The organism is Pannonibacter sp., from assembly GCF_051860505.1.
Lineage (GTDB): Bacteria > Pseudomonadota > Alphaproteobacteria > Rhizobiales > Stappiaceae > Pannonibacter.
Genome location: NZ_JBHYDX010000024.1, coordinates 1 through 56,086, shown reverse-complemented (window position 1 = coordinate 56,086; position 56,086 = coordinate 1). Strand labels below are relative to the sequence as shown.

Here is a 56,086-nt window from a genome sequence, read left to right as displayed (position 1 = left end):
AAGGCTGGATGCGGCGCTCGGCACGGGGCCGCTGCGGGACGGGGCAAGGCGGGCGGAATGAGTGCAACGGTTCTGATCGTTGAAGATGCGCCGGAAAGTCTGGCGATGATCGCGGAATATCTGAAGGACAACGGTTTCAGGACGCTGACAGCAACGTCCGGCGCTGAGCTGCGCTTGCGGCTGCAATCCGCCCAGCCGGATATCATCCTGCTCGACGTGAACCTGCCCGATGATGATGGCATCGCGCTGGCCCGGCAACTGCGGCTTGGCGAGCGGTTCGGACTGATCTTTGTCACGGGGCGGGATTCCGACGAGGACGTGCTGGCCGGACTGGAGGCGGGCGGGGATGACTATGTCACCAAGCCAATCAACCTGCGCACGCTGCTCGCCCGTATCCGCAGCGTGCTGCGCCGCTCACGCGAGCCGGTGATCACCTTTGATGGCTGGATCCTCGATGTCGTGCGGCGTGAGTTGTTCCGTCCAACCGGTCAGCTTGTCGAATTGACTTCGGGCGAATTCAACATCCTGGTCGCCTTGGCCTCGCGGCAGATGCAGCCGGTGTCGCGTGATTTCCTGCTGGACGTCATCTCCAATCGCGACCCGCGCGAAATCTCGGGGCATACGGTCGATAACCTGATTGCCCGGCTGCGCAAGAAGATGATCCATGAGGGCAAGGACGCTCCGATCATGACCATTCGGGGCGTTGGCTATGCCCTCGTTCCGGAACAGTCGCGCGGCGAGACAGGAGCCGGTCAGGCCTGACTGATTGCCTTGGAACTGCTGACGAGATGGTCAGCCCACAGGGCATAGGGACGGAAGTGGCGGTCGAGCAGGGTGCAGACCTTGTGGCCATTGTGCTGCGAAGGCTGCAGGATCAGCGTCGCGCCTGGCCCGCCCTTGTTTTCCAGATCGCACAGCAAGTGGTCCATAGCCAGCAACATGTGGCCGGCGCCGGTGCAACACCAGCCGAGCGGAATGGACCAGCGCGTGAGCCCCGGCTGATATTCACTGAGAAGCCAGCCGCAGATCCTGCTGTTTTGGTCAAACAGCACCTGACTGACGACCGGGTCGCAGTGATCAAGCCAGGGCGCAGGATTGGCCCAGGCTGGCATGGCTCCTGCCCGGGCAAAGGTGGTGGCGGCAGCGAGCATCAGGCTGCGGGTCTCGTCGGGCATCGCAGCCAGGGACTGGCTGGAGAGACCGAGCCGGCGGGCCTGTGCCATGATGGGCCGGAAGGCCCGAAGGGCATCCTGTCGCTCGCCGACATTGAAACTCATGCGCAGGCGCGCGGGCAACGGAGCATCCCACCCCTCACGCGCAAGGAGAGCCCGGAAACTTTCCAGCTGTGGCAGCCGGTCGGACCATCTGGCAAGGAAATGGTTGCGACCTGTGGAGGTCATGACGGTTTCGAGTTCGGCGAGGAGCGCGCGGGCGAGCCCTTGACGGCGGAACAACGGCGTCACCATCAGCGACAGAAGCTCCTGGGTCCCTGCTCGCTCCGGGCTCTGGCGAGAGAGCAACAGTCCGGCGGGAACCTCCTCGACCCAGGCGACAAGATTGCAGCTGTCCGGTCCGCTGTCCGGATCTGCCAGCTGGCTCCGCAGGTTTTGCGTGGTCAGTCTCGACAGGGCCGCGAGATTCTCCGGGCGCGCCGGGCGTATATCAAGACCCGCGCAGATGGATGCTGATCCCTGGTGGCGTGGTTTGGGGCGCATCGGTCAGGTCTCGCTTCCATCGGTGTGCAAGTTGAACTGGCTTTCGAACAGGAAGTCCGTTGCAACCGCATGGCTGCCGAACTGCTTGTAGAGCATCCGTTCCATGCCACCTGGAATCCCGGTGGGAGGCTGGGCAATCAGGAGTGCCTCCGGTCCGGCCTTGGCTTCCAGGCGCTGGCACAGAGAGGCAATTCCGCCAACGAGCCAGCCAAGCGGAACTTTCTCCGCCACCACCCAACCCTGCGGAATGTACCAGCGACCGAGCGGTTGTTGAAGGACGCAGACCATCCAGCCCGCAACAGCGCCGGCCTGATCGCTCAGGACAACAGTGACATCCCGATCTGCGACCTGAAGCCATCCCTCGGTGTTTGACCACTCCGGTGCACGGCCGCAGGCAATGAGCGCGGCATTTTGCGCCTCGAAGTCGGCAACCCCATCAGGGCCGAGTTCGGCGAGGGAGCGCACAACAAGCCCCCGGGCGGCGATGCGGGCGAGTATCCGGTCGCGATCGGCAAAGCCCAATTGCCAGTCACCGATGCGCCAGGTCATGCGGCGGCGGGTGACATCTGGTTGACTCCAGCCGGCCACCGCCAGCAGCCGGGCGAACTCCGCCGCCCGAGGCAGGCGGCTGGACCAGCGGGCAAAGAGACCGCGTCGTCCGGCTCTGCGCAACCGGGCGGTCAGTTCGACGAGGAGCATCGTGGCGATGCCGCGTCCTCGCCAGGGTTGCGCAACCATCACCGAAGTGAGTTCCTGGAGGCCGTCCGGCCCCTTGCAGGACAGAATGAGGCCGACGGGCGTCGTGTCGACGAAGGCGGCAAGGCAGCAGAGCCCGAGGTCCGGCTGGCTTTGATCCGCCAGGTTCGGGTTTGTCGGATCCGGCGCCAGCATCCAGCGCAGCGAGGTGGCTGTCAGCGGGGCAAGCAAAGCGGCATCTGCGCTGCGGACCTCACGAATATGAGGCAGCGGATGGCAATCAATCCGGGATGTCATGTCGTGCATTCGGGCGTCCGCCGCGTTCCGATCAGGCCCGGGCGCGCGCCCGGTCTTCTTCCAGTTCATTCCTAGCGCAGCCATGCCGGTTTGGTTTGGAACTTTTCAGGTCCATTCAGCGCCGGGCAAATGCTTCGGCCTATACAGATCTCGTCAGTGATCTGATGGAGATAAATGAATTTTATCTTCTGTTAACTGATGATTTTTGCGGACTTAATTTCAAATCGGCAGATTTTCTGAAGGGTTGTTTCAGTTGATCTGTCTACTGGCTCCGGTGAGACGCGTGCGACTGATGTTGCAGGGCTGTTCCATCAGGACCAAGAACAACCGGGAGAGTTCCATGGCTGGTTCCACTGATCCGATGACGCTGGCGCGTCAGCATGTCGAGCGTGCTCTTGTCGCTCGCGCCTCGGAAGACACCGAGTTTCGCGCCTTGCTCGTTCGCGAGCCGCGTGCGGCGCTCAAGCAGTTGCTTGGCGTTGACCCGATCCCCGGCTTCCGCATTCGCGTGATCGAGGAAGTGCCAGGTGAAGTGACGCTGGTGCTGCCGCGTGACATTGCCGCCGACGAGCTGCCGGACGAACTGCTTGATCTGGCCTCTGGCGGCACGACGTTCCAGGACCTTGGGTGCAAGGATCCTCGTGCTGGTTGGGCGAAGCCGATCACGAAGATCGTCCGCACGGATTGAGGCGTCCGGACCTATCCCGGTCGAGTGTTTTTTAAAAGGAAGGAAATTGCAGATGACCGAGTTTGTTGAAGGCATCAACAAGGCGCGAGCACATATCGAGGCGTCGCTGATTGCAAAGGCTATGGAAGACAGCGCGTTTCGCACGCTTCTGAAGTCCGATCCGCATGCGGCGCTGAAGCAGCTGTTGGGCAATGATCCCATCCCGTCGCTCAAGATCCGCGTGATCGAGGAGACGGCTGGTGAAGTGACCCTGGTGCTGCCGCGGTCTATCGCCGAGGACGAGCTGCCGGATGAACTGCTGGATCTGGCGTCTGGCGGGGTTTCCTTCGGTAATTTCGTCGAAATTACAGCGGAGCTGAACCGGGCCAGAGGTGGGAGCGCCGGCCCTATCTGCCCGCGCTGATTCACCACAAGTGCCATTTTTGAAAGGTGAGGGAATGAGTGACTTTGTAGACACTTTAGGTCGTGCTCGCGCGCATATCGAGGCAGCTCTGATCGCCAGGGCGATGGAAGATGCCGCGTTCCGCGAGATGCTCAAGGCCGACCCGCACGCGGCCCTGAAGCAGTTGATGGGCAACGACCCGATCCCGTCGCTGAAGATCCGTGTGATCGAGGAGGCGGCTGGAGAGATCACTCTGGTGCTGCCGCGTTCCATTGCCGAGGACGAACTGCCGGATGAACTCCTTGATCTGGCGTCTGGCGGCATCAGCTTCAGCTCGTTCCTGCCGCCCGGTGGCTTCCATGGTGAGACCAGCTGGAAGAACCTCTGCCCGAAGAAGTAAGGCGCAGCCATCATCAGCGGCTGAACCTTTGGCGTCGGCTCTGGTTTGGATCCGGACGGTGTGTGATCCCCAAGCCAGAGCCACCGACGCATTTTTTAAAGCAAGGATATGGCGAAAAGCGATGAGTGATTTCAGCAAGAACATGGCGATTGCCCGTAGCACCATTCAGCGGGCCCTTGTCGACAAGGCGTCCGAAGATGCGGCTTTCCGCGAGTTGCTCAAGGAAAATCCGCATACCGCGCTCAAGGATTTGCTCGGCAATGACCCGATCCCGTCACTGACAATCCGCGTTATCGAGGAAGCTTCGGGTGAAGCTGTGCTCGTGCTGCCGCGCCAGATCGCGGAAGATGAACTCCCGGACGAGTTGCTGGATTTTGCAGCTGGCGGCAATGCCAAGGACTGCTGGTGGAAGTTCAACCAGTGGGCCTACAAGCAGGACTGGATGCCTTGAGACGATTTTGTCAAACCGGTGCTGCGTTGCTCAGGTGACGACTGGTTGATTTTTGAAGCTGATTTCAATTGAGCATTGTTTTCAGAAGAAGGTGATTGCCATGACTGACCTAAATACACTGTTGGCCAATGCGCGTTCGCATATCGAGGCGACCCTCCTGGAAAAGGCCGCAAGCGACGCGGCATTTCGGGAATTGCTGAAAGCCAATCCGCATGCGGCCCTTCTGGCGCATTTTGGATCTGACCCGGTTCCCTCGATGAAGATCACCGTGATCGAGGAAGCTGCCGGCGAGGTGACCCTGGTGCTGCCGCGCCAGATTGCCGAAGACGAGTTGCCGGACGATCTGCTGGACTATGCCGCCGGCGGGGCGTTCAAGGGCTGCAAGGGCGACGGCTGGACGCTTGATAAGCTGAACCGGATGGGCATCAGCTGATCCTTGACGGGTGATTGGCGGGCAGCTCGGAGTGAACGGAGCATGGGATGCCGGAAGCTCCTTTGAGCCTGTGATCTGGTCGGATCGGTTCCGCACGCACCCATCTCCCCCCTTGAGCGCGCGCCATCGCATGCGAAGCCTGGCGCATGATCTATGTGAACGACTGCGCACCGAGCGTTAAACCCTGCTGGGCCTCTCCGCTTCCCTCCCCCGCGTGGGGAGGGGTTGGGGGTGGGGGGGAGCGGACTTAAATCCAGATAATTTACGTATCTGGCCAAGCTGGCTTCAGACGCTTTGCGACCTGACGACCTCCTGTGCCCCCCACCCCTCACCCCTCCCCACGAGGGGGAGGGGGGCTGAGAGACCTCGAAAGCCGTCTTGCGACACAAGCAATAGCACTGCCCTCAAGGGGAAGAGGGGCGCTGTTGCAAAATCACACGTCAGCATAGTTCGCTGGCTCCATGCCGAATACCCCGGAGTGATCCGGGGTTTTTTGTCGGGTCAGTGGATGCGGCGGGGCAGGAGGCGGTCGAGGGTGAGGACGGCCATCAGCCGGTCACGGACGCGGGCGACCGCATGGACCGGCAGGCCGGTCTGCTCGGCAACCTCGTCGATGTCTTCTGCTGCAACGTCTTCGATGCGCAGGACCTGATCCACGGCAAGGCCGGCGGTCGAGCCTTCCAGCTGCAACAGGACACAGGGCGGGGTGTCGTCCGGCGAGGGCTGACCGGTGAGCCGCCGATGCAAATCCAGAACCGGAACCACCTTGTCGCCCGCATCCGCCAGACCATCGAACCCGTTGCCACCATCGGGCAGGGGCGAGAGGCGGACGGTGGAGAGGATGCTGTCGACACGGTCGAGGTCGATGGCGAAGAACTCGTCCCGGATGCGCAAGGTGAGGAACCGGTGGCCGGGCCGGGCGGCGGCGGCCCGGGCTGCAGCACCATCCGGCATGGGCATCTGTGCCAAGCTCTGACCCTGGCCTTGGGGTGTCAGACGCTCGACATCGGCCAGCCGTTCGCCGACGAGCGCAAGCGGTTCGATGATTGCCAGGATCCGGTCGTCGACGACGGCATAGCGGCTGATCCCGGCAATGGCGTCATCGGTGGAGAAAATTTCGTCAGGGCTCAGGGACAGGAGCCCCGGGGCGCGGTCCGCCAGAAGCGCGAAGGCGCGGCCCGTGGCAGGGTCCACGATGCGCAGGGCGATGCTGTCGGCGGTCGTTGCGACGGAGGCGTGATCCGCTTGGGTGTCCGGCGACAGGAGGACGTCGGCGCGCACCACCAGCAGCGGCGTTTCCTGGTGCTGCATCAGGCCAGCCACCCAGGCCGGGGCGGCGGGCATGGGGCGCAAGTCAACAGGCTCCAGCACTTCGGAAATGATGGTCGTGGGAAGGGCATAGCGGTCTGCGCCGATGTCGATCAGGAGATGGGCGATGCGGTCCACCGCCGTGTCCTCTTGCCTTTCCTCCAGATCGGCAAGACCGACCGGATCGGCCGGAACAAGGGCACCATCTTCGATGAGGCCTTCGGCGTCCATGCGCGTGTCGGTGGCAAGGCGCACGTAGTCAAGCACGAGCCAGTCTTCGCCGCGCGCGCTGAGGCGCTGCGCCAGGAAAGACGTTGCACTCTCCGGATCAGCACGTGTCTGAAGCGCTGACGCATCCACCGCGACCATCGCGACGACATGGTCGACTTCCAGCGCCCTGACGTCGTCGCCATTGGCGAGGATGACGAGCGAGGTCGGGCTTGCCGGCGAGCGGGCGGGCAGGCCGAGCAGGCTGGCGAGGTCCATCAGCGGCATCACCCGGTCCTGCACGAAGACCAGCCCCTGCACATGGCGCGGGCAGAAGGGCAGCGGCGTGACCGGCGCCGGCTCGTTGACCGACAGGACGAGATCCAGCGGCAGGGCCAGCCGGGTGCCGGACAGGGTGGCCAGGAGATACTCGATGTGCTCCACCGGTCATTTCTCCTTCAGGGACCAGACGCCGTCCCAGGGCATGACGAAGGTTTCCGGATCCCGCGCCAGCGCGCGGCACCGGGTCAGCAGCGTCGCACTGGCAAGGTCCTGGGGTGCCAGTTCCAGCGCACGGGCAAAGGCGGCTTCGGCCATTGCGAAGGAGCCGATGCGGTAGGCGCTGAAGCCGGTTGCGTGGGCATCGAGCCAGTCCGAGTCGCTGGCAGCCGGTGCATCGACGAAGATCTCGAACACCTCCGTCGGCCGGTCCTGCCCCTTGACGCGCACGACATCGACGAGGCGCATCGGGACGGGGCGGCTGAGCCGGGAAACGGTTTCGCCGCAGGCAAGGATGGAGGCACCGTAGGTCTTGGTGATGCCTTCAAGGCGCGAGGAGAGGTTCGCCGCGTCCCCGATGACGGTGTAGTTCATCCGGTCCGGCGAACCGATGTTGCCGGCCAGAACCGTGCCCGTGGCAAGGCCGATGCCGATGCGCAGGGGCTCCGGCAGACCATCGCGGCGGCGTTCGTTGACGAGATCGAGCGCCCGCAGCATGACGCGGGCGGCCTCGACGGCCCGGTCTGCGTCGCCGCCGGTCGGTTGCGGCACGCCGAAGAGAGCCATGATCGCGTCGCCGATGTACTTGTCGATTACGCCGCCCTGATCGCGCAGCACATCGGCCATGAACGAGAAATAGTCGTTCAGCAGCCGGACGGTGCCCTGTGGTCCGAGCGCTTCGGCGAGCGACGTGAAATTGCGGATGTCGGAGAACAGGATGGTCGCTGGCAGCATCGCCCCGGCAAGGGCATCCGGACCCTGATCCATCATGATGCGGGCGACGGGATTGGACTGGGTGCGGGCGAGCACCGTCTCGAGGTCCTTCTGGCGCGAGATGTCCTCGAAGGAGACGACAAGCAATTCAGAGGGGGCCGCGAGCAGCCGGGCGTTGAGGCGCAACGGGATCCAGTCGCCGCCCGGCGTTGCAAATTCGCAGTCCAGTGCCTCAAGAGGCTGGCGGCTTGTCTGGACGGCGGCGAGGTCTTCGGCGAGATCCTCGTTGTAGTCGGCAAAGACGGAGCGCAGCGGCAGGCCTTTCGGAAGGGCTTCCATGCGTAGGATGGTGTGGGCGGCGCGGTTTGCGGCAACAAGACGCGATGCGCTGTCAAACACGAGCACGCCGCTGCCAAGGGCCTCGATGAGATCGAGGGCGGAGGGCGCGACGTCTGCCGTGCCGCTGGCTACAGCGGTGCCGGCTGGTGCATCGGTCTCTGCGGCATCGACGAGGACGGCGGGGAGGCCGAGGACGCGGCGGGCGGTGGTGACGATCTCCGAGGCGCGCTGTTGCTTCAGGTCGAGACTGACGGCGCCGGACGGCTTGGCGATGATGGCAGCGGCGCCCAGGCGCAGGGCCTCGAGCCGCTCGGCGGAATCGGCTGCGCCCACCAGCGACGACAGGATGATCACCGGGCAGGGCGAGCGCAGGCTGAGACGGCGCAGGGTTTCCAGCCCGGACATTTCCGGCATCTCGATGTCGAGGAGGATGAGGTCCGGGTTGAGTTTGCGCACCTGCTGCAGGGCGATCTTGCCGTTCTCTGCCTCGCCGGCAATTTCGAGCATCGGATCGCTGGAGATGATCTCGCTTACGAGGCGGCGGATGATGAAACTGTCGTCGACGACGAGGATGCGGCGGCGCATGACGCTGGCGGCTGGGGCGGCCGGGGCTGGCTGATCGGTCATTCCAGTTCCTCCCGCAGCGGCGAAGGATCGACAGCGGCCGCGCGCAGGTGACGCAACAGGGTGAAAGGCGGGATCACAGGTTCGGCACGCAGGACGCAGACGGGGGTATCGCTTGCCGGGTCGACAATCACGCCGGACAGCCAGCGACGCAGTGCGCCAAGGGCAGGCGGCAAGGACAGAACCTCGGTCGCGCCGTGATCCTCGATCCGTTCCACCCGATCGACAAGGCAAAGCCAGCCGGCGTTCTCGTCTGCGGACGCCATGCGCAGGCCGGTGGGATCCGGGCCGGCAACGCGGCCGAGGCCGAGCAGGCGGGCGGCATCGACGACCAGGCGGCTGTGCCGGGTCTTGCCCTGTGGCCGCGGCGTCTTGCCTGCCAGCGGCAGGACGGAACCGGACAGGCTACGGACGGATTGCACGGCCTCACGCGGGACCAGAACCGGCGTGCCGGCCAGATGAACGCGCAGATAGGCGGTCAGGGTCTGCGTCATGGCCGCGGGTTCCCGGCGCTGCGCAGGCCGCGGTTGACCGCCCGGGCGGCAAGGTCAAACAGCTTGTCCGGATCGAGAACCAGGACGATGCGGTCGGCGCCCAGAATCGAGATGCCGCCGACGCCCGGCAGTTCGGCGACGCGCAGGTGCGTTTCGCGGATGAGCAACTCCGCACGGCGCAGGATACGCCGGGTGCGGAAGCCGACGCGGCGGCCCTTCCAGGAGCAGATGACGACGGACAGATCGGCACCGGCATCGTCCTCGGGCGCGGGCAGGCGCATCAGCTCGCAGATGTCGAACAACGGCAGGAAGCGGCCGCGCAGCAGCAGCGATGGCTGGCCGTTGACGGACTGGACGCTGGCGGCCGGGAACACGGCGGTTTCGGCGACCATCGTTTCGGGGAAGCCGATGGTCTGGCGGCCAGTGTCGGCGAGAAGCATGGGCCGGATCGCGGCCGAGAGCGGCATGTCGAGGCGGAAGGTGGCGCCCTTGCCGGCCTCTGTCTCGATGTCGATGCGCCCGCCGAGACGGGTGACGTTGACCAGCACCACATCCATGCCGACGCCGCGCCCGGAGACTGTGCTGGCCTCGCTGCGGGTGGAGAAGCCGGGTGTGAAGATGAAGCGGGCGATTTCCGCGTCGCTCATCCGGGCCAGATCCTCGACACTCGCCAGGCGCTGCGCGACAGCCTTTTCGCCGACACGGGCAATATCGATGCCGCGTCCATCGTCGCTGACGGTCAGCACGAGGCGGTTGCCGTGCTGCTCTGCCGTCAGGCTGAGGCGCGCGGTGGCCGGTTTTCCGGCGGCGGCGCGTGCCTCCGGGGCTTCGATGCCGTGGTCGATCGAATTGCGGATCATGTGCATCAAGGGATCGAGGAGCATGTCGGCCATGCCCTTGTCGATCTTGATCGTACCGGCGCTCTGCTCGAAGCGGACGGACTTGCCAAGTTCCCTAGCTGCCTCGCGGACCATGCGCGGGAAGCGGGCGATGATGTTCTCGAACGGGATGACCCGCAGCCCCAGCGTGGCTTCGTGGATGAGGCTGATGAAGTGGCTGACCTCGGCCTCCAGCGTCAGGAAGTCGCGCCGGTCGGCCATCAGCGCTTCAACCTCGGGCAGCATTTCGGGTGCGCGGGAGGACGCATAGTCATAGAGACGGCGCAGGGCCTCGCCGGAGCGACCTTCGCTGGCCAGCACGTTCAGACGGCTGCCGAGCGTGAAGAAGGACCCGATGCGACCGAAGAGCTGGTCCAGCACTTCGACCGGGACACGAACCTGCGTCTCCTCGACCGCCGCCATCCGTGACGGGGCGGGCGCATCGCTGAAATGTGCCGGGGCGGTGGTGCCGTCGAGCCAGGTGACGGACCAGGCCGACATGTCCGGCCCGTTGACCGGATCAATCCCGGGCAGTGCAGTGCCTTGACCGGCCGCCTCAAGGCCTTCCGGCATGTCTGCGCTGGTCACGGCAACGAGCAGGGCGAGGTGAGGCCGGCCGTCGACGGTCAGGCTGCGTGAGGCAACGAGGCCAGGCAGGGCAGCGACCAGGGGCCTCAGCGCCTCTGGCCCCGGCATCGGCAGGACGACTTCTGCCAGACGCGCGGCCGGGTCGGACGAAAAGCGCTCCAGCGCTGTGCCGGCAACGGCCGGGAGATGCAGCGGCGAGACTTTCCAGTTGGCGAGCCGGCTGATGAGGGCGGCTGGCAGGGCGGTGTCGCTGGTGAGGTCCAGTGGGGTCCCGGCGTCGCTCTCGAGGCCAAGCGACATGCTCACTTCTGCCCAGCCGGTTTCGGTTCCCGTCAGCGCTTCCAGCGTGCGGGCCTGGGCCACGATGCCGGAGAGGATCGGGGCCGCCTGGTCAAGCGTGGCTTGACCGAGAAAACGGGCGCACCGTTCCAGCCCGGCGAGGCCGGTCTTGCGCGCTGCGTGAGCGAGAACATCTGCCGCCTCGCGCAGAGCTGCCTCGTCCTCACCGGACAGCGCATCCGACAGTTCCGACAGGAGTTCTGCCAGCAGTTCGGCAAAGGCCCGGCCCATGTCATGTTCCAGCCCGAGCGCATCGCGCGATGCCGGTACGCTCGCCTCAAGGCCTGCGGCGTGGGTTGGGCCACTGACCGAGAGCGCCTCGAGCTGGGTGGACAGGCCATCGGGTACGGTGAAGCTGGTGAGGTCGCCCGTTGCCTGTGCCGAGCGGATCGCATCGACCAGACGCAACATCGCGTCGATGATATCTGGCGTCAACTCGCGGGTGCCATTGCGGACCGGATAGAGGCAGGCCTCCGCCAGATGCGTGACCTGTTCCAGGCTGGCAATGCCGGCCACCCGGGCGAGGCCCTTGATCGAGTGGAAGGCCCGGAACAACACGTCCACATCGGCGCGGGAGACGGCAGACGTTTCGCTGGCCACAAGAATGGGCTCGATCACGCCGAGATGCTCGCCTGTCTCTGTGAGGAGATCGGCGGAAAAATCAGCTCCGGCCATGCGCGGTCTCCACGGACAGGCTCGCAAGGGGCATCCTGCGGGCAGGGTCGCGCGCGAGGCGCTGGAGAGCTGAAAGAAGTGCTTCGCCTTCGGGGCCTGCCAGCGCGATGTCCGCCGTGCCGCACGCCTTGGGATGAACAAAGCTGGCACCCCGGCTGCGGCACAGATCAGTGGTGCGCAGGTCGGCACTGACATGAAGGCCAATGACGGCGACCGGGGCCGGCTGGATCAGGACCGCCGACCCGACGAGCCGCGCGATATCCGTGACGCTGTCAGCGTCGATCAGCACAACATCTGCCGTCAGGCTGCGCAGGCCCGTCAGAACATCGGCGCTGCCAGTGACCGTGAGCCGGGCCTGTGGATCAGCCAGCAGCATCGCGCGGATGGACAGCGCCAGTCCTGCGTCATCGCTGACGAGGGTCAAGTGCCAGTCGTCCGCATCGTGCTGCGTGCCGTCCTCATGCGTGGCCATCGGTTCGTCTTTCCGCTGCCTCAAGCCATCTTGAAGGCGTCGATCCGCTGACGGGTCTCGTCGGCCAGACGGGCCAGCTGGACCATGGTCGCGGTGATTTCCTCGGCGGCGGCCGAGTTTGACGTGGCGATGGACTTCAGTTCGCTGACGGTGCCGTCGATCTGGGTGATCGAGGCGCGCTGCTGCTCGATCGCCGCAACCGAGGCGTGGATCATCTGGGTGGTCTGGCGTGCCTCGCCCGAGATGCCCACAATGGCTGCGCGAACGGTGTCGGCCGCCTGCTTGCCAGCGAGGCTGTCCTCGCTGGCCTGCTCGACGATCTCGGCGATCTGGTTGGCATTCTGTCCGGCGCTTTCGGCCAGCTTGCCGACCTCCTGTGCCACCACGACGAAGCCCTTGCCGTGTTCCCCGGCGCGGGCTGCCTCGATGGCGGCGTTGAGCGAGAGGATGTGCGTGCGGTTGGCGATCTGGGCAATCACCTGGGTGATCTGGTTCACCTTGCGGCTGTTCTGGGCGATGCGGTCGACCAGCGCTCCCATTGCCTCAACCGAGGCGAGACCTTTTTCGACCAGACCTGTCGCGTTATCCGCCTTTTCGCTGGCAAGTCTTGTGTTGTCGGAGACCTCGCGAATGGCGAGCATTGCTTCCTTCACCGCCGTCGCGACCTGGGCCAGCGAAGAATTCTGCACGCGGGCTCCGTCCGCCACCTGCGACACGGCCATGCTTGCTTCGCCGACGGACAGTGCCGTGCTGCGGGCCTTCTCGCCGAAGTCGCGGAACGAGGAATGCGAGACGTCCAGCAGCCGGTTGACCTGCTCGCCGATGTCGCGCAGAAAGCCGGTCTTGCCCTCAAGGCTCACACGCAAGGTCAGGTCGCCGGCCGCAGCCTTCGAGATGACCTCGCCGATCTCGCGTGTGGTTTCTTCCGCCTTCAGCATGGCCGCGATCTGGTCAGCGTTCTGCTTGAACACGTCCACCGCAGCAGCCATCTGGCCGATTTCGTTGGTGGAACCAAGGCCGGGAATGGTGACATTACCATCGCCCTGGGCGAGGCGCGTCATGGCGTGGGTCATCTGCTTCAACGGCGAAATGATGCCACGGGCGATGACGACTGCGATGAAGAGACCGAACAGGATGCCGCCGCCGGCAAGCGTGGCGAGCAGCTGCTGAGCGCTTGCCGTCTGGGTTGCGGATGTCGCGCTCAACTCGGCAATGCGCTCCTGCAGACGGTCGCGGAAGGCTGCGATGCTGTCCAGCAGCCCGCGTTCCTCGGGGGTGATCACGTCCGGGCCACCAAGGCCAGCGGCAGCGATCAAGGCTTCCTGCCGCGCGACCAAGCTGCGGGCAGCTTCAACCAGCGCCTGTTCCCTCGTCGTCAGCGAAAGAGACTGGAGCTTCGAAAGGGCTGTGGATGCGGCCGAGACTGTTTCTGGAGAGAATGTCCCAGAGGCAAGAGCGCTTGCAGCCACGGCATCGGTGACGGCCGGGGTGACTGCAAACTGGGCAATGCCGGCCTTGAGCGCTTCGGTCAGTTCGCCGGTGCTGGCGACGATGGCAAGACGTTCCTGCATCAAACTTTCCGCCCGCTTGCGGAAGGCGTCGAGATTTTGGCGGATATCCGAAACAAGCCCGGCTTCGGGATGGCCTGCAATCAATTCCTCCGCGCGGGAGATGGATTGCTCGATCAGTTTGGCCTGGGCCTGGGATCGGTCGAAATCCGCAGTGCGGCCAAAGGACAGGACGGCATTGGTGCGCAGACGGAAGCCTGTGAAGTTCCGGTCTGCCAGAAACATTTCGCCGACGGCGCGGTAGAAGCGGTCCATCTCGGAAGACAGTCGGGAGAGGTCGCGGACCGACGTGTATCCCACCGCCGACAGCAGGCCGAGGAGAACAAGCAGAACGGCAGCAAGGCCGTAGATGCGGGTCGACAGGGTAATGTTCTTCAAGTTGCCCCCCGGAGGAAGACCGACGGATGCCAGTCGCATCGACGGAAATTTACAAGCATGCGCGGTCTTTAGCCTTCGCGCGCGCGACCGCGACCGATCCACCCGGAATGTTTCACGGCAAGGACTGGAACCGGATGCTCGTGCGGTGGCAAGGTCGGCGGGCTGTGGCGAAAGACAAGCCATTGCAGAGGCTTCGCAGTTCCGGGGGAAACAGTGGCGATACCGGATCAACTTCCCGTCGGGCTTTTCAGCACGCTTTTTCTGGCCTTTTTAGCAAAACATTTTCTGGCGGATTTCCTGCTGCAGACCCACTGGATGGCCGCCGGCAAGGAACGGGACCGGCACTGGCTGGTGCCACTCTCGGTTCATGCTGGCATTCACGCGGTCCTGACCGGTCTTGTCTGCCTGTGGTTCGCGCCAGGGCTGGTCTGGCTCGCCCTTGTGGATTTTGTCGTGCATTTCTGCATTGACCGGAGCAAGGCGGGCGCTGTGCGGGTCAGTGGGGCGACGCCGGCGCGGGCGTCCTTCTGGTGGCTGCTCGGGCTCGACCAGAGCCTGCATCATCTGACCCATTTCGGGTTCAGTCTTCTTTTGGCTGGTGCGAGCACAGGCTGACGAACGACGGAAGCGGGGCCGAGGGATCCAGTCGCAGCGCGTACGGGAACCGGGTGAGTGCCGCGCCTGGCATCCCCGGGACGATGCAGGTGGCCGGTTCCTGCACATAGACCGGATTATGCGCCTGGCCGAGGGCTGCCGCCCCCGATGCGCCATCTTCGCCCATGCCGCTGAGCACCAGGGCTACGGCCGGAATTCCGGCAACAGCGGCCGTTTGCATCAGGTGGTCGGCATTGGGGTGGAACGGGCTTGCTACAGCCGGGCAAGGGCGAAGGGTGAGGGTTCCGGCCGGCGTTTGCGAGAGGGCAAAATCCAGCCCACCCTTGAGGACATAGATGCTGCCGGATGTGAGGCGGGTCTGGCCGCCGACTTCGCTGACCGCATGACCGCTGACATCGGCAAGATGAGCGGCGAAAGCTTGGGTACCGTGGTCCGGCATGTGCTGGGCGATGATCCAGGGCAAGGCACCGACCGGAATTTGCTGCAACAGGCGCGCCAGCGCGCTCGGGCCGCCGGTGCTGCTGGCAACCAGCAGGCAGGCAGGGGCGACGCGTTTCGTTGCAGGAGCAAGGGAGGGAGGCGCGGGTGATGCAGGCCGAACCTCCGGATCCGCATAGGATCCGACAGAAAGAGCCTGGTCGAAAACGGCCCGTCTGACACGATCCGGCAGATCCCGGGCCCATGCCCCGACCGGTGGACCGGGGACGGATGCGTCGCGCGTGAGGACAATGAGCCGTGGTCCGAACCGGGCAAGACTGGCGTGCAGGGCGGGTGTTGGCGTGGTGGCCGCAATCAGGGCTTCATCGAGCACCAGAAGGCCGGGAAACCTGGCCTCCAACCGTGCCTGAAGGTCAGAAGCGGTGTTGCAGGTACTCAGAGGGGACGTCGGGAAGGCTTCGGCCAGAATGCGGTGCAGGGCGGACCGTTCGAAGGCGCCAGCGGCGGCGATGAGGATCGGGCGTTTCACGGGCGTGGCACGGCTCCGGCCATCGGTGCAGGCGTGACGGCGGGCTGGCCGGTTCGACGCCAGAAAACGGCGCTTGCGGTCTCCACTGGCTCGAACAGGCCATTCTCGCGCATGGTTTCCGAGGCTCCCAGAACCAGGATCCCCCCGGTCCGCATCGCGCTTGCGATGTTGGCGAGGGCCTTGTTGATGGCATCTTCGGTGAAGTAGATCAGCATGTTGCGGCAGAACACAAGATCAGCTGCACCGCCCAGTTCGGAGGACAGCATCGGATCCAGCACATTGTGCACGCAAAACCTGGTCATGTCGCGCAAGGTGTGTGGTGCGTCCCAGACTTCGCCGCTCGCAAGCGGGAAGGCCGGTCGCGCAAACTCCGGCAGATCGCGAAAGCTGCCCATGGCCTCCAGCCGGGTGTAACGACCGCGTGACGCCGTAGCGATGGCCGACGGGCTGATGTCCGAACCGATCACCCGCGACCTGCCCTTGCCTTCGCGCTGGAGCAGGTAGGCAAGCGACCAGGCCTCTTCGCCGGTGGCGCAGGCCGTGCTCCAGACCCTCAGCGCCGGTGCCGAAAGCGCGGGGTCGCCGCGCAGCATGTTGCGCAACATCGCCCATTGGCCCGCATGCCGGAAGAAGGAGGTTTCCTGCACCAAGAGGCGTTCGATGAGATCTGCCGGTGCGTTCTGGAACGGAAACGGCTTGTGAGGGCCGAGCCGCGCGCCGATGTAGGAGGGGGCTATGCCTGTCTGCCGCGAAAGGCGCTCGATCAGGGATGGACTGCCTGGCCGGGTGGGAGCAGCTTCAGTCAAGGGTCAGGAAGAACGCCATGTGATCGGCAAACCAGGCATCGGCGGCCTGTTGCAGCGCTGGGAGGACCTCGATGTCGCGGCCGCCTCTGGCGTGAAGCTTGATGAGGCCGCTGGCTTCGGCCAGTTCCATCAAAAGGCGCGCATGGGTGCGCGAGACGCCGGTGTGGCTGGACAGGGTCTCGAAGGGCAGGCAAAGCCGGGCGCTGCCAGTTTGCTCGACCTCGCCGAGCAGCAACAGGAAGGTGAGGTAGCCCCCGTCGCGCGCGGCAAGTCCCTGGACCTGCGGGTGAGCTGCGCGCAGCTCAAAGTAGGTGTCGATATGCGGCGAAAGCGCCCGATGCCAGGCACGATGGCCGGCGCCTGCGGTTGCGAGATCCCTGTTGGACCAGGCGGGAGCCTGCGGGTCAAACCCCGGCCCCGTGTCATGGGGGCCTGCAAAGGTCGCTCCGCCGATGCGGTTCCGGGCCATCAGGCTACACAGCGCGGGCCCTGGATCGCGCAGATCACGGAACATGGCCAGCGGTTGGGCCATCGCCTCGGCCAGCACCGCATCCGAGCCCCAGAGCCGGGGCGTCGGCAGCAGCAGCGTGACGCGCATGTCTTCCTCCGCCTTGCGGCGTTCGAGAAAGCTGTAGCGCTCCAGGATCGCGACGAGCGCCTCGATCCGGTTGCGGCTCGCCAGCTCCGATCCTGCAAGTCGGGCCTGCAGCCGCCCAAGGGTCAGCCACGTCGCGCGCTCTTCGGCCTGCTGGCCGGCTGCCAGATGCAGCAGCGTCTGGATTGTCAGGTAGCGGCCTTCCTCCAGCAGCAACCGGCTTAACAGATAGTCGCCACGAAACAGCTGGGTCAGATTGGAGATGATGGCCTTGCGCGCATCGCTGAAGGCTGGATGGGACAACAGGCTTGCCATGATCGTGGTCCGGTCCGGGCGCGCGGTGCTGCCGGTCGCGATGCACCTGCCGGCGGCCTTGGCCGGCTGCGCAGTCGTGTCCAGTCTGTCCGTTCGCTGAACCAGGGCGTTCATGCAGGTCCTTCATTGCGGCTTGCTCGCCCGAATGGATCGAGACTGGCGCCGGGGCGGTCCAGGTGTTGCCCGCTCTTGCCGGAGGTCTGTCGTGTCGGTGCGCGAACTGCGTCTTGTCGAGGTCCAGCATCGACCCCTGGGGCATACTTACCATGCTGGCGGACCATATAAAGATGTGAACCATCAACGGGCGTTGATGCACTTCATTGTCCGGTTCGACTATTGTTCCGGAAGTCTGATGAAGTAGTTTTTCTTCAATATTCATGGTTGTAAGTGACCTTCAACAGGGAAGGGATTGACGGTCTTGTTCAGTCAAATTTGTTATCTTTTGGAAAAAATATCGCTGAAGTTTCTTTAAAATGCGCCGAAAATGTTGCGTGATCCGGCTCGGTGCAAGTCTGCCGAGCCGGCGGCCGACAGAGCAGCTGCAGGCAATGACAAAAACGGGGTCTTTCCGGGATAACCGGGAAAACAGGGCGTAACAGGGGAAATGGGGCGGCAGGTTTGCCAGCAAGCGCGGGCGTCAGTTCAAGTCATGTGTCGAGTGTCGTTTGCCCGTGTTCGCGATCTGGGGCGCAATGTCGCGGCTCTAGTTCTGGTCGGCCACTTGGCCGGCTGTGCAGCGATGGGCGAGGCCTTGACGCCGGAATTGCCCGAGGCTGTGCCGTTGCCGTATCGATTTGCCCATGCGGGCGAACCTGCGCAAGCCCCTATGACCTCTCCCGAATTCTGGACTGCCTTCCGCTCACCGGACCTCAGCAACCTGATCCGCCGCGCGGAGCTAGGCAGCCGGGACATTACCGTGGCGATCGCGCGCCTGCGGCAGGCCGAGGCGGGGGCGGACGAAGCCTTCGGCGGGTTGCTGCCGAGCGGGGGTCTCGGCGGCACCCAGACCACGTTCAAGGCATCCGCAAACACGGCGGGCTTGCCAGCCGGCGTTGAAATGCCGGTGCGCCAGCAGCGCAAGGTCGGGCTCAACGCCAGCTGGGAGCTGGACTTTTGGGGCAAGGCCAGCTCGAACTTCGAAGCTGCCAGCAACCGCGCCGATGCGGCCGCCTTTGCCGTAGCCGCGACCCGGCTGGCGGTGACGTCTGAAACGGCCCTGTCCTATGTTCAGATCCTGTCCCTGCGCGACCGTCTGGCGCTGGGGCGCGAGAACCTGACCCTGGCGCGCAAGGTGCAGGACAACGTCAAGGCGCGGGTCGAGGCGGGATCTGCGACGCAGATCATGCTGGCGCAGCAGGAAACGGTCGTATTGCAGCAGGAGGCCACGGTGTTGCGCCTGCAGCGGACCCTGGCGCAGGAAGAGGTGACGCTTGGTCTGTTGATCGGGGCAACGCCCGGCGAGATCAGGATCACACGCGGCAGCCTCGGCAAGCTCGCGATCCCGAAGCTCGGAGTGGGTGCTCCGGCTGATCTTCTGCGCCGCCGACCCGACGTGCGGCAGGCAGAAGAGCTGGTCGCGGCTTCGGCGAACAATGTCGCCAGCGCCCGGGCGGCGATGCTGCCGAGCCTGACACTGTCGTTGCAGAAGGGCTTCGAGAGCCTGACCACCGGCGCACTGTTCTCCGGCGCGGCCGGTGTCTTTTCGGTGGCCGGACAACTGACGCAGCCGATCTTCGACGCGCCGCGCCTTCTGGCACAGCTTGAGGGGACGCAGGCGCGGCGGCAGGAGCTGATCGCCACCTATCAGCAGGCGGTGATGACCTCGCTGTCCGATGTCGAGAAGGCGCTGATTGCCTATGGCGGGCTGGCCCGCGAGGAGAGGGTCGCCGGACGGGCGACCGCAGCCGCGCGCCGCGCCTATGAACTGACGCTTGAACAGCTGGATGCAGGGCAGGTGGACATGACCACCGTGCTCAACACCCAGCGCGACTATTTCACCGCCGTCGACAGCCTGCAGCAGGTGCGTCTGGCGCGGTTCCAGTCCGCGATCGCGCTCTATCGTGCGCTCGGTGGCGGCTGGACCGATGAGGACGTCGCCAGACTGATTGCCGAACGCGAGGCCATCGACGCGGCGGCAGGGCCCGCCAGCAAGACGGCGGCCATTGCCCCGGGATCTGCTGGGGCGGTGAATTGACCTTTCGAAAGACCGCAGATGTCGACTGACGCCAACGCCTCCAGCCCGTCCGTACCCGCATCGCAGCCGCCGGTCGAAAACCAGGCGGCCCGTCTGTTCCGCAAGTCGGCGCTCGACCGGTTGTCATCGCCCGAGCAGCTGGACCAGATGATCCGGCTCACCCGGCCGCGCGACTGGGTGGCAACGCTCGTCGTTCTGCTCTTGATCGGGCTGGCGGTGACGTGGTCCTTCCTCGGCCGGGTGCCGGAGCGGGTGAAGGGGTCAGGCATCCTGATCACCTCTGGCGGCCGTGTTGTCGATGCCGTGGCAACGGGCGAGGGGACGCTGGCGGAAATCCTGGTGCCGGTCGGCGGGCGTGTGACGCAGGGCGAGGAAGTTGCCCGCGTGATCCAGCCCGGCTTGCGCCAGCAGCTGGAGAACATCCGGGCGGTGGTTGCCGAGCGCAGCGACCAGCTGGAAACCCTACGTGGCCAAATCGACGAAGGCAGCCGTGCTTCAAAGGATACGCTTGCAGCTCGCGCGAAGATGCTCGACCTGCGGGTCAAAGATGCACTGGAGCGGGTGTCGGTGCTGGAAAAACAGGCGGCGCAGGATGCCTCGCTGTTTGATCGCCGTCTCATCACCTGGCAGCAGCTCAACGAGACACGTCAGGCGCTGGCGCAGGCGCGCCAGACGGAGCTCGAGGCACGCAGCCAGATCTCGCAGCTCGAAAGCGAGGACATCACCCAGCGCAACGCCAACCTGCGCGATATCCGCAGCGCCGAGGAACGGCTTGCGGACGCGCGCCGTCAGATGGCTGAAGTCGAGATCCAGCTGCGCCAGCAGGAGACCATCGTGAGTCCCGCCTCCGGCCGTGTGACGGAATGGAAGGCCATTCCGGGCACCCGCATCGCGCCGGGACAGCCGCTGATCAGCATCGAGAGCGGGGCGACCGGGCTGGAGCTGCTGCTGTATCTGCCGCCCAACGACGGCAAGCGGGTGAAGCCCGGCATGAGCGTGCAGATTGCCCCGTCCACCGTGCGCCGCGAGGAATACGGGATGATGGAAGGTCAGGTCAGCGACGTGTCGGACTTCCCGTCAACGGCGCAGGCGATGCAGGCGGTGCTGCGCAATGACCAGCTGGTCCAGAGCTTCTCGGAAAAGGGGGCGCCCTATGCCGCGCGCATTGCCCTGACGCGTGATCCGGCAACGCCGAGCGGCTTTGCCTGGTCGGGCGGGTCCGGTCCGTCGCAGCAGTTCACCAGCGGATCGCTGGCGGCTGCCGAGGTGACCGTGGCCTGGCGCCGGCCGATCAGCTACGTCATTCCCTGGCTGCGCAAGCTGACGGGTCTGGCCGGGTGAGCGCGTCATGAACGAGCAGAAAACCCCGATCAAGCCGCAGCACCGCAGGCGCAAGCAGACCCCGACCATCCTGCAGATGGAAGCGGTGGAATGCGGCGCGGCGAGCCTTGCGATGATCCTGGCGCATTATGGCGCGTGGATCCCGCTGGAGGAACTGCGCATTGCCTGCGGCGTCTCACGCGACGGCTCCAAGGCTAGCAACGTGCTGAAGGCCGCCCGCCGTTACGGGATGACCGCCAAGGGCTACCGCAAGGAACCGGAGGGTCTTGTTGACCTGCCCTGGCCGGCGATCCTGCACTGGAACTTCAACCACTATGTGGTGTTCGAGGGCATGAACGCGACGCATGCCTTCATCAATGACCCGGCGACCGGCCCGCGCATGATCACGCGCGAGGAGCTGTCGGAAGCCTTCACCGGCGTGGTGCTGACCTTCGAGCGGACGCCGGAGTTCCGCCGCACGGCCAAGCCTGCTGGTCTTCTTGCTGCCTTCCGCAGCCGGGTTGCCAATTCCAAGAAGGGGCTGGGGCTGATTGCCCTGCTCAGCCTTGCCATGGTGATCCCGGGCGTTGTCCTTCCGGTCTATGCCAAGCTGTTCGTCGACGGCGTCTTGATGATGCAGCAGGAGCACTGGGTAAAACCGCTGTTCATCGCGCTGGCTGCAACGGCGGTGATCCGGGCTGCGCTGACCCATCTGCGGGCCTCGCTGATCCTGCGGCTGCAGACCAAACTGACAATCACCGGGGCGAGCGCCTTCATCTGGCGGGTGCTGCACCTGCCGATGGCGTTTTTCTCGCAGCGAAGTCCCGGCGAAATTGCCGAACGCATCGAGGCGAGCGGCCGGGTGGCCGAGGTGATCTCGTCGGACATGGCCAATGCCATCCTGAACTGGGGCACGCTGGTGTTCTTTGCCCTGGTTCTGATCGGCTACGATCCGGCGCTCGGCCTCATGACCGTTGCCCTTGGGCTGCCGAACCTGTTCGTGCTGCGCCTTGTGCAGAAGCGGCTGCGGCAGGATTCGATCCGCCTGTCGGTGGAGCAGGGCAAGCTTGGCGGGGCGACTGTCGGGATCATCTACAACATCGAGACCATCAAGGCGTCGGGGCTGGAAACCAGCTCGTTCGGGCGCTGGGCCGGCATCCATGCGCGCATGCTCAACACATCGCAGGCGCTGGGGGCGAAGTCGATGATCACCTCGCTCGCGCCAACGCTGCTGAGCGGCCTGATCGATGCGGCGATCCTGGGTGTCGGGGCAATGCGGGTGATGCAGGGCGGCCTGACGATCGGCGATCTGGTGGCATTCCAGCTGCTGGCGGCGAGCTTTACCGCGCCGCTGGTCAGCCTGGTCGAGCTGTCGCCGAAACTCGCCAGCATCCGCGCGGATCTCAACCGGGTGGATGATGCCATGCGCAACCCGCCCGATCCGCTGACCGAACCGCCGGCGGACGGAGGCGCGGGCGGGCCGGTGCTGCTCGGTGGGCAGCTCGAGGTCAACGCGATCCGCTATGGCTACAATCCGCTGGACGAACCGCTGTTTGACGGGATCTCCCTGTTTGCGGCACCGGGCGAGAGGATCGCGCTGGTAGGGCGTTCGGGCTGCGGCAAGTCTTCGCTCGGCCGCATCATCTGCGGCCTTGTCGCGCCGTGGTCCGGAGATGTGCGCATCGATGGCATTCCCCTCAACGATCTGGACCAGTACCGGCGTGCGGCGAACATTGCCTATGTCGACCAGGAGATTTTCCTGTTCGAGGGAACGGTGCGGGAAAACCTGACGCTGTGGAATCCGGATGTGCCGGACAATGTCATCACGCGGGCGCTGGAGGATGCGGCGATCCTTGATGACATCGTGGCACGGCCCGGTGAGCTGGACGCGCATGTGGAAGAGGGCGGGCGCAATTTCTCTGGCGGTCAGCGGCAGCGGCTGGAAATTGCAAGGGCACTGGTTGGCGACCCGGCGGTGCTGATCCTCGACGAGGCGACGGCGGCGCTGGATCCGCAGACAGAAAAGCTGATCGACGACAATCTGCGCCGGCGCGGCTGTACCACCATCATCATCGCCCATCGTCTCAGCACCGTGCGCGACTGCAGCGAGATCATCGTCATGGACACCGGCCGGATCGTCGAGCGCGGCACCCATGACAGCCTGATGGCGGCAGACGGCGACTACGCCGAGCTTATCCGCTCGGGCGGACATTGAGGGGGCGGGACAATGCATGAGACCCGGCCATCCCCCGATGAGAGCGGCGCTGAAGCCCGTCTCGACCCCACCGCTGCCCCGATTACCAACTCCGGTGGCGAGGACTGGCGTGATCGCCGCCGCCGGCGCGGTGAGGCGATCACGACCGACGCGCTGGCTGAACTGGCCGAGCGCGGCGGAGCCGCCGCAAGGGGCAGCGCGCTCACCCTGACCACCGGCCCCGATCCGCTGAAATCTGCACTCGTCAGCGTGCTCTCGGCCATGGCCGTGACGCCGCGGCTTGAGGCTTTCGAGATGGCTGCGGAGACCCGTGACGCGCGCGCGCGGCTGCAGGCTGTGCTGGCGCGGCACCAGATGATCTCGCGCAGTGTTCTGCTGCGGCCGGGCTGGACGCGCAAACCGGGGCCGCCGATGCTCGGCTATCTCGGGCCCGACCGCCGGCCGGTGGCGCTGATCTGCATCAAGGGGCAGTGGGTGATGCGCGACCGGGGCATCGCCCGCCCCGTTGCGCGCGACGCCATGGAAGGCAGCGGCGAAGGCGGACTTGCTGCCGATGCGCTGCAGCTCTATCCGGCGCTGCCCTCCCATCCGCTGCGGTTCCGGGACCTGTTCTTCTTCGGATTTGCCACGCTCGGGGCTGACCGGGTGCGCCTGGTGGCCCTGATGCTGGCGGCGGCCTTGCTGGCAATGCTCGTGCCCTACGGCTCCCGCTTCCTGATCAGCAATGCCATTCCCTATGGCGACATCGGGCTGACCGGTGTCATCGTCGGCGGGCTGGTGGCGGCGGCACTGGCGCGAACGGTGTTCGAGGCCGGCAAGGCGCTGACCATGTTGCGGTCGGAACTTGGCTTCGAGGGCCGGCTGCAGCCGGCGTTGCTGCTGCGGCTCCTGCGCATGCCGCCGGCGTTTTTCCGCGCTTTCTCCGTTGGTGACATCACCGATCGTGTGCTGGGTATCCAGAGCGCGCGCCAGGTGATCACCCAAAGCTTTTCGAGCGCGGCGGCGAGCAGCGTCTTCAGCCTGATCAGTCTCATCCCGATCCTGACGGTCGACTGGCGGCTGGCGCTGCTGGCGCTGGGGCTGGCGCTGGTTCTGGGGGCTGCGAACGGTTTCGTCAGCTACCGGGGCCTGTTGCACGAGCGCCGGCGCCTGACCGAGAAAGGGCGGCTGGACAGCTTCGTCGTGCAGATGCTGATGGGGCTCGGCAAGCTGCGCGCCTCGGCCAGCGAGCGCATGGGCTTTGCCCGCTGGGCCAGCCTGTTTTCGCGCAACATCGGCCATACTGTTGCCGCCGGGCGCTGGGCGAACTGGCAGGCGACGCTGGACGCCTTGCTGCCGCAACTTGCGACGCTGACCCTCTACGCCACCATCGTCTACCTGATGAAGGCGGATGCGCTGAAAGGCGGCAACGCGCCGGCGTTCTCGCTGGCAGACTTCGTCACCGTGACGACGGCCTTCGCGCAAGTTCTGGGAGCCATCTCGGCGCTGGCGGGAGCGCTGACGCAATCGCTGACGGTCATTCCGCTGATCGAGCGCGCCGAGCCGATCATCTCCGCCGTGCCGGATACCCCGCCGGTCGACAGCCGTCCGGTGACGCTGGCGGGAGCCATCGATATCCGCAATGTGTCGTTCCGCTACAGCGAGATGGCACCACGTGCGCTCAGCGAACTGACGGTGAAGATCAACCGGGGCGAATTCGTTGCCATTGTCGGGGCCTCGGGCTCGGGCAAGTCGACGCTGCTGCGCCTGCTCCTGGGCTTTGACCGGCCGGAGCTGGGCGACATTTTTTATGACGGGCATTCGCTCAACCGGCTCGACCTGTCGGACCTGCGCCGCCAGATCGGCGTGGTGCTGCAGCATGGCCGCATCATGGCCGGCAGCATTCACGCCAACATCGCCGGTGAAAGCGGCCTCGGCCTCGATGAAGCGCTGGAAGCGGCGCGGCTGGTGGGGCTGGACCGGGACATCGAGCAGATGCCGATGGGCATGCATACGGTGCTGCTCGACGGCGGCGGCACCCTGTCCGGCGGACAGCGGCAACGCATCCTGATCGCGCGCGCGCTGGTCAGCAAGCCGGCGATCCTGCTGCTGGACGAGGCCACCAGCGCGCTGGACAACCGCACGCAGGCCATTGTCACCGAGACGCTGGCGAACCTGCCGGTCACGCGCGTCGTCATCGCGCACCGGCTCAGCACCATTGAGAAGGTGGACCGGATTGTCATGCTGGACCGTGGCCGGGTGGTCGAGACCGGATCATTCACGGAGCTGATGCAGGCGAACGGGGCGTTTGCCGCCCATGCCCGCCGGCAGCTCGTCTGAGATTTTTTGAGGGAGTTATTTCATGCGCAAGGTGCTTTACATCCTTGGTCAGCTCGATGATGCGGACATCGCCTGGATGGGCCAGGCCGGCCGGCGGGTGAGCCTCAAGCCGGGCCAGGTGCTGATCGAGGAAGGGCGCGCCACGGCGCATCTGTTCATCGTGCTGGACGGGCAGGTGGATGTGCGCGTCAGCGGCGTCGGCGTGGTGGCGAGCCTGTCGAGCGGAGAGATCCTTGGTGAAATGTCCTTCGTCGACAAGGCCCCGCCCTCGGCCACGGTCGAGGCCGCGCGCGAAACCCGCGTGCTGGCGCTGGAGAAGGCGCTGATCGAGAAGCGCCTCGCCGAGACACCGGCCTTCGCGGCGCGGTTCTACAAGGCTCTGGCTATTTTCCTCGCCGACCGCTTGCGCACGACGACGCTGCGCGGCAAGGGCGGCAGCGCGCCGGCCGAGGACGAACTGGACGACATGGTGCTGGACGGAGTGTCCATGGCGGGCCTGCGGTTCCAGCAACTCCTGGAAATGCTGGATCGGCCGGAGGCAGGGTAAGGCTGCGTCAGGCTTCAAGCAGGGGCGCGATGAAGGGCGAGGCAAGGATTGCTGATGCGTCGACCATGGACGGGGCGATCACTCCGGTCCGAGACAGGTGGCCATCCGCCAGCATGCAGATGAGGCTGGCAGCATAGCCGGTTGCAACGGACGTGAGCGCATTGAAGGGGCCAACGATCGGGTTAGGCGCGAAGCGATAGCGCTGGGTCCGTTCGCTTGGCATCCGGCCACGTGTCCCGCGGGCTGTCAGCAGAACGTGCAGCACATCATCTTCGATCACCGGCAAACCATTCATCAGCAGGGACCGCAGCATGTCCCGGCGATGGCGCAGTCCCAGGTCATCCAGCAGGAAGCGCATGTAATCGAGATGGCCGGGGTACCGCAGGGTCTTCACCGTTACGTTGCGCGGGGCAAAGGGGGCGAAGACGTCGAGGTCGCACATGCCACCGGCCGTGGTAAAGGCCTCCAGCGCCATGCCGTCGACCGTGAGGCGCTCATAATCCTCAAGGGGATGGACGTTGATCCGCTGTCCGTCGCGGATCGCGGCGCTCGGGCGGGTGTATTCCTCGATCAGTCCGTCGACGTTCCAGATCTGGCCATAACCCAGCCGGTTGGTGGGATAACGGGGGATGGCGCCGACACGAATGATCAGGTCCCCGACTGGAGAAAAGCCCTGAAGCAGGGCGGCCGCCAGGGTCCCGACAAGACCTGGAGAAACGCCGCTGGCGGGCAGGACAGCGCGGATGCGCGCAAGATCCGCGAGGATCGGTTTCAACGGATCGGGCGTCGATACGAAGTCCAGGTAGTGGCAACCGGCCTTGAGAGCAGCGGTGGCGACCAGCGGGAGTGCCTGGTCAGGGACTGCGGCAATGACCAGATCGCAGCCGGTCACGAGCGCCTGATGCTCCTCGCCGCGCGGCAGACGCAGCAGTCGAAGGGCTCGTGACTGTGCCCGCAAGGGCTCCAGCGCATCCTCGGAGACATCGCAGACCGTGAGGTCGAAGCGACCGGCGTTCGCGAGCAGGATGGCAAGGGCGCTGCCGATATGGCCGGCCCCGAAAATGGTGATGCGCTGGAGGGTCATTCCGGTGTCCTCAAACCAAGGCTTTGCAACGGGGGAGCATCAGGCCTTGAAACGGGCAACAAAGGCCTGCAGGCGCGGATTGGCGGGATTGAGAATGACTTCGGCCGGACTGCCTTCCTCGGCGATGACGCCCTGGTCCAGGAACAGCACGCGGCTTGCGACCTCGGCGGCAAAGGCCATTTCGTGGGTGACGATGGCCATGGTCATGCCGGCTTCGGCAAGGGAGCGAATGACCGCCAGCACCTCGCCGACAAGCTCCGGATCCAGCGCGCTTGTCACCTCATCCAGAAGCAGGACATCCGGCTGCATGGCAAGGGCGCGGGCGATGGCCACGCGCTGCTTCTGGCCACCCGAAAGGTGATTGGGAAAGGCTGCATGCTTGTCGGAAAGACCGACCTGGGCCAGGAGATCCCTGGCCAGTTCCTCGGCTTCACGTCGTGGGCGCTTGCAGACCACGATTGGCCCTTCGGTGACGTTCTGCAGCACTGTCTTATGCGGGAACAGGTTGAAGTGCTGGAACACCATGCCGACGTGACGCCGCAGGGTGCCGATGCCGATTGCAGCCTCGCTGTCGCGAAAGGCTTCTCCCACCGGCTTGTCACGGAAGCGGATTTCGCCGCCGGTCGGGTGTTCCATCCGGTTGAGGCAGCGGATGAAGGTCGACTTGCCGGAGCCGGACGGACCAATGAGGGCGACGACCTCGCCCCGGGCGAGACCGAGGTCGAGGCCCTTGAGCACTTCATGGGTGCCGAACGTCTTGCGCAGGCCGATTGCCTCGATAACAGGTGCGGTGGCAGTGGATGTGATGGTCATCAGGATCTCCTCAGTCACTGACCCGCAGGCGCTTTTCCACCCAGTCGGCGATCTGCGTCATGGGGAGCAGCAGGGCGATGTAGAGCACGGCCATGAAGGTGTAGGATTCCAGCGGTCGGTACGTCTGGCCGTTGACCACGGCCGCCATATAGGCGAGGTCCGCAACCGAGATCACCGAGACCAGGGACGTGTTCTTGAACTGGATCACCGACTGGTTGATGAAGGATGGCAGCATCCGCTTCAGCGCCTGCGGCAGGATGATGCGGTGCATGGCCTGCCAGGAACTCATGCCGATGGCAGCTGCGGCCTCGCGTTGTCCCTTGTCGATGGAGACGATCCCGCCCCGGAAGATCTCGGCGTAGAAGGCGCCGACATAGAGCGACAGGGTGAGCAGCGCCGCGACCCGGTTGTCGATGGACGCGCCGACCAGCAGAGGGAAGGCGTAGTAGAACCACAGCAGTTGCACCAGAAGCGGCGTGCAGCGGAAAATCTCCTGATAGACCCGGGCGATGAAGCTCAGGACCCGCCATCCGGACAGCCGCATGGCGCAGGTCAGGAAGCCGATCAGGACGCCAAGCACGATTGACCCGACGGTGTAGACGACGCTGATCCAGAGCCCCCACAGGAACAGATCATGGTACTGCCAGACTGAATGGAAATCCCAAGTGTATGTCACGAGGTGCCTCCCCGTGTCAGGTGGCCCGAGGCCACGGTCATTGTGTGCATTGCTGTTCCCCTGGATTCTGGCTCATGCGTCAGACGCGTGAGGGATCCTTGATATTGGCCCGGCCGCAGCGGGCACGGACGGGCAGTCTGACTGTTTCATGCCGCCTCGCTCTGCCGCAATGCAAAGCAAGGACGGGGCCTTAGCGCATTTCTTGGAAGGCTGCTGCGGCGTGGGTGAAGCGACCGAGGATCGCTGCAATCTTCTGGCGGCTGGCGTCGCTGACCGGCACCATCGGCAGGCGAAGCTCCGGTCCAGCCAGGTTGGACAAGGCAAGCGCTGCCTTCACCGGACCCGGATTGGATTCAATGAACATGCCATCCGTCAGTTCGGCAATGAGTTCGTGCAGCTCAAGCGCCCTGGCCGTGTCGCCGGCCTCCCAGGCCTTGACCAGTTGGACCATCTCGCGCGGGGCAACGTTGGATACCACAGACGTGACGCCGATAGCCCCGACAGACAGGAAAGGCAGGGTCAGTCCGTCGTCGCCGGAGTGGATGATGAGCCGGTCGCCGCAGGCCTGGCGGATCTGGGTGACGCGGGTGGCCGTGCCGCCAGCTTCCTTGATGGCGACGATGTTGGAATGGCGTTCCGCAAGGGTTGCGCATGTTTCCGGAGCGATTTCGACCCCGCAGCGTCCCGGCACGGAATAGAGCACCACAGGGAGCTTTGTCGCCTCGGCTACGGCGCTGTAATGCGCGAGGAGGCCGGCCTGGGTCGGCTTGTTGTAGTAGGGGGTGACAACGAGGACGGCGTCGGCGCCCGCGTCTTCGGCACGCTGGACCTTTTCGATGGTCTTGTGCGTGTCATTGGAACCTGCTCCGGCCAGGACCATGGCGCGCCCGGCCGCAAGCGTCACGGTGCGGGCGATGAGATCCTCGGCCTCCGCATCCGACAGGGTTGCAGCTTCTCCTGTCGTGCCCACCGGGACGAGGCCGGAAACGCCCGCCTCCAGCTGGCGCTCGACGAGCTCGGCAAAGGCGACATGATCAACGGCGCCATCGCGGAACGGGGTGATGAGGGCTGTGAAGACGCCGCGGAAGCGGGTGGTGAGATCGGTCATCGGAATGGTCTCCGGAGTGGTCAGACGGTCTTTGTGTCTGCAAGGGAATAGCGGCCAGGGGCCGGACGACGGGTGTGCAGCCAATCGGCTGCGGCCAGCGCGCCTTCGGCGTAGGCCGCTAACGTGTGGACGCGGTAGGACAGAAGGAGTTCAGCCGAGCCGAGATCGAAGCGGACTTCGTTGATCCCGACCGTATCGCCTTCGCGTTCGACATGGATCTCCGGGGTCGGGGCGGCAAAGCCCATCACCGCCGAGCGGGCATCGCGGACGGTGCTTGCAAGCCAGCGGGACGTGCCGGAGGGGTCGGCCTTTTTGCGGGCGTGATAGACCTCGCCGACGCTGGCCTCGCCGCCCGGCATCCAACGCGCGAAATGTTCCGCCGCCTGCCGGAAGGCCTCGAAGCCGAGGGCGAAGTTCGCGCTCACCACCATCGAACGGTAGGCCGCAAAACTGGTCAGCGCCGCATCGTCTTCGGCTGTGAAGCCGGTCGTGCCGATCACCATCGGCATGGGCTTCCGGCCGACCTGCTGCTGGAGGGCGAGCGAGGCGGCTGGCGAGGAGAAGTCGATCAATACGTCGCAATGGCTGTTCATCGCCGCCTCGGCTGGCCGATACTCGATGCTGCCACCTGCGACCGGCGTGCCGATGAGCGCGGAGCGCGGGGAGACGAGGGCCGCGGCGAGTTCCAGGCCGGGATTGGCGAGGACCAGTTCTACAAGCCGGGTGCCGACGCGGCCGGACGCCCCCATGATGGCAATGCGCATGGTGGTCCCCCTCAGTCGATAACGACCTTTGTCTCGCTCATTTCGCGCAAGGTGATGCGCACGCCCTCGCGACCGAGGCCGCTGCGCTTGACGCCGCCAAAGGGCACGTGTTCGGCCCGGAAGTCGGGGCCTTCGTTGATCATGACGCCGCCGACGATGAGGTCGCGCGAGAACAGCTTCACCATGGCGTGGTCGTTGGTGAACACGCCGGCCTGCAGGCCGTAGGCGCCTGCGTTGACTTCCGCAATGGCCGCCTTCGCGTCGGTGAAGGTGCGAATGGCAATGACCGGACCGAAGGTCTCGTCGGCAATGACCGGGGCGTCGGCTGCCACATTGGCAAGGACCGTCGGGGCGACCAAGTTGCCCTCACGCGTGCCGCCAGCCAGCAGGCTGGCGCCGCCCGCAATCGTCGCAAGGATCCGGTCCTGAACGAGACGGGCACCGGGCGCATCAATGACAGGCCCCATATCCGTCGCCATGTCTCGCGGATCGCCGGTCGTGACCGCTGCAACGGCAGCAAGAAGCCGCTCGGTGAACTCGGCTGCGATGGACTGATGCAGGTACAGCTTCTTCACCGCAGCGCAGCTCTGGCCGGCAATTTCGAAGCGGTGGCCGATGGCCGTGGCAACGGCCCGTTCGAGATCGGCATCGGCAAGGACGAACAGAGGATCATTTCCGCCCAGCTCCATCAGGCAGCGGACAAGTCCGCTGGCGTTCTTGAGGGCGAGACCGGCAGAGGGGCCGCCGGTAAAGGAGAGCAGGTCAATAGGCGCGCGGGCGAGGGTCACAGCAGCGTCTGCACCGCCCTGCACGACCTGGAAGAGGTCGCGCGGCCAGCCGGCACGGACGGCCAGCTCGCAGAGCCGGGCAGCTGCGAGCGGCGCCTTGGGGGAGGGCTTGGCAACGACTGCATTGCCGGCGGCGATGGCGGGGCCAAGCTTGTGGCACAGGAGATTGAGCGGGTAGTTGAACGGGGTGATCGCCCCGATGACGCCGACCGGCTGATAGGTCACGGTCGCCAGGCGGTCGACGCCGCCTTCCACAATGGCGCAGTGCAAGGCCTCGCCATCGAGGAACGTGGCTGCGTCGCCGGAGAGCTTCAGGGTGTTCTGGGCCCGGCGCACCTCGTTGCGTGCCTCGCGGATGGTCTTTCCCATCTCGGCGCAGATGAGGGTGGCGAGTGCATCGGCGTCTGCGGCAATTTCTGCTGCCAGGGCATTCAAAAGAGCCCGCCGCTGAGCCGGGGTGGAGTTGCGGAACTCGGCTTGTGCCTTGCGGGCGCGGGTGAGCGCTGCGACGATCTCCGGCGGCGTGCTTTCCGCAACGCGACCGGCCTCGACGCCGTCGAACGGATTGCGGACGACGATTTCGTCATATCGCAAGACGGCTGCAGTGCTGAGCTGGGTCATTTGATGTCCTTGTCGTCTTTGATGGGGACGCCCGGCTGCGGCGTGTCGGCAGCAGCGGCGAGGGCGGCAATGGAAATGGGGCGCAGGGGCCAGCGCTGGCCCGTGAGGGCGGAGACAGGTACCGGATCGGCGCTGTTCGAGAGTTCGCCGAGAAGCCTTGCGGCGTTGCGGGCACAGAAGCGGCCCTGACAGGCGCCCATAGCGAAGCGGCCATTCAGCTTCAGTTCGCGCGCCGACAGGCCGGGTGACTCGGCCACCAGTTTCTTCAGGTCAGCGAGAGTGCGTCCCTCGCAGCGGCAGATCACGGTGTCATCGGGCAGCTGCGTTGCCAATTCATGCCCCCGGCGCGGTGCAAAGGCACGGGCGATATGATGTTGGGCAGCGCGATGTCGGGCGAGCGTTGCTTCGGCCGACATGACCTCTCCTCCTGTGAGAAGGTGAGCGACGAGATGGCGCCCCGTTGCCCGGCCGCCGGCGACTGCAGCGGCGGCGCCGAGGGCCTCGCGGCAATCGCCGACCCTTGTGACCAGAGGACGGCCATGGGTGCGCGTGGCGCCACCCGGTGTTTCGGTTGGGAGACCGAAGTTGTTGGGTGCAAGCCCGTCATGCAGGCTGACATGGTCGGCTGCAAGGCTTGCAAGGCGCCCCTTGTGATCGCGCCAGGTCACGATCAGGGCCTTGTCGCAGGGATCGATCCGCTCGACCTGAGCGCCGCGATGCCAGGGCACGCGGGCAAGAGCAATCGTCGTGAGATACGAAGCAGCTTCACTGACAAGCGAGGGGTGGGCCAGTAGGGCGAGGCTCGCGCCGGGCTGGCGGATCGGATTCCCTGCCTCCAGCACCGCAAGCGGCGGGCGGCCAAGGCGGATGAGTTGGGCGGCCAGCGCAAGGAGCAGTGGCCCCGAGCCGGCGAGGACAACGCGGCCCTGCGGCGCGCGGCCCGTTTCCTTCATCAGGACCTGCAGGCCACCGGCGGTCGTGACGCCGGGCAGGGTCCAGCCGGGGCGGGGCAGAACGGCCTCGACAGCTCCAGTCGCCAGGACCAGCGCACGTGGGCGGAACGGCAGGACGCGCGAGGTCTGCCGGTCCTCCACGATGGCCAGCCCATCCGCATCGAGGCCGGCGAACAGGGCGCCGTAGACACAGTGAATTCGGGCTGCCTGTGCACCAAAGTCCTTGAACAGCCTTGCCTTCAGACGCACGGGACCCGCTGCGAGTGCGAGCGGAGCGACCCCGTCGGCCGGCTGACGAAAGATCGCGCCGCCAAGGCGGGGCCGTTGTTCCACCAGCGTAACGGCAAGACCTGCGCCCGCGCATTCGATGGCAGTGGCCATTCCGGCCGGGCCGCCGCCGATGATCAGAACATCCGGTGTCAGGTTAACGGCGTCGGACTTGATGTCAGGCATGGTCAAGCTCCAGCGGCGTGACCGAAAGGCCGGGACGGGCCAAAGTCAGGCAGGCCTCGAGGGGGCGGCCGTCGACGTTGAGCAGGCAGCACTGGCACGCACCGACGCCGCAGAAATAGCGGGACGGGGCGCCGGCCTGATCCCGTCCGTAGGAAACGACGCCTGCGGCACACAGGGCTGCGGCGATGGTCTCTCCCGGGCGGAAGGGCACATCTTGCGACATCCAGCGGAAGGTTGCGGGGGTCATGCAGCATCTCCGCTGGGCTGAAACCGGTTGGGGGAAAAAGGCGCAAGATCCAGGCCTGGTTCCTTGTCCAGCAGAAGACGGGCGACGGCGCGGCCCATCACCGGACCGAGGCAGATGCCATCCCCCTCGAAACCGGTGGCGACAACCGCATTGCTGAGGCCGGGAAGCCGGCCGACCAGCGGCAGTCCGTCCCGCACGGCGGCGCGGGCCCCGGCGAAACTGCGCAGCAGCCGCAGGCGGGCAAGGTCCGGGACGAGGGCTACCGCATCGGCGAGGATACGGGAGACGGCGGAGAGATCCGTTTCCTGCTTGTTGCCATGATCCTCGCGGGTGCCGCCAATAAGGAACTGGCCGGTGCGCAACGGATCGATCACAAGGCCGAAACCGCGTGCTGGACCCGCCGGAGCGGGTCCCGCGCTTGCCGTCTTCTGGCTTCCCTTTGACAGGAGATACCGGCCCGACATGATCGAGCCTGGCATGGCGGCGTTGAGGGCCGGATCACGCTCCGTAATGAGAAGCTGTCCCTTGCGCGGTGTCAGCACGTTTGCAAGGCCAAGCAGGGCAGCGCTGCCATTGCCGGTCGCCAGCACCACCGCATCCGCGCCGAGGAAACCCGAGGGGGTCTCGACGCCGGCAAGACGTGTTCCCGAGCGATCCAGGACGAGGCGAAGGACCGGCGTTGACCGGTGGACCGTTGCCCCCGATGCGGCGATGAGGCGGTGGACCACCTGATAGCCGATGGCATGGCCTTCGCCTTGCACTTCGATGACCAGGCTGGCGGCACTGGACAGGGCCGGGAAACGCCTGGCGATGTCGTTGCCTGCAATGGCGGTGATGACGACACCGGCCTCGGCAAGCGCTCCGGCGTGGGCCTCCAGCACCTTCTGCTCGTCCTCGCTCGCCGCGACGATGAAGGTCGAGCGGCGGTGGAACAGGCCGGATAGCGGTCCGCTCTCCGCAAGGTCGCGATACAGCGAGATGCCGGACAGCGCGGCGGTCATCAGCGGGCCGGGCCGCTTGGAGGCAACCGATACGGCGCCGTCCGCAGCCCCCGAGGCCTCTGCCGCCGGAGCGCTGGCGTCCAGCAGATGGACCTGTGCGCCAGCCTGGCCGAGGAAATAGGCGCAGGCACTGCCGACGATGCCGGCGCCGGCGACGATGATGGTCATGCGGGAGGAAGGCGTAGCAGCCACGGTCGACCCGGCCCCTTCGATTGCAGGTGATGGCCCATGCGGGCTGGAATGGGGGGAGTGTGGCGGGGCGGGGCGGGAACCGTCGATACAAGATGACGGCCTTGCTTGCTGCGAATTTTTGTATCGGCTAAGCAAGCCTTGCGCCTTATGGCGGTGCGGCAGGGAGACACGCATGGCCAAGATCAGCCTCACGCTCATCCAGACCTTCTACCAGGTCGCCCGGCATGGTTCGTTCTCCGGAGCGGCACGCGAGCTGAACCTCAGCTATCAGTCTGCGGCCAACCACGTGCGCCGGCTGGAACAGATCCTCAACGGCAAGCTGATCGATTCCGAACAAGGCGCCAAACGGATCGCGCTGACGCCGCGCGGCCGGGCGCTCTACAGCCTCTTACATCCCGAACTCGACATCATGCTCGAGCGGCTGACCAAGCTGATCGAAAACCAGCGATCGGCGCTGCGGGTCGGCATGCCGCAGGCGATCTTCTTCTATCTGTTTCCAAAGGTGCTGACGCGGTTCCGCGAGGAATTTCCGGACATGGAATTCGCTGTCTATGAGCGTGACACGGTGCTCGCCGAGCTGGTCAAGAACGGCAGTCTCGATGTGTGCATTTCGGAGCGGTTCTTCGGCGATCCTGTGGTGCCGCAACGGCTTCTGGGCAGCTACCGGCTGAGCCTCGTCTATCCGCGCTCCTGGGGTGCCGCGCCTGCGCCTGCGGATGTACCCTTGTGGGCGCAGGGGCGCCCCTTCATCACCTATGAGCCGGGCCAGACTCTACGCAATCTTGCGGTCGATTTCCTCGGGCGCCACGGCGCCACGGTCCTGCCGTCGATTTCCACCTCGGGCAGTTCGTCGGTCAAGCGCTGCGTCGAGGAGGGGCTCGGTTTTTCCATCATTCCGTCCTGGTGCGTGTCGCCTGAGGACGAGGTGATCAGCAGTCTGCGGCTGGAGAACCTGCCTGAAGTCCGGGTCTACTTCGGCACGGCTGGCTTCCTGCAGAAGCACCCGATGGTGCAGCGTCTCTACGAAGACTGCCAGCGCGAACTGGTCGGTCCTGTCCTCGATCCACCACGCGGCGGCGACGGCAACATATAAAAAACGCCATAAGAGCATCGGTGTCTCTAGCATTGTTCCGCCTAGCACGGGCTCTAGGCTTGAGGGCGGCCAAGAGAGGCCGGCAGCATGGCCGGTCCGCCAGCTATCCCAGGGGAACAAGGGAGGTCATCAGACCCATGAATTTCTTCGCCAAACTCTGCGGCGTTGCCGCAATGGCCCTGTCAATCGGCGCAAGCGCCGCCAGTGCGGGCACGATCGAGGACATCCGCGCACGCGGGGTCCTGCGCATTCCGGCCATCCTCAACGAGGTGCCGTATTTCAACAAGGATCCGCGGACCGGGGAATGGCAGGGCTTTGTCATCGACATGGCCTCGGACATTGCCAAGACGCTGGACGTGAAGCTGGAAATCGTTGAATCCAGCTGGGCCAATGCGATCCTCGACGTCCAGAGCGGCAAGGTCGACATGGCCTTCGCCGTCACCGCGACGCCGGTTCGCGCCATGTCGGTTTCGTTCTCCGATCCGACCTACTACAACAGCTTCATCATCGTCTCGGCCAAGGATGAACTGACAGGCAAGACCTGGAGCGAACTCAACGATCCCAAGTACACATTTGCCGTCGACATGGGATCGGCCCAGGATCTCATCACGCAGCAGTATCTGCCGAAGGCCAACATCCTGCGTTTCAAGACCCGTGATGAAGCTATCATTGCGGTGACGACGGGCAAGGCCGATGGCCTCGTCAACACGATGCTGAACGGTCTCGTCATTTCCAAGAAGGCCCCGAACATCGGCGCCGTGAAGGTGCCGACGCCGGTCCTGTCCACGCCTTCGGTGGTTGCCCTCAACTATGGCGCCGACGAGACCTTCAAGAGCTTCGTTTCGGCCTGGGCGGAATACAACCGCCGCATCGGCAATAACCAGACCTGGATCGTCAAGAGCCTCGAGCCCTTCGGCATCACGCTGACGGACATGCCGGTCGGCTTCGGTTTTGGCGGCTGATCTCAGGCACGATCTCCCGGCCGATGACAGAAAGCCCCCGCGCCGCAGCGCGGGGGTTCAGACAGCTGACAAACCCTCTATCGTCATCCCGGGCGCAGCGGAGCGGAGACCCGGGACCGGAGAGCCAAGGTCTCTCTTAGGGTAACTCATTGAAAGATTGAGGCCCCGACTCTCCGGTCCCGGCTCGGCGCTGCGCTTGGCCGGGATGACTTCGGTGAGATCGAGGTTTGTCATCAAGCTGAACCCCCATGCTGCTGCGCGGGGGGACTTGCCGAGCGACACAGGATGACCGGGGGACGTCTGCAAGAGGCCGAACTCAGCTGTGTCGACAGGGATACAGCGCGGGGGAAACAGGCATTTACAGGGGACAGCGACCTTTCGACCGACCGCGAAAGGCGCTACGCAGGGTTGCTCCTGCCTCGTTCCCCGCCGGACGGTCCCATGCTTTCCAGATTTTTTGCCTATTACGCTCCCTATCGGGGGCTGTTTCTTCTCGATTTTGGCTGTGCCGTTGTTGCGGGTCTCTTGGAACTGGCGTTCCCGATCGCGGTGACGATGTTTGTCGATCAGCTGCTGCCGCAGCAGAGCGTCTCGCTGATCCTGCTGGCCGGGGCGGGGCTGTTTCTCATGTACTTGGTGACCGGCGGCCTCAATGCCGTGGTGGTCTACTGGGGTCACATGCTCGGGATCAACATCGAGACCGACATGCGGCGGGTGGCCTTCGAGCACCTGCAGAAACTGTCGTTCCGCTTCTATGACAACCACAAGACCGGCCATCTGATCGCCCGCATCACCAAGGATCTGGAAGAGATCGGCGAGGTGGCGCATCACGGGCCGGAAGACCTGTTCATCGCGGTGATGACCTTCCTTGGCGCCTTCGTGCTGATGCTCTGGGTGAATGTGCATCTGGCGCTGATGACCGGCCTCATCGTGCCGGTGGTGATATGGGTGACGAGCCGCTACGGCGGGCAGATGACGCAGAACTGGCAGAGCATCTACGGTCGCATCGGCGACTTCAACGTGCGGATCGAGGAAAATGTCGGCGGCATGCGTGCGGTGCAGGCCTTTGCCAACGAGGCGCATGAAAAGCGCCTGTTCGAGGCGGACAACCAGAAGTACCGCTCGACCAAGCTCCATGCCTACAAGATCATGGCTGCCTCCCTGACGCTCAGCTACATGAGCATGCGCATCGTGCAGCTTCTCGTCATGCTGGCGGGCAGCTATCTGGTGCTGCGCGGCGAGCTGACCTATGGCGGCTTCGTCGGCTTCCTGCTGCTGGTCAATGTGTTCTTCCGGCCGATCGAGAAGATCAATTCGGTGATCGAGACCTATCCGAAGGGCATCGCCGGGTTCCGCCGCTATCTCGACCTGATCGGCACCGCTCCGGACATTACCGATGCCCCGACGGCTCGGGTTGCGCCGCCGCTGAAGGGCGACATCCGCTTCGACACTGTCTCGTTCGGCTATTCCGGTGCCCACTCCGGCACCCATTCCGGCGAAAGGCCCGTGCTGAGCCATGTGAACCTGGAGATCCGTGCCGGACAGACCATCGCCTTTGTCGGGCCGTCGGGGGCCGGCAAGACGACGCTCTTGTCGCTGCTGCCGCGCTTTTACGAGCCGACACAGGGGGCCATCCTTGTCGATGGCACGGACATCCGCGACTACACCCTGACGTCCCTGCGCAGCCAGATCGGCATCGTGCAGCAGGACGTGTTCCTGTTCGGCGGCACGATCCGCGAGAACATCGCCTATGGGCGGCTCGGGGCGAGCGAGCACGAGATCTGGGACGCGGCCCGGCGGGCGCATCTCTCTGACCTCATCACCTCGATGCCGGACGGGCTCGACACCATCATCGGCGAGCGCGGCGTCAAGCTCTCCGGCGGGCAGAAGCAGCGCCTGTCGATCGCACGGATCTTCCTCAAAAACCCGCCGATCCTGATCCTCGACGAGGCGACCTCGGCGCTGGACAGCCAGACGGAACGGGAGATCCAGCGGTCCCTTGCCAGCCTGTCGCATGGCCGCACGACGCTGGTGATCGCCCACCGGCTCGCCACCATCCGCAACGCCGACCGCATCGTCGTGGTGGCCGAGGGCGGCATCGCCGAGAGCGGCACCCATGCCGAACTTCTGGCGCGCGGCGGCCTCTATGCCGACCTGCACGCGGCCCAGACGCTGGACGCGTGAGGCGTCCAGCGTTTTTTGCCGGATAGACCGGACTTACGGCCGGATGATCGCCTCGGCCTCGATTTCCACCTTGTAGTCGCCGATCAGGCGGGCGACGGCGAGGAGGGTGTTGGCGGGCTTGATCTCGCCGAAAACGCGGCCATGGGCGCGCGAAACCGGCAAGGCATCGTCCGGGTCGGTGAGATAGACGCGGGTGCGGACCACGTCCTCGGCGCTGGCGCCGAGCGCGGTCAGGGTCGACTGGATCTTGTCGAGGATATAGGTGGTCTGGGCTGCGGCATCCTGCGGGGCGACGGGGCGGCTGGTGCCAGCCGTGGCCGTGGTGCCGGAGACGAGGATGCGGTCGCCGATGCGCTGGGCGCGGCAATAGCCGGCGATGTCCTCCCACTCTGAGCCGGTCAGCACGCGCAAGCCGCCCGGGCGGTGCGGTGTCAGTTCCGTGGTGCTGGCGCGCGGCATCTCGCTGAGGTGATGGCTGAGATCCCCCGAGGCGGTGAGGAAGGGGGGCTTGCGGTATTCGTCGCCGCAGTCGCCCGGCACGGGCTGTGTCGCGGCAAAGGCGGCCTCGAGGCGGGCGTGATCCTCCGCGTCCAGGCTGAAGCCGAAGAGCTTGAGGTTGTCGGCGGTGTGTATGGCCTCGCCAAGGCGTGCGCCGATGATGACGCCGGCGACCGCCGTCTGCTCGAGCACCCAGCGGGTGGCAACGTTGGAAATCGAGACGCCGTGCTTCGTGGCGATGGCGCCTGCTGCCGTCAGGATGCCCTGGAAGGCAGTCCAGCCGCCGATGGTGTCGATGAAGCGCTTGTACTTCATCTTGCTCCAGTCCTCGATGTCGTGCGGCTCCGGCTGGCCGAGCCAGCGGCTGGACAGGAAGCCACCGCAGAGCGTGCCATAGGCCAGCAGATGGACGCCATGGGCGCCGCAGACCCTAGCCAGCTCGCCTGCCGCGCGCCGGTCCACCAGCGAGAAGGAGACCTGGTTGGTGGCCAGCGGAATGCCGTCGGCCAGCGCCAGATGCAGGTGGGCGGCATCGAAATTGGTGACGCCGATCTCGCGGATCAGTCCCTCGGCCCGCAGGCGCGTCAGCTCGTGCAGGGCGTCGAGCCAGCCGGGATGCTCGAAGCTCCACCAGTGGAACTGCAGCAGGTCGATGCTCTCGGTCCCGAGGTGCGCAAGCCGCTCCTCGACGCCCGCGCGCACCACGTCGGCGGTCATTGGGCCGGGTTCGGGGCACCATTTGGTGAAGGCCAGCGGCCGGTCGGCCGCGCTGACGGCAAAGCGCGACAGAAGGCGGCCGGTGATCAGCTCGGAGGTGCCGTAGTGGTCGGCCATGTCGAAGGTGGTGAAGCCGTCGCGGACATAGGCGTCCAGCCAGTCCGCGCCGATTTCGGGGTCGATCGGGCCGGACTTGCGCTCGATGTCGGCCACCTGCCACAGGCCCGTGAGGGCGCGGCTGATCTCCAGCCCCGGAGCCAGCGGGAAACGGTCGGGACGAGCGGGCGTGAGCGGTGAAGCCGGGTGACGGGTCATGAAATGTCTCTTGTGGCGATGTCGAAAACGGCGAAGGTAAAGGGTCAGCCTCTCAAACGGTCAGGCTGTCGGTACCAGCACGCGGAAGCTGCGCTCGATGTCATTGGCGAGCGCGGCATGGGCGGCGGCCCGGTCGCCGGATTTCAGGGCGGCGATGATCTCCTGGTGGTGCTTGTGCTCCGGCATGCGCAGGGCTTCCTCATGCTTGATGATGAGGTTGAGATAGGCGCCGTATTGCAGCCAGAGCGCTTCGACGAGTGGCAGCAGCACCTCGGACTCGCTGGCGCGGTAGAGCGTGAAGTGGAAATCGTAGTTCTGCTGCAAGTCGGGGCCGGTGATCCCGGGGTCCGATTGCGTGGTCAGGACAGCCTCCATCGCGGCGATGGTCTCATTGCTCATGCGGTCCATGGCGAGATCGAGCACGAGGGCCTCGAGCGCCAGCCGCGCCTGCTTCAGATCCTGCATGCGGCGTGCATCAAAGTCGGGCACCTGCAGGGTGCGGCTTGGCGTGTCGGTGAGCGCGCCTTCGGCCACGAGACGGCGGACGGCCTCGCGCACCGGGGTCATCGAGGTGCCGAGCTGTTCGGCGAGATCGCGCAGGCTGACCGTGTCCCCGGGGGCGAATTCGCCCCGCGTGAAGGCGTCGCGCAGCGCGAAATAGACGTTCTCCCTGAGTTTCGACTGGTCGATCCTCGCGATGCGCGGTGCGCTCATGTGCTGCTCCCCGATGTCTCGCCCGATTGCCGGTTTGCCTCGGTTCAGGGCCGGTACAGCCACCGGCTGACCTGCCTGAAGTTTAACCATGCGCGGTCGATTGACAATCTCAAGATCCCATACCTAAGATCAAATATCACAGATATCCGGACGCCGATAGGGGAGGGCCCACGGAGTGGCCGACAACAAGGCAGGGGCAGCGGGGGATGCGGAGCGCGGGGCCATGCAGGCAGGAGCCGAACCGGCTCGGGCTGCAGCTGACGACGGCTTCTGGCTCTATGACCTGAAGGTCGAGACGGTCCTGGACGGCCGCACGCCGGTCTGTCGCCACATTGAGGGCGAGAGCTTCCGCGTCGAGGGCGAGGCGCTGGTGTTCGAGCCCGGGCAGCGCGTCTCGATGTATGCGCTCGCCGCCGTGCTGCCGCTCCTGCCGGCCAAGCAGCGCGAGACCTCGCCGCATGACTGGATGTCCACGGACGCGGAAGTAGCCTGTCCGGATCCCCATTGCGGCGGCCGGTTCCGGATCACCCGGACGGGCAAGCGCCGGTTCAGCCACAGCGAGACCACCGGCCTGCCGGAGGCGCGCGACACACCCTACTGGAAGAAGGCCGAGGGAGGCCCTGACGCATGACCCAAGTCGAAACCGCGGACCTCCGTCCCGGCCACAGGATTTCCCGCGTCATCAAGGGCGGCTGGCAACTGGCCGGCGACCATGGCTCGGTCGAGCGCGAGGCTGCGATCGCCGACATGGAAGCCTTCCTCGATGCGGGCATCACGACCTTTGACTGCGCCGACATCTACACTGGCGTGGAGGAGATGATCGGCAGCTTCATTGAGGATGTGCGCAAGCGCCGGGGCGCCGAGGTGGCCGAGCGCGCGGTCGTCCACACCAAGCTGGTGCCGGACCTGTCGCGGCTGGCCGACATCCGCCCCGACGAGGTGGAAGCCATTGTCGACCGGTCGCTGAAGCGGCTGAAGATCGACCGGCTGCATCTGGTCCAGTTCTTCTGGTGGGATCTCGGCATCGGCGACGCGGTCTCCGCCTTCGAGGTGCTGAAGCGCTGTCAGGAGAAGGGCAAGATCGGCAGTCTCGGCACGACCAACTGGAACGAGATGCAGATGGCCCGCTTCACGGATGCGGGCTTCGACGTGGTCTCGGCGCAGGTGCAGTATTCGATCCTCGACCGGCGTCCGGCCACAGGCCTCGCCCCCTGGGCAAGGGCGCAGGACATGCAACTGCTGTGCTACGGCACGCTGGCCGGGGGCTTCCTGACGGAGGCCTGGCTGGGCCAGCCCGACCCGGGCTTTGCCTTCGACAACCGGTCGCTGGTGAAGTACCGGCTGATCATCGACGAGTTTGGCTCCTGGGACCTGTTCCAGACGCTGCTGGAGACGCTGAAGGCCGTCGGCGACCGGCATGGCGTGTCGCTGTCGAGCGTTGCAACGCGCTGGGTGCTGGACCAGCCGCAGGTGGCCGCTGCCATCGTTGGCGCACGCTACGCCCGGCATCTGCCGAAGACACTGGAGGTGTTCCGCCTGACGCTGGATGCGGCCGACCGGGCGCGGATTGCCGCCGTGATTGCTGAGGCGAAGGGCCCGAACGGTTCCGTCTACGGGCTTGAGGGCGACCGGACCAGCCGGCATGGCCGGATCATGAAATACAACCTCAACACCCGGCCTGACGACCAGGTGCTGGCGGCGGCAAGCCATGGCTGAGATCCTGCTGTCGACCCGAGGCCTGTCGCGCGACTTCAACGGCTTCCGGGCCGTCGACGACGTGTCGCTGGACATCCGCGCCGGCACGATCACCGGCCTGATCGGCCCGAACGGCGCCGGCAAGTCGACGCTGTTCAACCTGCTTACCGGCATGCTGCGGCCGAGTTCCGGCCGCGTCACCCTCAAGGGGGCCGACGTGACCGGGCTTGCGCCGGATGCCCTGTTCCGCAAGGGGCTGGGGCGGACATTCCAGATCCCGCGGCCCTTTGCCCGGATGAGCGTGCTGGAAAACGTGATGATGGCGCCGGTGGCGCAGTCCGGGGAAAGCCTCCTCGGGCCGCTGTTGTTCCCCGCGCGGGTCGCCGCCGAGGAGAAGCGCAACCGCGAGCGCGCCATGGCGGTGCTGGAGTTCGTGACCCTCGCCAGGCTCGCCGACCACCCGGCCGGCAAGATCTCCGGCGGGCAGATGAAACTGCTGGAGCTGGCGCGCGTCTTGATGGGGGATCCGGCGATCATCCTGCTTGACGAGCCGGCGGCCGGCGTCAACCCGACGCTGACGGGCATCCTGATCGAGAAGATCGAGGAGTTGAACCGGCAGGGCAAGACTTTCGTCATCATCGAGCACGACATGGATTTCGTCATGCGCCACTGCGATCCGGTGATCGCGCTTGCCGAGGGCCGCGTCGTGTTCGAGGGCAGCGCCGCCGAGGCGCAGGCCAATCCTGTGCTGCTGGACGCCTATCTGGGGAGCATGGCCGATGCCTGAGACCGGATCCGCCGGGGCGGGACTTGAGGTGCGGGGACTGGTGGCCGGCTATATCCCGGACCTGCCGATCCTGAAGGACGTGGCGGTGACGGTCGCGCCGCAGTGTGTCACGGTCATCATCGGCCCGAACGGGGCCGGCAAGTCGACGCTGATCAAGGCGATTGCCGGGCTGGTGCCGGTGAGCGGGGGATCGGTGACGCTCGCCGGTCGCGATATCACCGGCATCGCCCCGGACCGGATGGCGGGCGAGGGCATCGCCTATGTGCCGCAAACCGACAACATCTTCCGAACGCTGACCATCCGCCAGAACCTCGACCTCGCCCTGCGCAAGGCGGGCGGCGAGGCCAGGGCGCGGCTCGACGAGTTGTTCACCCGGTTTCCGCCGCTTGCGGCCAAGCAGAAGGAAAAGGCCGGGGCGCTGTCGGGCGGCCAGCGGCAGTTCCTGGCGGTCGCCATGGCACTGGCGGTGAAGCCGTCGCTGATCCTGATGGACGAGCCCTCCGCCGGCCTGTCGCCGAAGGCGGCGGAAGAGGTATTGGCGCTGGCGCGCGGGCTGACGGCGCAGGGCACCACCATTCTCCTCGTCGAGCAGAACGTGAAGCAGGCGCTGCGCATCGCCGACCACTGTTACATCCTCGCCGACGGGCGCAACCAGATCGACGGATCGGCCGCCGCGCTGATCGCCGATCCGGTGGTGGGCGAGATCTATCTGGGCGGCAAGAGGCTGAGGGCATCATGATCCAATCGCTTGCCGACGGCATTCTCGTGGGGGCGGTCCTGTCGCTGGGCGCAATCGGGCTGACGATGGTCATGCACATGCTGCGCTTTGCCAATTTCGCCCATGCGGAGCTCCTGACCATCGGCGCCTATGCGGCGCTGGTGTTCGACCGGGTCTTTCAGGGTGTGAATGCCACGCTGGGGGCAAAGCTCGCGCCGCTGACGCTGACCGGATCGCTCATCGCGGCGATGGTCATTGCCATGGCGATCACCGGCGCTTCCGCCGTGCTGATCGACCGGCTCGTCTTCCGCCGGGTGCGGGAGAAGGGCGGCGAACTGTCGATGGTCTTTGCTTCCTTCGGCGTCGCGCTGATCGTGCGCAATGTCATCGGGCTCATTTTCGGGCTGCACACGGAGCTCTATTCCAAGGGCATTGCCTTTGCCGTGGTGGTCAGCCGGGATCCGCTGCTGCTGGTGAAGCCGGATCAGGTGTTCGTGCTGGCGGCGACGCTGGTCATCATGCTGGTGCTGCATCTGGTGCTGTCGCGCACGACGCTCGGCTATGCGCTGCGCGCCGTGGCGGAGAACCCGTCGCTGGCGCAGGTCAACGGCATTCCGCTGAAGCGGATGATCGTGCTGATCTGGGTGATCGGCGGCGGACTTGCGGCGGTCGCCGGCATCTTCTACGGCCTCACCAACCACCTGTCGCCGGTGATGGGGCGCGACCTGGTGCTGCCGATCTTTGCTGCGGCCATCGTCGGCGGCATCGGCAGTATCTACGGCGCGGCGCTGGGGGGCATGATCGTCGGCATCGCCTCGAGCGTGGCGCTCCTGATCCTGCCCTCCGGCTACTCTCCGTCCGTTCCCTTCCTCATCATTCTCGCGGTGCTCCTGGTGCGCCCGAACGGTTTCTTCGGCGAGGTGCGCGCATGATCGGGGTGCTGTCCTATCTGGTCTTTTTCGCCACGCTGGCCTCGATCCTTGCCATCGCCGTGCTGGGGCTGAACCTGCAGTGGGGCAACACGGGGCTCTTCAACGGCGGGGTCGCGGCCTTCTTCGGGGCCGGGGCCTATGTGACGCTGATCCTCGGCGGCCAGCCGCAGGACGAGCATCTGGGCGGCTTTGCCTTGCCCTATCTGCTGGCGCTGGCCGGCGGCATCGCGGCGGCCGCGCTGCTGGCTTGGATCGTCGGCCGGCTGACGCTGAAACTCAGGCATGACTATCTGGCGATTGCCACCTTTGGCGTGGCGGTGGCTTTTGAAAATGTCATGCGCAATGCGCAATGGCTGACCGGCGGCGCGCAGGGCCTGCGGGGCTTCGAACGCCCTTTGCGGGGCCTGCTCGGGGATGGCTGGAGCTATAATGCCGCGTTCCTGGCTTTCGTGCTGGTGCTTCTGCTGCTGGTCTACGTCGTCCTGCAACGTCTGGCCGGTTCGCCCTTTGGCCGATTGCTTCGCGCCATTCGCGAGGACGAGGATGCAGCCCGGTCGCTCGGCAAGACACCTGCGCGGATCCGTCTGACCGCCTTCGTCACCGGCTCGGCGATCATGGGGCTGTCCGGCGGGCTCTACGGCACCTTCTATGCCTTTGTGAGCCCGCAGGACGTGCTGCCGACGTTGACCTTCCAGATCTGGGCGATGCTGATCGTTGGCGGCGCGGGCAACAACCGGGGCGCCATTGCTGGGGCCTTCCTGATCTGGGGCGCCTGGACCGCCAGCGGCTGGGCCCTCTCCCGTTTCGCGCCTGTCGAGGCGCAACTCTATACCGGTTCGATCCAGTTCATCCTGATCGGTCTGGTCATTGTCGGCATGCTGCTCTGGCGTCCGCAGGGACTGTTTCCGGAACGGCTGGTCGTATCGCAATCGGGAAAACCCGGACATTGAGCAGAGGGGACTAGAAGATGACGATGAAGCGGAGTGTTCAGACAGCCGGGCTTGGGCTGGTTCTCGGACTGGGGCTGGTGCCCGTGGCGGGAGAGGCCATGGCACAGGCCTGCACACAAAAGATCGGTGCGGTTCTGCCGATCTCTGTCGACTGGGGCCGTCCTATCGCCGAAACGGCGAAATTCGTGGTCGAGCAGGTGAATTCGGTCGGCGGCGTTGCCGGCTGCAATATCGAGCTGGTGCTGCGCGACGACCAGACCGACCCGAAGGTGGGTGTGGACGCAGCCAAGGCGCTTGTCGACATCGACCAGGTGCCGGTGCTGCTCGGATCGGTGTCGAGCGGTGTCTCCATGCCGATCCTGACCTCGGTGACCGTGCCGGGCAAGGTGATGCAGATGTCCTGCTGCTCGTCTTCGACCGCCTTCACCAAGCTCGCCGAACAGGGCAAGGTTGACGGCCTGTGGTTCCGCACCTTCGCCACTTCGCGCGTGCAGGCAGCCGTCGGCGCAATGGTCGCGCGCGACAAGGGCTACAAGTCGGTCGCCATCCTCTACAAGAATGATGACTGGGGCCAGGATATCGGCAAGATCGTTGCCGCCAATCTGGAGAAGCTTGGCATCAAGGTCACCGCGCAGGTGGCGCTGAACGACGCCCAGCCGTCCTACCGGGCGGAAGTGACCGAGGCGCTGGCCGGCCAGCCGGAAGCGGTCTACCTGGCGCTTTACCCGACCGAAGGCACGGCGGCGGTGCGCGAGTGGCTGTCGCTCGGCGGCACGCAGAACATGATCATGGCCAACTCGCTGAAGTCGGACGACTTCCGCAAGAATGTCGGCATCGAGTATCTCGGCAATGCGGTAGGCACCGATACGTCCTCGCCGCGCACGCCCTCCGCGGAAGCCTTCGTCAAGCGCTATGTCGAGAAGTTCGGTGGCCAGCCGAATGGTCCGGGCCTGGCCAACAGCTATGACGCGACCATGATCGCGCTGCTGGCGATGCAGGCGGCCGGCAAGGACGCCAAGGGTCCGCAGATCGCGGCGATGGTGGCCAAGGTGACTGATCCGGCCGGAACGCCGGTCACCGCCGATGCGGCCGGCTTTGCTGAGGCTACCAAGATCCTCGCGGGCGGCGGCTCCGTGCTCTACCAGGGCGCGACCGGCAACGTGAAGTTCGATTCCAATGGCGACGTCTCTGCTCCGGCTGTCGTGTGGAGCTTCACCAACGAGGGCACCAAGGAAGACACCTACATCCCGCTGGAAGAGGTGGATGCGTTCGTTGCCTCGATGAAATAAGCAGTCCGACAGGCAATGAAACACGGCCGCCCCCCGGCAAAGGGGGCGGCCGTTTGCGGTCCGACGGCAGGGTCAAGGGGTGCCGCCGGAACGACGCTGTGACGGCGGCGAGGTCTTAGGGACCCTTTCGGAACGTGCGCCCGTCGCGGAGGCCGATGTCCTGCTGCAGATCGACCGATAAATGTCTTGTATCGATGGCGCGGAGCCGTTCGCTCCGTCCGGCATCTTCCAGCGTGCGCTCTGGTCTGATGAATATGGCTCTTAACATCGAGAAAACTCCATTTTTCCAGAGATATACGGCAAGGCTTGTCATGGGAGAGGTTTTCGTGCTGCTATGTCTGAGGTGGTTTTAGTCTAATGGGCGGTCTTGAAACCAATCAAACGATGCTGCTAAGGCATAAGGTGAACTGATGTCTGATCTGCCCCCGCTGGCGGCGCTCCGTGCCTTCGACGCTGCTGCAAGGCTCGGCAACTTTACCCGGGCGGCCGAGGAACTGGGCATGACCCAGGCGGCGGTCAGCTATCAGATCAAGTTGCTGGAGGAGCGCAGCGGAGGAGCGCTGTTCCGGAGGGCTGCGCGGCACGTTGAGTTGACCGACCTTGGCCGGCAGCTGGCTCCGGCTGTGCATGACGCGTTCGATCTCATCCGTGATGCCTTTGCCGGGGTGCGGGCGCAGGCGGAGGGGGCGTTAACCATCAGTTGCGTTCCAACCTTCGCGACCCAGTGGCTCGCCCGGCATCTGGGGAGTTTTCAGCTGCTGCAGCCGAAATTGGCGGTCCGGGTCGAGACGTCCGGGCACTTGACGGATTTCGGCCGTGATCCGGTTGATGTCGCGATCCGCTCCGGCAAGGGTGACTGGCCGGGACTTACGTCGGAACTTCTCTTGCCGGCAACGTTCACGCCGATGCTGCATCCTGATCTGGCGCAGGGAATTGGTGGACTTCGCGAGCCGGCGGATCTTCTCAAGCTGAAGATCATTGATCCGTCGGATCCCTGGTGGCAGCTGTGGTTCGAGACGGTCGGGGTAACTTGCACCGACCTTGGCAATCGAACACAGACGCGGCTGGGTGCGCAGATCCTGGAGGCCAATGCGGCAGCGGCCGGCCAAGGGGTGGCGATCCTTACTCCCTGGTTCTATCGCGACGAGATTGAACGTGGGCGGCTGGTGCAACCGTTCCCGCTGACCTGCGACGATGGCAGTGGCTACTGGCTGTGCTATCCGCCCGCACGTCGCAACAGCCCGAAGGTCAAAGCCTTTCGGCAGTGGATCGTCGCGGCGATGCTGCAAGACACTGATCACCCTGCCTGATTGCGTAACCTGAGCGATGGGCGCTCAGGCGAGCCGTGCAGTGGCAACAAGCCGGGGTGAGGCGTCCGAAGCCCGCCTGACAATCACAAGCTCACCGCTGGCCGGGACGATGCCGGTCAACGCCGTGATGTTGACCTGATGGGTTACGAGAACCTTCGGCTTGGCAGAGGTTTGCGCAGCAAGCCAGGTGTCCAGTTGACGGGTCTGAACAGATCTCTGGCCAGGATCGGCGAAGAACGAGTTCAGCGCTGGCAGTTCCTCGACCTCGCCAAGCCCGAGCAGCCGGGCTGTCTCAAGGCAGCGGCACCACTGGCTGGAGAAGACCTCGGCCCTTTCAAGGCCAAGGGCGCGCAACCGGGCGCCGATGGCGCGGGCTTGATCTTGCCCTGCGGGCGAAAGATTGCGCTGCGTGCTGCAGTCACCAAGGCGGAACCCGTCCGGATCACCGGTTCCAGGTGCCAGGGCATGACGCAGCAGGGCGACAATTTCGCCGCGTTTCATGGCTGGCAACCATGCAAAAGACTCCTCGGACCTTGTTGGCTGGATCGTCAGCAGGAGCGGTAAGGCCAGCAGGGTGCGGCGGGTCATTGGCATGGTGCGTCTCGGCAAATTATCTGGTCAGGTAACAAACGTCGCGGCAGGAGGGGTGGATCACCCGCCAAACAGAATCGGCCTCGGAAAACCTCAGAAACGAAGTTTGGGCGCTGCGTGCTCTCCTCTCCGGATGAATGGTCAGGCGCTGTTATTTTTGACGGGTATACCGCAGGTCCTCGCTGAGGATGGCTGTGCGTGTTCTAAGTCAAATCCAAGGAAAACCTTGGCTTCGCCGCTGGGCAGGAGTCTTCCGGACGCGTGTGCAAGCACAACTGAGGAGGGCGCGAAATCTTTTTCTATTGAAGCTTGAAGTTCCGGTTTCCATAGGTAGTATCACCTAAGTTTGGCTCTGACGGGGATGCACGTTGTTGCGTGTCCGTTGAGAGAGGAAGAAAATTCCTCCTGGGTCAGCTAAGGGGAACAAAATCTGGCTGCTTGATCTCTAGGATCAGCAACAACAGGAAAAGTGGAAGGAGAACTCCATGAGTTTCGGATTGATGCGGTCGGCGCTGCTGCGCCGGACAACCGCCGCGTTGCTCGCTGGTGCCGCGCTGGCGCTGACCTTTGCCCCGGCCGAGGCCAAGACCTTGCGCTGGGCGCGTGTTGGCGACGCGCTGACGCTGGACCCGCATTCGCAGAACGAAGGCCCGACCTCGACCCTGCTGCATCACATCTATGAAACGCTTGTCGTGCGCGCCAATGACGGCACATTGCTGCCGAGCCTTGCGACAGAATGGTCGATCCATCCGGAAGATCCGACCATCTGGGTGTTCAAGCTGCGTGAGGGTGTCAAGTTCCACGATGGCGCGGACTTGACCGCAGAAGACGTCGTGTTCTCGATGGAGCGCGTGCGCAACCCGGTCTCCGACTTCAAGGGGCTGCACTCGGGCGTCGTCGGAGCCGAGGCAGTGGACCCGCTGACCGTTCATATCAAGATGAATGGCCCGTCGCCGCTCTATGTCCAGAACCTGACCAATTTCTTCATCATGGACAAGGGCTGGGGCGAGGCGAACAACGTCCAGGTGCCGCAGGACTACAAGGCAGGCGAGGAAAAATTCACCGCCCGCAACACCAACGGCACTGGCCCCTACAAGCTTGTCTCGCGCGACCCGGAAGTGCGCACCGTTCTGGCGCTCAATGAAAACCACTGGGACGCCAAGCCGCAGGTGACGGAAATCATCTACACGCCGATCAAGGAAGCCGCGACGCGTGTGGCAGCCCTCCTGTCGGGTGAAGTGGACTTCGTGCAGGACGTGCCGGTGCAGGACATTTCCCGCCTCGAAAGCACTTCGGGCGTGACCGTCACGACCGGGCCGGAAAACCGTTCGATCTTCTTTGCCTATGACATGGGCTCGGACAAGCTGCGTTCGGCCAACACGCCGGACAATCCCTTCAAGAAGCCGCAGGTGCGCGAAGCCATGGCGCTGGCTCTTGACCGCGATGCCATCATGAAGGTGGTGATGCGCGGCCAGTCGCTGCCGTCCGGCGTTGCCATGCCGCCCTTCGTCAGCGGTTGGTCGCCCGAGCTGGATGCCTATCCGGCCCCGGACTACGACAAGGCCAAGGCCCTCATCGTGGAAGCCGGGTATCCGGAAGGCTTCTCGGTGGACCTCAACTGCCCGAACGATCGTTATCTGAACGATGAGGCGATCTGCCAGGCCTATGTCGGCATGCTGGGCCGCATCGGCATCAAGGCGAACCTGGTGTCGCAGTCGCGCACCTTGCATTTCCCGCTGATCCAGAAGCGCGAGACCGACTTCTATCTCCTCGGCTGGGGCGTTCCGACCTTCGATTCCGCCTATGTGTTCGATTTCCTCATTCACTCCGAGGAAGGCTCGCTCGGCGGCTGGAATGCCTCGCGCTACAACAACCCCGAGGTCGACGCGATGATCAAGTCGCTGGCGACAGAGATCGACAACGAGGCCCGCAGCGCCAACGTTGCCAAGATCTGGGACAAGGTGCAGGAAGACCGCGTGCTGCTGGCCGTTCATAACCAGCTGCTGGCCTATGCCACCCGCGACAATGTGCAGCTGGCCGTCCATCCGGAAAACCAGCCGAAGATGACCACGGTCACCTTCAAGTAACAGCACCTCACGTAATGCCGGAGGCCCACGCAGAAGGGGCCTCCGGTTGTTTTCCGGGGACTTTTAATGATCGCTTTTATCCTGAGGCGGCTGGTCCAGTCCGTACTGGTGATGCTCGTCGTCGCGCTGGTCTCCTTTTCCCTGTTCCGCTATGTGGGCGATCCCGTGGCCACGATGATGGGCCAGGAGGCCACGGTGGCCGACCGCGAGGAACTGCGGGAGCGGCTCGGGCTCAATGACCCGGTGATCGTCCAGTTCGGCACGTTCATCTCCCGCGCCGTGCAGGGCGACTTTGGCATTTCCTACCGGCTGCAGCAGCCGGTGATGGAACTGATCCTGTCGCGGTTGCCGGCAACGCTGGAACTGGCCCTGGTGTCCGGGGTGGTGGCTTTCGTGTCCGGGGTGGCGCTCGGGGTCTATACAGCGCTGAACCGGCGCGGTGTTGCCTCTGCGACAATCATGGCAACCTCGCTGATCGGCGTGTCCTTGCCGACATTTCTCATCGGTGTGCTGCTGATCTGGGTCTTTGCCGTTGAGTTGCAGTGGCTGCCGAGTTTCGGGCGCGGGGAAACGGTGTCCGTCGGAGGCTGGGTATCAGGCTTCTTCACCAGCTCGGGCCGGGCCTCGCTCGTGTTGCCTGTTATTACGCTGGGCCTCTACCAGATGACCCTGATCATGCGGCTGGTCCGGGCAGAAATGCTGGAAGTGCTACGTACCGACTACATCAAGTTCGCGCGGGCCCGTGGTCTCAGCAACCGGGCCGTCAACTTCGGCCACGCGCTGAAGAACACACTGGTTCCTGTGATCACCATTGCCGGCCTGCAGCTTGGCTCGATCATCGCCTTCGCCATCATCACCGAGACCGTGTTCCAGTGGCCGGGGGTCGGTGCGCTGTTCATCAACTCGGTGCAGTTTGTCGATGTGCCGGTGATGGCAGCGTATCTCTTGCTGATCTCCTTCATCTTCGTGGTGATCAACCTGATCGTCGACCTGCTCTATTACGTGGTTGATCCGCGGCTGCGTGTCGACCGCGCATCGGCGCGTCACTGAGACGAGGCTGATGTGATGACCGACAGCCCGAACTCCACCCCCGCAATTCCGAATTCCAGCGACGCCCGCCTGTATATGGTCTTCAACGACCTTGCGCCGGTCGTGGCCTTGCCGTTGGGAGGACGCAGATGAACAGCATCGCCCGTGCCTGGGATAGCGATATCGCCTATTCCTTCCGCCACTCACCCGTCGCAGTTCTCGCGGCACTTGTTTCCCTGGCGATCATCCTGCCGGCGATTTTTGCGCCGCTGCTCGCCCCCTACGACCCGTTCAATCCGGCAAGCCTCAACCTGATGGACGGGTTCACCCCTCCGGGTGAGCCCAACGCCTTTACCGGCAACGTTTTTCTCCTGGGCACCGACAATCAGGGCCGTGATATTCTCTCCGCCATTCTCTATGGCGCGCGGATATCGCTGTTTGTCGGGTTCTCGGCGGTGCTGTTCGGGATGGTGCTCGGCATCACACTGGGCCTGCTGGCGGGCTGGCGGGGCGGCTGGGTGGACAGCCTCTTGATGCGCATTGCAGATGTGCAGATGTCCTTTCCGTCGATCCTGATCGCGCTGCTGATCTTCGGCGTGGCGCGTGGCTTCATTCCGCAGGACATGCGCGAGGAGCTGGCGATCTGGGTGCTGATCGTCTCAATCGGCCTGTCGGAGTGGGTGCCCTTCGCCCGCGTCGTGCGCGGATCTACCATGGTGGAGAAGAACAAGGAATATGTGCAGGCCGCGCGGGTGATCGGCGTGCATCCTGCCCGCATCGTTTCCACGCATATCCTGCCCAACGTGCTGGGGCCGGTGCTGGTGATCGCCACCATCCACCTGGCGCTGGCGATCATCGCCGAGGCGACGCTGTCCTTCCTCGGCGTGGGCGTTCCGCCGACCCAGCCTTCGCTCGGGACCTTGATCCGCATCGGCCAGGGCTTCCTGTTTTCGGGTGAATGGTGGATCCTGCTGTTCCCGGCTGTCACCCTCCTGGCGCTGGCGCTTTCGGTCAACCTGCTCGGTGACTGGCTGCGCGATGCGCTCAACCCGCGTCTGAGGTGAGCCATGGCTGACGTTCTTCTGTCCGTCCGCGATCTGGTCGTGGAGTTTCCCACCCGACGCGGCATTCTGACTGCCATCAACAAGGTGTCCTTTGACATCCACGCCGGTGAAGTGCTGGGTGTCGTGGGGGAGTCCGGGGCTGGCAAGTCGCTGACCGGCGCGGCCATCATCGGCCTCCTTGAGCCTCCAGGCCGGGTGGCAAGCGGGGAGATCCGCCTGAAAGGCGAGCGCATCGACAACCTGTCGCCGGAAGGCATGCGCAAGATCCGCGGCCGCCGGATCGGCATGGTGTTCCAGGATCCGCTGACCAGCCTCAACCCGCTCTACACCATCGCGCAGCAGCTCACGGAGACCATCCTGACGCATATGCCGGTGTCCAAGGCCGAGGCGCGACAGCGGGCGATTGCCCTGCTCGACCGCGTCGGCATCCCGGCTGCGGCCCGGCGCATCGACGACTACCCGCATCACTTCTCCGGCGGCATGCGCCAGCGCGTGGTGATTGCCCTGGCGCTCGCGGCCGAGCCGGAACTCGTCATCGCCGACGAGCCGACCACCGCGCTCGATGTGTCGGTGCAGGCGCAGATCATCGACCTCATCAAGGAGATGTGCACCGAACGCGGTGCCGCTGTCATGCTGATCACCCACGACATGGGCGTGATCGCCGAGACGGCGGACCGGGTGGCTGTGCTCTACGCCGGACGCCTGGCCGAGATCGGCCCGGTGCATGATGTGATCACAAGGGCTGAACACCCCTATACCCGCGGCCTGATGGGGTCGATCCCGACCCTGACACAGGACAGTGACCGGCTCGTCCAGATCCCGGGGGCCATGCCGCGTCTGACCTCCATCCCGAAGGGCTGCGCCTTCAATCCGCGCTGCGACCAAGTGTTTGCCCGTTGCCATACGGAACGACCGGATCCGATCGATCGTCCCGGCGGACGGCAGGTGGCCTGCTGGCTGTATCAGAAGGAGATGAGCCATGTCTGAGGCCCTGATCCGCGTTGAAAACCTGTGGCGGCGCTTTGACGTCTCCAAGCCCTGGCTGAACCGCGTCATCGAGCGGGAGGAGCGCCAGTTCCTGACCGCTGTGGCCGACGTCAGTTTCGAGATCCGCAAGGGCGAGACCTTTGCGCTCGTGGGGGAATCCGGCTCGGGCAAGTCCACTATCGCCAAAATGGTGGTCGGTCTGATCCCGGCGTCTTCCGGGCGCATCCTGTTTGACGGGACGCCCATGACCGGGACGGTCGGAGCTGATATGCGCGCGATCCGCCGGCGGTTCCAGATGATCTTCCAGGACCCGTTCGCCAGCCTCAATCCACGCTGGCATGTGGGCGACATCATCGCCGAGCCGATCCATACCTTCGGTCTGGCGAGCGGGGCGGATGCGGCCAATCAGGTCGGCAAGCTCCTCGACACGGTGGGCCTGTCGGCCAAGGATGCGGAGAAGTATCCGCACGAGTTTTCCGGCGGCCAGCGCCAGCGCATTGCCATCGCGCGCGCGCTGTCGTCGCGGCCGGAGTTCATCGTCTGCGACGAGCCGACCTCGGCGTTGGACGTGTCCGTGCAGGCGCAGATCCTGAACCTGATGCGTGACCTGCAGGACGAACTGGGGCTGACCTACCTGTTCATCAGCCACGACCTGTCGGTGGTCCGCCACATGGCCAACCGGATCGGCGTTCTCTATCTCGGTCGCCTTGTCGAGGTGTCCGAGGGCAAGTCGCTGTTCCGGGAGCCGCAGCATCCCTACACGCGGATGCTGCTCGATGCGGTTCCGGACCTTGCCATGTCTGGCCGTCGCCGCAAGCCGGTGGAGGGCGAGATCCCGAACCCGATCAACCCGCCGTCCGGCTGCGCCTTCCATCCGCGCTGCCCGGTCGCCATGGACCGCTGCAAGGTCGAGGCGCCGAAGGACCGCGACACGCCGATCGGCCGCGCCGCCTGCTTCGCCCTCGAGATCCAGCCGGCCTGACAGGCAGCGGATCGCTGAAACGAAAGGCCCCGCCGGGCGAACCGGCGGGGCTTTTTGCTATTGTGTCTGGCTTTCCTCGGCTTGATCGGAAGGACAGCTGACGCGGATTGAGCCTGGCCGGGCAACTGGAGCCCTTCGCACCACAGTAAGACAATCCCCGTCGAGATCTGGTCTGCACCATGTTCGATGTGGCGGACGATGCCGGGCTGGTTTAACCCTGTCAGAGCCTCTCCGCTCCCCTCCCCCTTGTGGGGAGGGGGTGGGGGGAGCGGACTCAAATCCAGGCTACTCGTTTCTGACCAGACGTATTACGCACACCTTGCGATCTGACGGAGGCCCGAGCCCCCCACCCCTCACCCCTCCCCTCAAGGGCCTGTTGCATAATTCCCCGTGAAGCGAGAGGATTGTTTTGTTTGGTGCTTCGGGGGTTTTGATGGCGGTGAAG

At 65.1% G+C, this 56,086-nt stretch carries 52 protein-coding genes (1 of these 52 cut by a window edge); 29 read left to right on the top strand and 23 right to left on the bottom strand.

From position 1 onward, the window contains the following. Both ACTIFE_RS16195 and ACTIFE_RS16190 read left to right on the top strand, forming a co-directional pair. Nucleotides 1-61, top strand: the final stretch of a protein-coding gene (locus tag ACTIFE_RS16195) for an ATP-binding protein (protein WP_439530201.1). The gene continues 2,438 nt to the left of window position 1, outside the view; the window shows 61 of its 2,499 coding nt (coding positions 2,439-2,499); the start codon falls outside the window, past its left edge; its stop codon occupies nt 59-61. After that, nucleotides 58-762 (top strand): response regulator transcription factor, encoded by a 705-nt coding sequence (locus ACTIFE_RS16190; protein ID WP_439530200.1) that lies wholly within the window; start codon nt 58-60, stop codon nt 760-762. The genes ACTIFE_RS16195 and ACTIFE_RS16190 overlap by 4 nt, the downstream gene beginning before the upstream one ends. Here ACTIFE_RS16190 and ACTIFE_RS16185 read toward each other — a convergent pair. Both ACTIFE_RS16185 and ACTIFE_RS16180 read right to left on the bottom strand, forming a co-directional pair. Then, the gene (locus tag ACTIFE_RS16185; protein ID WP_439530199.1) at nt 753-1,715 is read right to left on the bottom strand and encodes a GNAT family N-acetyltransferase; all 963 of its coding nucleotides are present in this window, start codon (nt 1,713-1,715) and stop codon (nt 753-755) included. The genes ACTIFE_RS16190 and ACTIFE_RS16185 overlap by 10 nt on opposite strands. Before the next feature lie 3 nt (nt 1,716-1,718). Beyond that, the gene (locus ACTIFE_RS16180; RefSeq protein WP_439530198.1) at nt 1,719-2,708 is read right to left on the bottom strand and encodes a GNAT family N-acetyltransferase; all 990 of its coding nucleotides are present in this window, start codon (nt 2,706-2,708) and stop codon (nt 1,719-1,721) included. A 340-nt stretch (nt 2,709-3,048) separates the two neighbouring features. Here ACTIFE_RS16180 and ACTIFE_RS16175 point away from each other — a divergent pair, with 340 nt between their 5' ends. The 5 genes from ACTIFE_RS16175 (at nt 3,049) to ACTIFE_RS16155 (ending at nt 5,062) form a co-directional block, all read left to right on the top strand. Beyond that, the gene (locus ACTIFE_RS16175) at nt 3,049-3,396 is read left to right on the top strand and encodes an NHLP leader peptide family RiPP precursor (RefSeq protein WP_439530197.1); all 348 of its coding nucleotides are present in this window, start codon (nt 3,049-3,051) and stop codon (nt 3,394-3,396) included. A gap of 52 nt (nt 3,397-3,448) precedes the next feature. Further along, a complete protein-coding gene (locus ACTIFE_RS16170) occupies nt 3,449-3,799 on the top strand; it encodes an NHLP leader peptide family RiPP precursor (RefSeq protein WP_439530196.1) in 351 nt (116 codons plus the stop codon). 34 nt (nt 3,800-3,833) lie between these two features. Then, on the top strand, nt 3,834-4,178 hold the full coding sequence (locus ACTIFE_RS16165; RefSeq protein ID WP_439530195.1) for an NHLP leader peptide family natural product precursor: 345 nt from the start codon (nt 3,834-3,836) through the stop codon (nt 4,176-4,178). 121 nt (nt 4,179-4,299) lie between these two features. After that, complete coding sequence (locus ACTIFE_RS16160; RefSeq protein ID WP_439530194.1) at nt 4,300-4,629, top strand: NHLP leader peptide family natural product precursor; 330 nt, start codon at nt 4,300-4,302, stop codon at nt 4,627-4,629. Between the two features lie 100 nt (nt 4,630-4,729). Continuing rightward, the gene (locus ACTIFE_RS16155) at nt 4,730-5,062 is read left to right on the top strand and encodes an NHLP leader peptide family natural product precursor (protein WP_439530193.1); all 333 of its coding nucleotides are present in this window, start codon (nt 4,730-4,732) and stop codon (nt 5,060-5,062) included. 501 nt (nt 5,063-5,563) lie between these two features. Here ACTIFE_RS16155 and ACTIFE_RS16150 read toward each other — a convergent pair. From ACTIFE_RS16150 to ACTIFE_RS16125, 6 genes are read right to left on the bottom strand one after another with little or no spacing between them, the layout of a single operon-like run. Then, nucleotides 5,564-7,021 carry a chemotaxis protein CheW gene (locus tag ACTIFE_RS16150; protein ID WP_439530192.1) on the bottom strand — a complete coding sequence of 486 codons (1,458 nt, stop codon included), beginning with the start codon at nt 7,019-7,021 and terminating at the stop codon, nt 5,564-5,566. 3 nt (nt 7,022-7,024) lie between these two features. After that, nucleotides 7,025-8,755, bottom strand: coding sequence for a response regulator (locus ACTIFE_RS16145; protein WP_439530191.1), 1,731 nt, complete (start codon nt 8,753-8,755; stop codon nt 7,025-7,027). After that, nucleotides 8,752-9,246, bottom strand: coding sequence for a hypothetical protein (locus tag ACTIFE_RS16140; RefSeq protein ID WP_439530190.1), 495 nt, complete (start codon nt 9,244-9,246; stop codon nt 8,752-8,754). Before ACTIFE_RS16140 ends, ACTIFE_RS16145 begins: the two co-directional genes overlap by 4 nt. Beyond that, complete coding sequence (locus ACTIFE_RS16135) at nt 9,243-11,726, bottom strand: ATP-binding protein (protein ID WP_439530189.1); 2,484 nt, start codon at nt 11,724-11,726, stop codon at nt 9,243-9,245. Before ACTIFE_RS16135 ends, ACTIFE_RS16140 begins: the two co-directional genes overlap by 4 nt. Next, nucleotides 11,713-12,198, bottom strand: a complete 486-nt coding sequence (locus ACTIFE_RS16130) for a hypothetical protein (protein WP_439530188.1) — start codon at nt 12,196-12,198, stop codon at nt 11,713-11,715. The genes ACTIFE_RS16135 and ACTIFE_RS16130 overlap by 14 nt, the downstream gene beginning before the upstream one ends. 20 nt (nt 12,199-12,218) lie before the next feature. After that, on the bottom strand, nt 12,219-14,144 hold the full coding sequence (locus ACTIFE_RS16125; RefSeq protein ID WP_439530187.1) for a methyl-accepting chemotaxis protein: 1,926 nt from the start codon (nt 14,142-14,144) through the stop codon (nt 12,219-12,221). Nucleotides 14,145-14,357: 213 nt separating this feature from the next. Between ACTIFE_RS16125 and ACTIFE_RS16120 the strand changes: the two genes are divergently transcribed. Next, nucleotides 14,358-14,759, top strand: a complete 402-nt coding sequence (locus ACTIFE_RS16120) for a DUF3307 domain-containing protein (protein WP_439530186.1) — start codon at nt 14,358-14,360, stop codon at nt 14,757-14,759. Here the strand turns inward: ACTIFE_RS16120 and ACTIFE_RS16115 are convergent. The 3 genes from ACTIFE_RS16115 to ACTIFE_RS16105 are packed head-to-tail and all read right to left on the bottom strand — an operon-like array spanning nt 14,725 to nt 17,556. After that, nucleotides 14,725-15,726, bottom strand: coding sequence for a CheB methylesterase domain-containing protein (locus ACTIFE_RS16115; protein WP_439530185.1), 1,002 nt, complete (start codon nt 15,724-15,726; stop codon nt 14,725-14,727). The genes ACTIFE_RS16120 and ACTIFE_RS16115 overlap by 35 nt on opposite strands. After that, on the bottom strand, nt 15,723-16,532 hold the full coding sequence (locus tag ACTIFE_RS16110; RefSeq protein WP_439530184.1) for a CheR family methyltransferase: 810 nt from the start codon (nt 16,530-16,532) through the stop codon (nt 15,723-15,725). Before ACTIFE_RS16110 ends, ACTIFE_RS16115 begins: the two co-directional genes overlap by 4 nt. After that, nucleotides 16,525-17,556, bottom strand: a complete 1,032-nt coding sequence (locus tag ACTIFE_RS16105) for a hypothetical protein (protein ID WP_439530183.1) — start codon at nt 17,554-17,556, stop codon at nt 16,525-16,527. The genes ACTIFE_RS16110 and ACTIFE_RS16105 overlap by 8 nt, the downstream gene beginning before the upstream one ends. Before the next feature lie 544 nt (nt 17,557-18,100). Between ACTIFE_RS16105 and ACTIFE_RS16100 the strand changes: the two genes are divergently transcribed. The 5 genes from ACTIFE_RS16100 to ACTIFE_RS16080 are packed head-to-tail and all read left to right on the top strand — an operon-like array spanning nt 18,101 to nt 26,037. Next, nucleotides 18,101-19,636 (top strand): efflux transporter outer membrane subunit, encoded by a 1,536-nt coding sequence (locus ACTIFE_RS16100; protein ID WP_439530182.1) that lies wholly within the window; start codon nt 18,101-18,103, stop codon nt 19,634-19,636. An 18-nt stretch (nt 19,637-19,654) separates the two neighbouring features. Next, the gene (locus tag ACTIFE_RS16095) at nt 19,655-20,977 is read left to right on the top strand and encodes an NHLP bacteriocin system secretion protein (RefSeq protein ID WP_439530181.1); all 1,323 of its coding nucleotides are present in this window, start codon (nt 19,655-19,657) and stop codon (nt 20,975-20,977) included. Nucleotides 20,978-20,984: 7 nt separating this feature from the next. Then, nucleotides 20,985-23,171 carry an NHLP family bacteriocin export ABC transporter peptidase/permease/ATPase subunit gene (locus tag ACTIFE_RS16090; RefSeq protein ID WP_439530180.1) on the top strand — a complete coding sequence of 729 codons (2,187 nt, stop codon included), beginning with the start codon at nt 20,985-20,987 and terminating at the stop codon, nt 23,169-23,171. 12 nt (nt 23,172-23,183) lie between these two features. Continuing rightward, complete coding sequence (locus ACTIFE_RS16085) at nt 23,184-25,490, top strand: NHLP bacteriocin export ABC transporter permease/ATPase subunit (RefSeq protein WP_439530179.1); 2,307 nt, start codon at nt 23,184-23,186, stop codon at nt 25,488-25,490. Nucleotides 25,491-25,512: 22 nt separating this feature from the next. Beyond that, nucleotides 25,513-26,037, top strand: coding sequence for a cyclic nucleotide-binding domain-containing protein (locus ACTIFE_RS16080; RefSeq protein WP_439530178.1), 525 nt, complete (start codon nt 25,513-25,515; stop codon nt 26,035-26,037). Between the two features lie 7 nt (nt 26,038-26,044). Here the strand turns inward: ACTIFE_RS16080 and ACTIFE_RS16075 are convergent, their stop codons facing one another. From ACTIFE_RS16075 to ACTIFE_RS16035, 9 genes are all read right to left on the bottom strand, one after another. Then, entirely contained in the window at nt 26,045-27,121 is a 1,077-nt protein-coding gene (locus ACTIFE_RS16075; protein WP_439530177.1) for a saccharopine dehydrogenase C-terminal domain-containing protein, read from the bottom strand. Between the two features lie 39 nt (nt 27,122-27,160). Beyond that, the gene (locus ACTIFE_RS16070) at nt 27,161-27,934 is read right to left on the bottom strand and encodes an amino acid ABC transporter ATP-binding protein (protein ID WP_439530176.1); all 774 of its coding nucleotides are present in this window, start codon (nt 27,932-27,934) and stop codon (nt 27,161-27,163) included. A gap of 10 nt (nt 27,935-27,944) precedes the next feature. Further along, the gene (locus ACTIFE_RS16065; protein ID WP_439530175.1) at nt 27,945-28,610 is read right to left on the bottom strand and encodes an amino acid ABC transporter permease; all 666 of its coding nucleotides are present in this window, start codon (nt 28,608-28,610) and stop codon (nt 27,945-27,947) included. A 190-nt stretch (nt 28,611-28,800) separates the two neighbouring features. Then, nucleotides 28,801-29,718, bottom strand: a complete 918-nt coding sequence (dapA, locus tag ACTIFE_RS16060; protein WP_439530174.1) for a 4-hydroxy-tetrahydrodipicolinate synthase — start codon at nt 29,716-29,718, stop codon at nt 28,801-28,803. Between the two features lie 20 nt (nt 29,719-29,738). Next, on the bottom strand, nt 29,739-30,482 hold the full coding sequence (locus ACTIFE_RS16055) for a 4-hydroxy-tetrahydrodipicolinate reductase (RefSeq protein ID WP_439530173.1): 744 nt from the start codon (nt 30,480-30,482) through the stop codon (nt 29,739-29,741). Between the two features lie 11 nt (nt 30,483-30,493). Beyond that, nucleotides 30,494-31,891 (bottom strand): aldehyde dehydrogenase family protein, encoded by a 1,398-nt coding sequence (locus ACTIFE_RS16050; protein ID WP_439530172.1) that lies wholly within the window; start codon nt 31,889-31,891, stop codon nt 30,494-30,496. Continuing rightward, nucleotides 31,888-33,297 (bottom strand): FAD-dependent oxidoreductase, encoded by a 1,410-nt coding sequence (locus ACTIFE_RS16045; protein ID WP_439530171.1) that lies wholly within the window; start codon nt 33,295-33,297, stop codon nt 31,888-31,890. The genes ACTIFE_RS16050 and ACTIFE_RS16045 overlap by 4 nt, the downstream gene beginning before the upstream one ends. After that, the gene (locus ACTIFE_RS16040; protein ID WP_439530170.1) at nt 33,290-33,544 is read right to left on the bottom strand and encodes a 2Fe-2S iron-sulfur cluster-binding protein; all 255 of its coding nucleotides are present in this window, start codon (nt 33,542-33,544) and stop codon (nt 33,290-33,292) included. The genes ACTIFE_RS16045 and ACTIFE_RS16040 overlap by 8 nt, the downstream gene beginning before the upstream one ends. Beyond that, nucleotides 33,541-34,737, bottom strand: coding sequence for an NAD(P)/FAD-dependent oxidoreductase (locus tag ACTIFE_RS16035; protein ID WP_439530169.1), 1,197 nt, complete (start codon nt 34,735-34,737; stop codon nt 33,541-33,543). Before ACTIFE_RS16035 ends, ACTIFE_RS16040 begins: the two co-directional genes overlap by 4 nt. A gap of 172 nt (nt 34,738-34,909) precedes the next feature. Here ACTIFE_RS16035 and ACTIFE_RS16030 point away from each other — a divergent pair, with 172 nt between their 5' ends. The 3 genes from ACTIFE_RS16030 to ACTIFE_RS16020 all read left to right on the top strand — a co-directional run bounded on the left by ACTIFE_RS16030 (nt 34,910) and on the right by ACTIFE_RS16020 (nt 38,976). Beyond that, nucleotides 34,910-35,830, top strand: coding sequence for a LysR family transcriptional regulator (locus tag ACTIFE_RS16030; RefSeq protein ID WP_439530168.1), 921 nt, complete (start codon nt 34,910-34,912; stop codon nt 35,828-35,830). A 137-nt stretch (nt 35,831-35,967) separates the two neighbouring features. Then, nucleotides 35,968-36,792, top strand: coding sequence for a transporter substrate-binding domain-containing protein (locus ACTIFE_RS16025; RefSeq protein ID WP_439530167.1), 825 nt, complete (start codon nt 35,968-35,970; stop codon nt 36,790-36,792). A 441-nt stretch (nt 36,793-37,233) separates the two neighbouring features. Further along, nucleotides 37,234-38,976 carry an ABC transporter ATP-binding protein gene (locus tag ACTIFE_RS16020; RefSeq protein ID WP_439530166.1) on the top strand — a complete coding sequence of 581 codons (1,743 nt, stop codon included), beginning with the start codon at nt 37,234-37,236 and terminating at the stop codon, nt 38,974-38,976. 33 nt (nt 38,977-39,009) lie between these two features. Here the strand turns inward: ACTIFE_RS16020 and ACTIFE_RS16015 are convergent, their stop codons facing one another. After that, nucleotides 39,010-40,506: an aldo/keto reductase gene (locus ACTIFE_RS16015; protein WP_439530165.1), complete on the bottom strand. Its 1,497-nt coding sequence runs from the start codon at nt 40,504-40,506 to the stop codon at nt 39,010-39,012. Nucleotides 40,507-40,566: 60 nt separating this feature from the next. After that, nucleotides 40,567-41,220 carry a GntR family transcriptional regulator gene (locus ACTIFE_RS16010; protein ID WP_439530164.1) on the bottom strand — a complete coding sequence of 218 codons (654 nt, stop codon included), beginning with the start codon at nt 41,218-41,220 and terminating at the stop codon, nt 40,567-40,569. 175 nt (nt 41,221-41,395) lie between these two features. Here ACTIFE_RS16010 and ACTIFE_RS16005 point away from each other — a divergent pair, with 175 nt between their 5' ends. The 8 genes from ACTIFE_RS16005 (at nt 41,396) to ACTIFE_RS15970 (ending at nt 48,901) form a co-directional block, all read left to right on the top strand. After that, nucleotides 41,396-41,851: a TIGR04076 family protein gene (locus ACTIFE_RS16005; protein ID WP_439530163.1), complete on the top strand. Its 456-nt coding sequence runs from the start codon at nt 41,396-41,398 to the stop codon at nt 41,849-41,851. Further along, nucleotides 41,848-42,936, top strand: coding sequence for an aldo/keto reductase (locus ACTIFE_RS16000; protein WP_439530162.1), 1,089 nt, complete (start codon nt 41,848-41,850; stop codon nt 42,934-42,936). Before ACTIFE_RS16005 ends, ACTIFE_RS16000 begins: the two co-directional genes overlap by 4 nt. Next, nucleotides 42,929-43,702, top strand: coding sequence for an ABC transporter ATP-binding protein (locus ACTIFE_RS15995; protein ID WP_439530161.1), 774 nt, complete (start codon nt 42,929-42,931; stop codon nt 43,700-43,702). Before ACTIFE_RS16000 ends, ACTIFE_RS15995 begins: the two co-directional genes overlap by 8 nt. After that, nucleotides 43,695-44,441 (top strand): ABC transporter ATP-binding protein, encoded by a 747-nt coding sequence (locus ACTIFE_RS15990; protein ID WP_439530160.1) that lies wholly within the window; start codon nt 43,695-43,697, stop codon nt 44,439-44,441. Before ACTIFE_RS15995 ends, ACTIFE_RS15990 begins: the two co-directional genes overlap by 8 nt. Then, a complete protein-coding gene (locus ACTIFE_RS15985; protein WP_439530159.1) occupies nt 44,438-45,352 on the top strand; it encodes a branched-chain amino acid ABC transporter permease in 915 nt (304 codons plus the stop codon). The genes ACTIFE_RS15990 and ACTIFE_RS15985 overlap by 4 nt, the downstream gene beginning before the upstream one ends. Beyond that, entirely contained in the window at nt 45,349-46,302 is a 954-nt protein-coding gene (locus tag ACTIFE_RS15980) for a branched-chain amino acid ABC transporter permease (protein WP_439530158.1), read from the top strand. Before ACTIFE_RS15985 ends, ACTIFE_RS15980 begins: the two co-directional genes overlap by 4 nt. Nucleotides 46,303-46,325: 23 nt before the next feature. Continuing rightward, on the top strand, nt 46,326-47,591 hold the full coding sequence (locus ACTIFE_RS15975; RefSeq protein WP_439530157.1) for an ABC transporter substrate-binding protein: 1,266 nt from the start codon (nt 46,326-46,328) through the stop codon (nt 47,589-47,591). 410 nt (nt 47,592-48,001) lie between these two features. Then, entirely contained in the window at nt 48,002-48,901 is a 900-nt protein-coding gene (locus tag ACTIFE_RS15970; RefSeq protein WP_439530156.1) for a LysR substrate-binding domain-containing protein, read from the top strand. 24 nt (nt 48,902-48,925) lie between these two features. Here the strand turns inward: ACTIFE_RS15970 and ACTIFE_RS15965 are convergent, their stop codons facing one another. Continuing rightward, nucleotides 48,926-49,402 (bottom strand): histidine phosphatase family protein, encoded by a 477-nt coding sequence (locus ACTIFE_RS15965; protein WP_439530155.1) that lies wholly within the window; start codon nt 49,400-49,402, stop codon nt 48,926-48,928. 575 nt (nt 49,403-49,977) lie between these two features. On the opposite strand from ACTIFE_RS15965, the gene ACTIFE_RS15960 reads away from it, so the two are divergent. The 5 genes from ACTIFE_RS15960 to ACTIFE_RS15940 all read left to right on the top strand — a co-directional run bounded on the left by ACTIFE_RS15960 (nt 49,978) and on the right by ACTIFE_RS15940 (nt 55,641). Beyond that, on the top strand, nt 49,978-51,579 hold the full coding sequence (locus ACTIFE_RS15960) for an ABC transporter substrate-binding protein (RefSeq protein ID WP_439530154.1): 1,602 nt from the start codon (nt 49,978-49,980) through the stop codon (nt 51,577-51,579). Between the two features lie 66 nt (nt 51,580-51,645). Beyond that, a complete protein-coding gene (locus ACTIFE_RS15955; protein WP_439530153.1) occupies nt 51,646-52,629 on the top strand; it encodes an ABC transporter permease in 984 nt (327 codons plus the stop codon). A 128-nt stretch (nt 52,630-52,757) separates the two neighbouring features. Further along, nucleotides 52,758-53,672 carry an ABC transporter permease gene (locus ACTIFE_RS15950; RefSeq protein WP_439530152.1) on the top strand — a complete coding sequence of 305 codons (915 nt, stop codon included), beginning with the start codon at nt 52,758-52,760 and terminating at the stop codon, nt 53,670-53,672. A 3-nt stretch (nt 53,673-53,675) separates the two neighbouring features. Then, nucleotides 53,676-54,659, top strand: coding sequence for an ABC transporter ATP-binding protein (locus tag ACTIFE_RS15945; RefSeq protein WP_439530151.1), 984 nt, complete (start codon nt 53,676-53,678; stop codon nt 54,657-54,659). Then, nucleotides 54,652-55,641 (top strand): ABC transporter ATP-binding protein, encoded by a 990-nt coding sequence (locus ACTIFE_RS15940; protein WP_439530150.1) that lies wholly within the window; start codon nt 54,652-54,654, stop codon nt 55,639-55,641. Before ACTIFE_RS15945 ends, ACTIFE_RS15940 begins: the two co-directional genes overlap by 8 nt. Nucleotides 55,642-56,086 lie beyond the last annotated feature (445 nt).

Coding starts and splice junctions, on each gene's coding strand:
- ACTIFE_RS16105 (WP_439530183.1), bottom strand. CDS start 17,556: ATGAACGCCCTGGTTCAGCGAACGGACAGACTGGACACGACTGCGCAG.
- ACTIFE_RS15960 (WP_439530154.1), top strand. CDS start 49,978: ATGAGTTTCGGATTGATGCGGTCGGCGCTGCTGCGCCGGACAACCGCC.
- ACTIFE_RS16165 (WP_439530195.1), top strand. CDS start 3,834: ATGAGTGACTTTGTAGACACTTTAGGTCGTGCTCGCGCGCATATCGAG.
- ACTIFE_RS15970 (WP_439530156.1), top strand. CDS start 48,002: ATGTCTGATCTGCCCCCGCTGGCGGCGCTCCGTGCCTTCGACGCTGCT.
- ACTIFE_RS16135 (WP_439530189.1), bottom strand. CDS start 11,726: ATGGCCGGAGCTGATTTTTCCGCCGATCTCCTCACAGAGACAGGCGAG.
- ACTIFE_RS15940 (WP_439530150.1), top strand. CDS start 54,652: ATGTCTGAGGCCCTGATCCGCGTTGAAAACCTGTGGCGGCGCTTTGAC.
- ACTIFE_RS16155 (WP_439530193.1), top strand. CDS start 4,730: ATGACTGACCTAAATACACTGTTGGCCAATGCGCGTTCGCATATCGAG.
- ACTIFE_RS16130 (WP_439530188.1), bottom strand. CDS start 12,198: ATGGCCACGCATGAGGACGGCACGCAGCACGATGCGGACGACTGGCAC.
- ACTIFE_RS16030 (WP_439530168.1), top strand. CDS start 34,910: ATGGCCAAGATCAGCCTCACGCTCATCCAGACCTTCTACCAGGTCGCC.
- ACTIFE_RS16025 (WP_439530167.1), top strand. CDS start 35,968: ATGAATTTCTTCGCCAAACTCTGCGGCGTTGCCGCAATGGCCCTGTCA.
- ACTIFE_RS16095 (WP_439530181.1), top strand. CDS start 19,655: ATGTCGACTGACGCCAACGCCTCCAGCCCGTCCGTACCCGCATCGCAG.
- ACTIFE_RS16180 (WP_439530198.1), bottom strand. CDS start 2,708: ATGACATCCCGGATTGATTGCCATCCGCTGCCTCATATTCGTGAGGTC.
- ACTIFE_RS16045 (WP_439530171.1), bottom strand. CDS start 33,297: ATGCCTGACATCAAGTCCGACGCCGTTAACCTGACACCGGATGTTCTG.
- ACTIFE_RS15950 (WP_439530152.1), top strand. CDS start 52,758: ATGAACAGCATCGCCCGTGCCTGGGATAGCGATATCGCCTATTCCTTC.
- ACTIFE_RS16185 (WP_439530199.1), bottom strand. CDS start 1,715: ATGCGCCCCAAACCACGCCACCAGGGATCAGCATCCATCTGCGCGGGT.
- ACTIFE_RS15990 (WP_439530160.1), top strand. CDS start 43,695: ATGCCTGAGACCGGATCCGCCGGGGCGGGACTTGAGGTGCGGGGACTG.
- ACTIFE_RS16175 (WP_439530197.1), top strand. CDS start 3,049: ATGGCTGGTTCCACTGATCCGATGACGCTGGCGCGTCAGCATGTCGAG.
- ACTIFE_RS15955 (WP_439530153.1), top strand. CDS start 51,646: ATGATCGCTTTTATCCTGAGGCGGCTGGTCCAGTCCGTACTGGTGATG.
- ACTIFE_RS16015 (WP_439530165.1), bottom strand. CDS start 40,506: ATGACCCGTCACCCGGCTTCACCGCTCACGCCCGCTCGTCCCGACCGT.
- ACTIFE_RS16070 (WP_439530176.1), bottom strand. CDS start 27,934: ATGACCATCACATCCACTGCCACCGCACCTGTTATCGAGGCAATCGGC.
- ACTIFE_RS16145 (WP_439530191.1), bottom strand. CDS start 8,755: ATGACCGATCAGCCAGCCCCGGCCGCCCCAGCCGCCAGCGTCATGCGC.
- ACTIFE_RS15995 (WP_439530161.1), top strand. CDS start 42,929: ATGGCTGAGATCCTGCTGTCGACCCGAGGCCTGTCGCGCGACTTCAAC.
- ACTIFE_RS16055 (WP_439530173.1), bottom strand. CDS start 30,482: ATGCGCATTGCCATCATGGGGGCGTCCGGCCGCGTCGGCACCCGGCTT.
- ACTIFE_RS16160 (WP_439530194.1), top strand. CDS start 4,300: ATGAGTGATTTCAGCAAGAACATGGCGATTGCCCGTAGCACCATTCAG.
- ACTIFE_RS15975 (WP_439530157.1), top strand. CDS start 46,326: ATGAAGCGGAGTGTTCAGACAGCCGGGCTTGGGCTGGTTCTCGGACTG.
- ACTIFE_RS16020 (WP_439530166.1), top strand. CDS start 37,234: ATGCTTTCCAGATTTTTTGCCTATTACGCTCCCTATCGGGGGCTGTTT.
- ACTIFE_RS15945 (WP_439530151.1), top strand. CDS start 53,676: ATGGCTGACGTTCTTCTGTCCGTCCGCGATCTGGTCGTGGAGTTTCCC.
- ACTIFE_RS16140 (WP_439530190.1), bottom strand. CDS start 9,246: ATGACGCAGACCCTGACCGCCTATCTGCGCGTTCATCTGGCCGGCACG.
- ACTIFE_RS16085 (WP_439530179.1), top strand. CDS start 23,184: ATGCATGAGACCCGGCCATCCCCCGATGAGAGCGGCGCTGAAGCCCGT.
- ACTIFE_RS16090 (WP_439530180.1), top strand. CDS start 20,985: ATGAACGAGCAGAAAACCCCGATCAAGCCGCAGCACCGCAGGCGCAAG.
- ACTIFE_RS15965 (WP_439530155.1), bottom strand. CDS start 49,402: ATGAAACGCGGCGAAATTGTCGCCCTGCTGCGTCATGCCCTGGCACCT.
- dapA (WP_439530174.1), bottom strand. CDS start 29,718: ATGACCGATCTCACCACCCGCTTCCGCGGCGTCTTCACAGCCCTCATC.
- ACTIFE_RS16010 (WP_439530164.1), bottom strand. CDS start 41,220: ATGAGCGCACCGCGCATCGCGAGGATCGACCAGTCGAAACTCAGGGAG.
- ACTIFE_RS15985 (WP_439530159.1), top strand. CDS start 44,438: ATGATCCAATCGCTTGCCGACGGCATTCTCGTGGGGGCGGTCCTGTCG.
- ACTIFE_RS16080 (WP_439530178.1), top strand. CDS start 25,513: ATGCGCAAGGTGCTTTACATCCTTGGTCAGCTCGATGATGCGGACATC.
- ACTIFE_RS16050 (WP_439530172.1), bottom strand. CDS start 31,891: ATGACCCAGCTCAGCACTGCAGCCGTCTTGCGATATGACGAAATCGTC.
- ACTIFE_RS16075 (WP_439530177.1), bottom strand. CDS start 27,121: ATGACCCTCCAGCGCATCACCATTTTCGGGGCCGGCCATATCGGCAGC.
- ACTIFE_RS16190 (WP_439530200.1), top strand. CDS start 58: ATGAGTGCAACGGTTCTGATCGTTGAAGATGCGCCGGAAAGTCTGGCG.
- ACTIFE_RS16040 (WP_439530170.1), bottom strand. CDS start 33,544: ATGACCCCCGCAACCTTCCGCTGGATGTCGCAAGATGTGCCCTTCCGC.
- ACTIFE_RS16170 (WP_439530196.1), top strand. CDS start 3,449: ATGACCGAGTTTGTTGAAGGCATCAACAAGGCGCGAGCACATATCGAG.
- ACTIFE_RS15980 (WP_439530158.1), top strand. CDS start 45,349: ATGATCGGGGTGCTGTCCTATCTGGTCTTTTTCGCCACGCTGGCCTCG.
- ACTIFE_RS16000 (WP_439530162.1), top strand. CDS start 41,848: ATGACCCAAGTCGAAACCGCGGACCTCCGTCCCGGCCACAGGATTTCC.